50 protein-coding genes, 1 pseudogene and 2 riboswitches (1 of these 53 running past the window's edge) are annotated in these 56,396 nt (G+C 72.0%); of the genes and pseudogenes, 21 read left to right on the plus strand and 30 right to left on the minus strand.

The window, feature by feature from the left end:
* The coding region (locus ACZ4Z5_RS11985) for an SAV_6107 family HEPN domain-containing protein (RefSeq protein ID WP_468260339.1) at positions 1–516 on the minus strand (516 nt) is incomplete at its 3' end.
* A gap of 155 nt (positions 517–671) precedes the next feature.
* Between ACZ4Z5_RS11985 and ACZ4Z5_RS11990 the strand changes: the two are divergent.
* The 5 genes and pseudogenes from ACZ4Z5_RS11990 to ACZ4Z5_RS12010 form a co-directional block, all read left to right on the plus strand.
* A pseudogene (locus ACZ4Z5_RS11990) lies at positions 672–1,353 on the plus strand (ATP-binding cassette domain-containing protein); the annotation flags it as partial.
* A 588-nt stretch (positions 1,354–1,941) separates the two neighbouring features.
* Positions 1,942–4,026, plus strand: coding sequence for a YhgE/Pip family protein (locus ACZ4Z5_RS11995; RefSeq protein WP_468260342.1), 2,085 nt, complete (start codon positions 1,942–1,944; stop codon positions 4,024–4,026).
* 37 nt (positions 4,027–4,063) lie between these two features.
* Positions 4,064–4,675: a TetR/AcrR family transcriptional regulator gene (locus ACZ4Z5_RS12000; RefSeq protein ID WP_468260345.1), complete on the plus strand. Its 612-nt coding sequence runs from the start codon at positions 4,064–4,066 to the stop codon at positions 4,673–4,675.
* Positions 4,676–5,184: 509 nt separating this feature from the next.
* On the plus strand, positions 5,185–5,814 hold the full coding sequence (locus tag ACZ4Z5_RS12005; protein ID WP_468260348.1) for a DUF4126 domain-containing protein: 630 nt from the start codon (positions 5,185–5,187) through the stop codon (positions 5,812–5,814).
* Positions 5,815–5,879: 65 nt separating this feature from the next.
* Positions 5,880–7,394, plus strand: a complete 1,515-nt coding sequence (locus tag ACZ4Z5_RS12010; RefSeq protein WP_468260351.1) for a phytoene desaturase family protein — start codon at positions 5,880–5,882, stop codon at positions 7,392–7,394.
* 169 nt (positions 7,395–7,563) lie between these two features.
* Here ACZ4Z5_RS12010 and ACZ4Z5_RS12015 read toward each other — a convergent pair whose 3' ends face one another.
* The 6 genes from ACZ4Z5_RS12015 to ACZ4Z5_RS12040 all read right to left on the minus strand — a co-directional run bounded on the left by ACZ4Z5_RS12015 (position 7,564) and on the right by ACZ4Z5_RS12040 (position 12,203).
* A complete protein-coding gene (locus ACZ4Z5_RS12015) occupies positions 7,564–8,331 on the minus strand; it encodes a hypothetical protein (protein ID WP_468260354.1) in 768 nt (255 codons plus the stop codon).
* 45 nt (positions 8,332–8,376) lie between these two features.
* Entirely contained in the window at positions 8,377–9,294 is a 918-nt protein-coding gene (metF, locus tag ACZ4Z5_RS12020) for a methylenetetrahydrofolate reductase [NAD(P)H] (protein WP_468260357.1), read from the minus strand.
* Between the two features lie 106 nt (positions 9,295–9,400).
* Positions 9,401–10,051 carry a thiamine phosphate synthase gene (gene thiE / locus ACZ4Z5_RS12025; protein ID WP_468260359.1) on the minus strand — a complete coding sequence of 217 codons (651 nt, stop codon included), beginning with the start codon at positions 10,049–10,051 and terminating at the stop codon, positions 9,401–9,403.
* Positions 10,052–10,139: 88 nt separating this feature from the next.
* On the minus strand, positions 10,140–10,505 hold the full coding sequence (locus tag ACZ4Z5_RS12030; protein ID WP_468260362.1) for an Rv2175c family DNA-binding protein: 366 nt from the start codon (positions 10,503–10,505) through the stop codon (positions 10,140–10,142).
* Between the two features lie 89 nt (positions 10,506–10,594).
* Positions 10,595–11,833 (minus strand): NAD(P)/FAD-dependent oxidoreductase, encoded by a 1,239-nt coding sequence (locus ACZ4Z5_RS12035; protein WP_468260365.1) that lies wholly within the window; start codon positions 11,831–11,833, stop codon positions 10,595–10,597.
* Positions 11,834–11,861: 28 nt separating this feature from the next.
* Entirely contained in the window at positions 11,862–12,203 is a 342-nt protein-coding gene (locus tag ACZ4Z5_RS12040; protein ID WP_468260367.1) for an avidin-fold protein, read from the minus strand.
* Positions 12,204–12,254: 51 nt separating this feature from the next.
* Positions 12,255–12,367, plus strand: a riboswitch (TPP riboswitch).
* On the opposite strand from ACZ4Z5_RS12040, the gene thiO reads away from it, so the two are divergent.
* The 5 genes from thiO to ACZ4Z5_RS12065 all read left to right on the plus strand — a co-directional run bounded on the left by thiO (position 12,365) and on the right by ACZ4Z5_RS12065 (position 17,941).
* On the plus strand, positions 12,365–13,552 hold the full coding sequence (thiO, locus tag ACZ4Z5_RS12045; protein ID WP_468260370.1) for a glycine oxidase ThiO: 1,188 nt from the start codon (positions 12,365–12,367) through the stop codon (positions 13,550–13,552). Its footprint overlaps the riboswitch before it by 3 nt.
* Positions 13,549–13,773 (plus strand): sulfur carrier protein ThiS, encoded by a 225-nt coding sequence (gene thiS, locus ACZ4Z5_RS12050; protein ID WP_468260373.1) that lies wholly within the window; start codon positions 13,549–13,551, stop codon positions 13,771–13,773. Before thiO ends, thiS begins: the two co-directional genes overlap by 4 nt.
* Before the next feature lie 5 nt (positions 13,774–13,778).
* A complete protein-coding gene (locus ACZ4Z5_RS12055; protein ID WP_468260376.1) occupies positions 13,779–14,573 on the plus strand; it encodes a thiazole synthase in 795 nt (264 codons plus the stop codon).
* A gap of 114 nt (positions 14,574–14,687) precedes the next feature.
* Entirely contained in the window at positions 14,688–16,610 is a 1,923-nt protein-coding gene (pknB, locus tag ACZ4Z5_RS12060) for a Stk1 family PASTA domain-containing Ser/Thr kinase (RefSeq protein WP_468260379.1), read from the plus strand.
* A gap of 419 nt (positions 16,611–17,029) precedes the next feature.
* Entirely contained in the window at positions 17,030–17,941 is a 912-nt protein-coding gene (locus ACZ4Z5_RS12065) for a deoxyribonuclease IV (RefSeq protein ID WP_468260382.1), read from the plus strand.
* A 49-nt stretch (positions 17,942–17,990) separates the two neighbouring features.
* On the opposite strand, the gene ACZ4Z5_RS12070 is transcribed toward ACZ4Z5_RS12065, so the two are convergent.
* Positions 17,991–18,623, minus strand: a complete 633-nt coding sequence (locus ACZ4Z5_RS12070; RefSeq protein ID WP_468260385.1) for a sulfite oxidase-like oxidoreductase — start codon at positions 18,621–18,623, stop codon at positions 17,991–17,993.
* A 153-nt stretch (positions 18,624–18,776) separates the two neighbouring features.
* Between ACZ4Z5_RS12070 and bfr the strand changes: the two genes are divergently transcribed.
* The gene (gene bfr / locus ACZ4Z5_RS12075) at positions 18,777–19,256 is read left to right on the plus strand and encodes a bacterioferritin (protein WP_468260388.1); all 480 of its coding nucleotides are present in this window, start codon (positions 18,777–18,779) and stop codon (positions 19,254–19,256) included.
* A gap of 16 nt (positions 19,257–19,272) precedes the next feature.
* Here the strand turns inward: bfr and ACZ4Z5_RS12080 are convergent, their stop codons facing one another.
* Both ACZ4Z5_RS12080 and ACZ4Z5_RS12085 read right to left on the minus strand, forming a co-directional pair.
* Positions 19,273–19,506, minus strand: a complete 234-nt coding sequence (locus ACZ4Z5_RS12080) for a (2Fe-2S)-binding protein (RefSeq protein WP_468260391.1) — start codon at positions 19,504–19,506, stop codon at positions 19,273–19,275.
* A 194-nt stretch (positions 19,507–19,700) separates the two neighbouring features.
* A complete protein-coding gene (locus tag ACZ4Z5_RS12085; protein WP_468260393.1) occupies positions 19,701–21,053 on the minus strand; it encodes a class II 3-deoxy-7-phosphoheptulonate synthase in 1,353 nt (450 codons plus the stop codon).
* 109 nt (positions 21,054–21,162) lie between these two features.
* Here ACZ4Z5_RS12085 and ACZ4Z5_RS12090 point away from each other — a divergent pair, with 109 nt between their 5' ends.
* Positions 21,163–21,219: a trp operon leader peptide gene (locus ACZ4Z5_RS12090; protein ID WP_468260527.1), complete on the plus strand. Its 57-nt coding sequence runs from the start codon at positions 21,163–21,165 to the stop codon at positions 21,217–21,219.
* Between the two features lie 98 nt (positions 21,220–21,317).
* Positions 21,318–23,243 (plus strand): anthranilate synthase family protein, encoded by a 1,926-nt coding sequence (locus ACZ4Z5_RS12095; protein ID WP_468260396.1) that lies wholly within the window; start codon positions 21,318–21,320, stop codon positions 23,241–23,243.
* Between the two features lie 156 nt (positions 23,244–23,399).
* On the opposite strand, the gene ACZ4Z5_RS12100 is transcribed toward ACZ4Z5_RS12095, so the two are convergent.
* The 4 genes from ACZ4Z5_RS12100 to ACZ4Z5_RS12115 all read right to left on the minus strand — a co-directional run bounded on the left by ACZ4Z5_RS12100 (position 23,400) and on the right by ACZ4Z5_RS12115 (position 27,263).
* Positions 23,400–24,428, minus strand: a complete 1,029-nt coding sequence (locus ACZ4Z5_RS12100; protein WP_468260399.1) for a 6-phosphofructokinase — start codon at positions 24,426–24,428, stop codon at positions 23,400–23,402.
* Between the two features lie 136 nt (positions 24,429–24,564).
* Positions 24,565–25,233, minus strand: coding sequence for a response regulator (locus ACZ4Z5_RS12105; RefSeq protein WP_468260401.1), 669 nt, complete (start codon positions 25,231–25,233; stop codon positions 24,565–24,567).
* Positions 25,230–26,447, minus strand: a complete 1,218-nt coding sequence (gene macS, locus ACZ4Z5_RS12110) for a MacS family sensor histidine kinase (protein ID WP_468260403.1) — start codon at positions 26,445–26,447, stop codon at positions 25,230–25,232. Before macS ends, ACZ4Z5_RS12105 begins: the two co-directional genes overlap by 4 nt.
* A gap of 51 nt (positions 26,448–26,498) precedes the next feature.
* The gene (locus ACZ4Z5_RS12115) at positions 26,499–27,263 is read right to left on the minus strand and encodes a lysophospholipid acyltransferase family protein (RefSeq protein WP_468260406.1); all 765 of its coding nucleotides are present in this window, start codon (positions 27,261–27,263) and stop codon (positions 26,499–26,501) included.
* A 147-nt stretch (positions 27,264–27,410) separates the two neighbouring features.
* Between ACZ4Z5_RS12115 and ACZ4Z5_RS12120 the strand changes: the two genes are divergently transcribed.
* Together ACZ4Z5_RS12120 and ACZ4Z5_RS12125 are read left to right on the plus strand one after the other, a co-directional pair.
* A complete protein-coding gene (locus ACZ4Z5_RS12120; protein WP_468260409.1) occupies positions 27,411–28,190 on the plus strand; it encodes an alpha/beta hydrolase in 780 nt (259 codons plus the stop codon).
* Positions 28,183–28,758, plus strand: coding sequence for a hypothetical protein (locus ACZ4Z5_RS12125; protein ID WP_468260412.1), 576 nt, complete (start codon positions 28,183–28,185; stop codon positions 28,756–28,758). The genes ACZ4Z5_RS12120 and ACZ4Z5_RS12125 overlap by 8 nt, the downstream gene beginning before the upstream one ends.
* Positions 28,759–28,941: 183 nt before the next feature.
* On the opposite strand, the gene ACZ4Z5_RS12130 is transcribed toward ACZ4Z5_RS12125, so the two are convergent.
* From ACZ4Z5_RS12130 to ACZ4Z5_RS12155, 6 genes are all read right to left on the minus strand, one after another.
* Positions 28,942–29,691, minus strand: a complete 750-nt coding sequence (locus ACZ4Z5_RS12130) for an endonuclease/exonuclease/phosphatase family protein (protein WP_468260414.1) — start codon at positions 29,689–29,691, stop codon at positions 28,942–28,944.
* A gap of 110 nt (positions 29,692–29,801) precedes the next feature.
* Positions 29,802–30,743, minus strand: a complete 942-nt coding sequence (locus tag ACZ4Z5_RS12135) for an ROK family glucokinase (protein ID WP_468260416.1) — start codon at positions 30,741–30,743, stop codon at positions 29,802–29,804.
* 66 nt (positions 30,744–30,809) lie between these two features.
* Entirely contained in the window at positions 30,810–31,259 is a 450-nt protein-coding gene (locus ACZ4Z5_RS12140) for a DUF5304 domain-containing protein (protein ID WP_468260419.1), read from the minus strand.
* A 32-nt stretch (positions 31,260–31,291) separates the two neighbouring features.
* Positions 31,292–32,488 carry an ArsA family ATPase gene (locus ACZ4Z5_RS12145; protein ID WP_468260421.1) on the minus strand — a complete coding sequence of 399 codons (1,197 nt, stop codon included), beginning with the start codon at positions 32,486–32,488 and terminating at the stop codon, positions 31,292–31,294.
* Positions 32,489–32,678: 190 nt separating this feature from the next.
* On the minus strand, positions 32,679–33,128 hold the full coding sequence (locus tag ACZ4Z5_RS12150; RefSeq protein ID WP_468260424.1) for an SRPBCC family protein: 450 nt from the start codon (positions 33,126–33,128) through the stop codon (positions 32,679–32,681).
* A gap of 72 nt (positions 33,129–33,200) precedes the next feature.
* Positions 33,201–33,962, minus strand: a complete 762-nt coding sequence (locus tag ACZ4Z5_RS12155; protein ID WP_468260427.1) for a metallophosphoesterase family protein — start codon at positions 33,960–33,962, stop codon at positions 33,201–33,203.
* A gap of 213 nt (positions 33,963–34,175) precedes the next feature.
* Between ACZ4Z5_RS12155 and ACZ4Z5_RS12160 the strand changes: the two genes are divergently transcribed.
* Positions 34,176–35,972, plus strand: a complete 1,797-nt coding sequence (locus ACZ4Z5_RS12160; RefSeq protein WP_468260429.1) for an AMP-dependent synthetase/ligase — start codon at positions 34,176–34,178, stop codon at positions 35,970–35,972.
* On the opposite strand, the gene ACZ4Z5_RS12165 is transcribed toward ACZ4Z5_RS12160, so the two are convergent.
* Together ACZ4Z5_RS12165 and ACZ4Z5_RS12170 are read right to left on the minus strand one after the other, a co-directional pair.
* Entirely contained in the window at positions 35,960–37,594 is a 1,635-nt protein-coding gene (locus ACZ4Z5_RS12165; RefSeq protein WP_468260432.1) for a GMC oxidoreductase, read from the minus strand. The genes ACZ4Z5_RS12160 and ACZ4Z5_RS12165 overlap by 13 nt on opposite strands.
* Positions 37,595–37,769: 175 nt before the next feature.
* Positions 37,770–38,912 (minus strand): glycosyltransferase family 4 protein, encoded by a 1,143-nt coding sequence (locus tag ACZ4Z5_RS12170; protein WP_468260435.1) that lies wholly within the window; start codon positions 38,910–38,912, stop codon positions 37,770–37,772.
* A 77-nt stretch (positions 38,913–38,989) separates the two neighbouring features.
* On the opposite strand from ACZ4Z5_RS12170, the gene ACZ4Z5_RS12175 reads away from it, so the two are divergent.
* The 3 genes from ACZ4Z5_RS12175 (at position 38,990) to ACZ4Z5_RS12185 (ending at position 45,264) form a co-directional block, all read left to right on the plus strand.
* Positions 38,990–40,246, plus strand: a complete 1,257-nt coding sequence (locus tag ACZ4Z5_RS12175; RefSeq protein ID WP_468260529.1) for a glycosyltransferase family 87 protein — start codon at positions 38,990–38,992, stop codon at positions 40,244–40,246.
* Between the two features lie 484 nt (positions 40,247–40,730).
* The gene (locus tag ACZ4Z5_RS12180; RefSeq protein WP_468260532.1) at positions 40,731–41,069 is read left to right on the plus strand and encodes a CU044_2847 family protein; all 339 of its coding nucleotides are present in this window, start codon (positions 40,731–40,733) and stop codon (positions 41,067–41,069) included.
* Positions 41,070–41,073: 4 nt separating this feature from the next.
* Complete coding sequence (locus tag ACZ4Z5_RS12185) at positions 41,074–45,264, plus strand: nSTAND1 domain-containing NTPase (protein WP_468260437.1); 4,191 nt, start codon at positions 41,074–41,076, stop codon at positions 45,262–45,264.
* 5 nt (positions 45,265–45,269) lie between these two features.
* Here the strand turns inward: ACZ4Z5_RS12185 and ACZ4Z5_RS12190 are convergent, their stop codons facing one another.
* From ACZ4Z5_RS12190 to ACZ4Z5_RS12210, 5 genes are all read right to left on the minus strand, one after another.
* Positions 45,270–46,505 (minus strand): hypothetical protein, encoded by a 1,236-nt coding sequence (locus ACZ4Z5_RS12190; RefSeq protein WP_468260440.1) that lies wholly within the window; start codon positions 46,503–46,505, stop codon positions 45,270–45,272.
* Between the two features lie 164 nt (positions 46,506–46,669).
* Entirely contained in the window at positions 46,670–47,710 is a 1,041-nt protein-coding gene (locus tag ACZ4Z5_RS12195; RefSeq protein ID WP_468260442.1) for a C40 family peptidase, read from the minus strand.
* Positions 47,711–47,970: 260 nt separating this feature from the next.
* On the minus strand, positions 47,971–48,993 hold the full coding sequence (locus ACZ4Z5_RS12200; RefSeq protein ID WP_468260444.1) for a C40 family peptidase: 1,023 nt from the start codon (positions 48,991–48,993) through the stop codon (positions 47,971–47,973).
* A gap of 270 nt (positions 48,994–49,263) precedes the next feature.
* Entirely contained in the window at positions 49,264–50,622 is a 1,359-nt protein-coding gene (locus ACZ4Z5_RS12205; RefSeq protein WP_468260447.1) for an NYN domain-containing protein, read from the minus strand.
* Positions 50,623–50,659: 37 nt separating this feature from the next.
* A complete protein-coding gene (locus ACZ4Z5_RS12210; RefSeq protein WP_468260450.1) occupies positions 50,660–50,902 on the minus strand; it encodes a hypothetical protein in 243 nt (80 codons plus the stop codon).
* Positions 50,903–51,024: 122 nt separating this feature from the next.
* Here ACZ4Z5_RS12210 and ACZ4Z5_RS12215 point away from each other — a divergent pair, with 122 nt between their 5' ends.
* Together ACZ4Z5_RS12215 and ACZ4Z5_RS12220 are read left to right on the plus strand one after the other, a co-directional pair.
* Complete coding sequence (locus ACZ4Z5_RS12215; RefSeq protein WP_468260453.1) at positions 51,025–51,747, plus strand: rhomboid family intramembrane serine protease; 723 nt, start codon at positions 51,025–51,027, stop codon at positions 51,745–51,747.
* Positions 51,744–52,025, plus strand: a complete 282-nt coding sequence (locus tag ACZ4Z5_RS12220) for an Lrp/AsnC family transcriptional regulator (protein WP_468260456.1) — start codon at positions 51,744–51,746, stop codon at positions 52,023–52,025. Before ACZ4Z5_RS12215 ends, ACZ4Z5_RS12220 begins: the two co-directional genes overlap by 4 nt.
* 64 nt (positions 52,026–52,089) lie before the next feature.
* Here the strand turns inward: ACZ4Z5_RS12220 and ACZ4Z5_RS12225 are convergent, their stop codons facing one another.
* The 3 genes from ACZ4Z5_RS12225 to qcrB form a co-directional block, all read right to left on the minus strand.
* Positions 52,090–53,451, minus strand: coding sequence for an aminotransferase class V-fold PLP-dependent enzyme (locus ACZ4Z5_RS12225; protein ID WP_468260459.1), 1,362 nt, complete (start codon positions 53,449–53,451; stop codon positions 52,090–52,092).
* 189 nt (positions 53,452–53,640) lie between these two features.
* Positions 53,641–53,758: riboswitch (SAM riboswitch) on the minus strand.
* A gap of 398 nt (positions 53,759–54,156) precedes the next feature.
* Entirely contained in the window at positions 54,157–55,224 is a 1,068-nt protein-coding gene (gene trpD, locus ACZ4Z5_RS12230; RefSeq protein ID WP_468260461.1) for an anthranilate phosphoribosyltransferase, read from the minus strand.
* A 230-nt stretch (positions 55,225–55,454) separates the two neighbouring features.
* Positions 55,455–56,396, minus strand: partial view of a cytochrome bc1 complex cytochrome b subunit gene (gene qcrB / locus ACZ4Z5_RS12235; RefSeq protein WP_468260464.1) — the 3' portion only. It continues 684 nt past the right edge of the window; 942 of the gene's 1,626 nt are visible here — the last part of the coding sequence; the start codon falls outside the window, past its right edge; the stop codon is at positions 55,455–55,457.

Below are 56,396 nucleotides of genomic sequence, written 5' to 3' on the forward strand. Positions count from 1 at the left end.
GTCCGGACGGCGTTCCCTGGGCTGGGGCAGGACAGGCTGGAGGACCAGCATCCGCTCCACGATGCGCAGGAACATCGCGACGTCCCTCAACAGGTCCTCCGCGTCCCTGGCGCTCGCCGCACCCTGTATGCCGGCCTCCGCGCGCGCCCTGCGCGGCGCCCCGGCGGCGAAGTGGGCACTCCAGTCGGCCAGTTCGGGGGCTATCTCGGACAGCACCTCCCAGGCACTGCGAATCCGCTGCCTGCGCCGGGGGTTGGTCTCCGGGCGGCCCAGCGCGGCGAGGACGGCCGCGGCGGTGCGCAGCGCGGCGAGGTGGGCCGTGGCGTAGCGCTCGTTGGGGGTGTCGAGGGTCGCGGCCTCGTCCAGCCCCGTTCGGGCCTGGGCGAGCAGGTCCAGGGCGGCAGGCGGCGCGGTGGCCCGGCGCAGGACGGGGTGGACGTCGCTCGCGGGACCGTTCGATGAGGGGGCAGGGGCGGTGGCGCGGCGCCGCTGTGCCGCGGCGTTGGTGCTGGCCATGACGAGCCTCCTGTCGTCGTGTGACGGCGCTGTGGCCGTGTGTGCCCATCGTGCAGCCCCCCACTGACAATCGGCTCCGACCTGCCGTTTTGCTTCGGCCGCGAGTTCGGGTTACTTTTGAACTGACCGGTCAGTTCAAAATTGGGGGAGGGTTCGTGGACAGCCCGCACGGGGCAACCGTCAGCGCCGAGAATTTCGGACTCAAGGGTCCGCGCGGATGGGCGTTCCGCGGTGTGACGGTGAAGGCGGAGCCCGGCGCACTCCTCGCGATCGAGGGCCCCTCCGGCACCGGCCGCACATGTCTGCTGCTGGCACTCACCGGCCGGATGCGCCCCAGCGAGGGACACGCCGAGGTGGCGGGGCTGCGGCTGCCGCGCAAGATGTCGGCGGTCCGCCGGGTCAGCGGACTCGGCCACGTTCCCGGCATCAGCGATCTCGACCCGGCCCTCACCGTCGGGGAGCACCTCCGCGAACGCGCCCTGCTGCAGCGCAGCCTGGACGCCTCGCTGCGCTCGCTGATCCGTCCGCGTTCCGAGCGGACCGCGGAAACGCGCCGCCGTATCGACGAGTCGCTCGCCACGGCCGGGCTGGACCTCGGAACGCTGCCCAAGGGGCCGCGCACCTCGGTCCGTGACCTGGAGCGCCCGGAGGCGCTGCGGCTCTCGGTCGCCCTCGCGCTGATCGGCCACCCGCGGCTGCTCGCCGTGGACGACACCGACCTGAAGCTCTCCGACCGCGAACGGACCGAGGCCTGGGACATGCTGCGCTCCATCGCGGCGGGCGGGACGACGGTGCTGGCCGTCTGCAGCGAGGCACCCGAGGACGCGGTACGCATCAGCACGGCCCCGACGGGGACCGCGGCCTCGCCGGCATCCGGGCTCACGCCCAAGGCCGGCGCCGGAGCCGCGACCGGAAAGCACGCCGAGCCCGCCAAGGGCCACGGCGCCGGGCAGCGGGCCGCGGCCGAGAGGACCGTCACGCCGGAGCCCACGCCCGCAGCCGTGTTCCGGGCCGTCCCCGCAGCGGCCGCCGGCAAGGGCACCGCCCAGCGGGCCGGCAAGGACACCGGGGCTCCGAAGGACGTCACGCCGACGCCCGGGCCCAAGACCGCGAAGCCGGTGAAGGCGGCCAAGGCCCCGAAGGCTCCGGAAGCCGGGTCTGCGAAGGACGCAACGCCGCTCACCGCACCCGGGCCCGAGGCCACGCCCGGCACCGAGCCGGAAGCCGGGCCAGAGGCGAAGCCCGAGCCCGGGACGAAGACACAGGCAAAGCCGCAGGCGCAGGCGTCCACAAAGGCGACGAAGACCGGCGACACGCCCGTACCCGACGTGCCCGAGCGCGGAGCCGGGGCCCGGAAGGATCCCGCGCCCCGGACCGGGGCCGGCATCGACGAGGACAGCAAGGACAACGAGGAGGGGGCGGCGGATGCGCTCGCCGAAACTGGCCGCGCTTGAGCTGAAGCGCTTCGGCAGGGGGAAGCTTCCGCGCGCGGCACTGGTCGCGCTGCTGCTCCTCCCGCTGCTCTACGGGGCGCTCTACCTGTGGTCGTTCTGGGACCCGTACGGCCGCCTTGACCGCATCCCGGTCGCGCTGGTGAACGCCGACAAGGGCGCCACCGCCGACGGCAAGAAGATAAACGCGGGCGACGACATCACCGAGGGGCTCCTCGACAGCAAGGTCTTCGAGTGGCACGAGGTCACCGACTCCGAGGCCCGCAAGGGCGTGGAGGACGGGACGTACTACCTGTCGCTGACGATGCCGTCGGACTTCAGCGAGCGGGTCGCGTCCAGCTCCGGTGACTCCCCGGAGACCGGCGCCCTCCAGGTGCGGACGAACGACGCCAACAACTACATCGTCGGGCAGATCTCCCGCTCGGTGTTCTCCGAGGTGCGGCACTCGGCCTCCAAGAAGACCTCCCGCAACTTCCTGGACAAGATCTTCATCTCGTTCTCCGACATCCACGAGGCCACCGAGAAGGCCGCCAAGGGCGCCGACGACCTCAAGGGCGGCATCGGGAAGGCCAAGAAGGGCTCCAAGGACCTCGCCAACGGCCTGTCCACCGCCAAGAACGGCAGTGGCAGCCTCGCCGACGGCCTGCGGAAGCTCGACAAGGGCGCCGCAGACCTGGAGACCGCCACCCGGAGGATGGCCGACACCACCAAGGGCATCGCCGACAAGGTGGGCGGCACTGCGAACCGGGTGCGGCCGTACCTGAAGAACAACGCGGAGACCATCCGCACCTCCGCGCAGCTGGTCGCGGACTCCTCCCGGACCGCGCAGCAGACCATCGGCAAGCTGATCGAGAAGGCGCCGGCCGTGGAGTCCAAGGCGAAGGAGGCCTCCGACACGATCAACGAGGTCAACACGGCCCTCTGCGTGACCGCCACGCCGCCCAGCCCCGCCTGCCCCAAGATCGCCGGCGCCAAGAAGGCCGCCGACGAGGCCCTGGCCGGAGCCAAGACGCTCAACACCGCGGTCCGCGACCACAGCAGCGACCTCAAGACCCTGGACACCCGGCTGAAGAGGCTGGAGCAGCAGGCCCAGGCCCTCGCGAACCACGCGCCGAACCTCAGCAAGGACCTGGACGCCGCCGTCGGCAAGATCAACGCCTTCAACTCCGGCGCCCAGAAGATCGCCAACGGCGCGGACGCCCTGCACACCGGTCTGACCAAGGCGAAGCAGGGTGCCATCAACCTCGACGGCGGCGTCGGCCGCCTCAAGAACGGTGCGAACAACCTCGACGGCGGCCTGTTCAAGCTCGTCGACGGTTCCGGCAAGCTCGCCGGCGGTCTGCACGACGGCGCGGAGAAGATCCCGGACTACGACAAGGAGGACCGGGACCGGCGCACCGACGTGATGGCCGACCCCGTCCAGCTCGCCAACCAGTCGCTGTACAAGGCGCCCAACTACGGCACCGGCTTCGCCCCGTACTTCATCCCGCTCTCGCTGTGGGTGGGCGCGATGGTCGCGTACATGCTGATCCAGCCGCTCAACAAGCGGGCCCTCGCCGCGGGTGCCTCCGCGTGGCGGACCGCGCTCGCGGGCTGGCTGCCGGTCGCCGCGCTCGGTGTGCTCCAGATCGCCGCGCTGATGTCCGTACTGCACTGGGGACTCGGCCTGGAGATGGCGAACACCGCGGGGACCATCGGCTTCCTGGCCCTGGTGACCTTCTGCTTCGCCGCCATCGTGCAGTGGCTCAACGCCCGCTTCGGCGCGGCCGGCCGGATCCTGGTGCTGGCGGTGCTGATGCTCCAGCTCACCTCGGCGGGCGGCACCTACCCGGTCCAGACGAGCCCTGCGTTCTTCAACGCGATCCACCCGTACCTGCCGATGACGTACGTCGTGGAGGGGCTGCGCCGGCTGATCTCCGGCGGCGGGCTCACCCCGGTGTGGACCGGCAGCGTGGTGCTGGCCGCGTTCACGGTGGGAGCTCTGGCGCTCACCGCCGTCTCCGCCCGCCGCAAGCAGGTGTGGACCTTCGACCGTCTGCACCCCGAGCTCAGCCTCTGAGCCGGTACGACCGTACGGACCTGTGAGAATCGACGCCATGGACAGCAGCAGCACGCGACGCCGCCAGGCCACCCGGCAGAAGCTCTACGAAGCTGCCGTCACCCTGATCGCGGAAAAGGGGTTCTCCGCCACCACCGTGGACGAGATCGCCGAACGAGCCGGGGTGGCAAAGGGGACGGTCTACTACAACTTCGCCAGTAAGACCGTGCTCTTCGAAGAGCTGCTGCGCCATGGCGTCGGGCTCCTGACCGCCTCGCTGCGCAGCGCCGCCGAGGAGACGGCGGAGCGCGGCGGCACCAAGGTCGAGGCGCTCGACGCGATGATCCGGTCCGGTCTGGTGTTCATCGACCAGTACCCGGCCTTCACCCAGCTGTACGTCGCCGAGCTGTGGCGCACCAACCGGGCGTGGCAGTCCACGCTGATGGTGGTGCGTCAGGAGGCGGTCGCCGTCGTGGAGGCGGTGCTGCGGGAGGGAGTCGAGGCCGGCGAGCTGAGCGAGGAGATCGATGTTCCGCTGACGGCTGCGGCGCTGGTGGGCATGGTGCTGGTGGCCGCCCTGGACTGGCAGGCGTTCCAGCGGGAGCGCAGCCTCGACGACGTGCACGCGGCTCTGTCGCGGCTGCTGCACGGCCGGGTGAGCGGCCGCTAGGGGGTGTCCGGCGAATTGCTCTGCCGGGACGGACAATTGGCCGCCCAGACCACCACGAGCAACGCCACGTCGCTCTCCCTGGACGACGCGGAGGCCCTCCGCGCGGAGCTGCTCGTGCCGGCGGCGCCGTAGCGGCGTCCGCTCCCCCACACCCGGACACGGAAAAGGCGCCGGTCCGGTGTCGCTCGACGTTCCGAGCGCGCCGGGCCGGCGCCTCCCCCCGTATGTCCCCACCCATGGGGTCCCTCAGGAGCCCGGGTCCGCGTTCCCCTTGGTCGCCGGGCCCCTGCGGGGGCGTGGTCCCCGTCGCGGTGGGGAGAACGACGCCGTCCCGCCGCCCCGTGTCGGCGGTGCCGGTGCCGCTTCCCCCCTCCGCGACCCCACTCTTCCGTCCGAGCAGCGCGCGCCCCATCCGCGCGCGTACTCATCTCGTGGACTAGGTACGGATACTCAGGCCCGTGTGCTCAACCCGGTCCGCACATACGTACGTACTGGCTAGGATTCCGATCATGTCCGTACTTCCGCTCGTCTTCACCAGCGGCTGGGCGAGCGGTGTCAACGCCTATGCCGTGATCCTGCTGCTCGGCGTATTCGGCACCACGGGCCTCTCCGACGAGGTGCCGGGAGCGCTGCAGCGCACCGATGTGATGATCGTCGCCGGTGTGCTCTTCCTCTGCGAGGCCGTGGCCGACAAGATCCCTTACGTGGACTCGGTGTGGGACTCGGTGCACACCGTCGTCCGGCCGCTGTCCGGGGCGGTGGTGGCCGCACTGCTGGCCGGCCAGAACGGCTCGCTGCCCGAGCTGGCCGCCGGCGCGATCGGCGGTTCCACCGCGCTGGCCAGTCACCTCGTCAAGGCCGGGACCCGGATGGCGGTCAACACCTCGCCCGAGCCGGTCAGCAACATCGTGATCAGCATCGCCGAGGATCTCGGCGTCGCCGGAATCATCACGTTCGCCATCTTCTATCCCATGGCCGCCGCCGTCATCGCGGGTGCGCTGTTGCTGCTGGGCATCGTGGTGGTGGCGTTCCTCGCCTCGCGCATCCGACGGTTCCTGCGGCGCAGGGCGCAACGCCGCGAGGAGAAAAGGGAGAAGAAAAGAGCGGTGGGCGTCGGAGGGCCGAGCTCTTCCTGGTAGCCCCGCACCCGGGGCCGCGCCACCGGGCGGCGAACCCCCCGGTGGGGGGCGGATACAGTCGCGGCATGGCACGAATTGCAGTGATCGGCGCCGGTACGGGCGCCATGGCGGCGGCCGCCCGGCTCGCCGTGGCGGGCCACCGGCTGGCGGTGTACGAGCGCTCGGCGACGTACGGCGGCTCGGTGGGGCGGTACGAGCGTGACGGATTCGCGTTCGACACGGGGCCCGGTCTGCTGCATCTGCCCGCGGTGTACCGCGACCTGTTCGTGAAGACCGGCAAGGAGCCGCTCGAGAGCCGTGTCGGCCTGACGCCGGTCGATCCGGCGAGCCGGCACCTGTTCGCCGACGGTACGTCGGTGTCGCTGCCCAATGCCTCGCGTTCCGGGGTGCTCTCCGCACTGGACGAGGCGCTGGGGGCCGGCGCGGGCGAAAGCTGGGGGGCGTTCCTGGTCCGGGCTCGCGAGGCGTGGGAGCGGTCGCGCCGACCGCTGCTGGAGGAACCGCTGCCCGCCGACCCGACGCCGTTCGGCCGGGAGCCGTATCCGGCGCCGCCCCGGGGGCTGCTGCGGCGCCGGGCCCGCACCCTGGCCGAGGTCGGCTCCCGCGAGCTGGGCGATCCACGGCTCGCCGCGCTGCTCGACGGGTACGCGCTGGCCTACGGCCTGGACCCGCGGACCGCGCCCGCCTCGGCGACCGTCCTGCCGTACATGGAGCAGACGTTCGGCAGCTGGTACGTCCGGGGCGGCATCCGCGCCCTCGCCGACGCCCTGTACGAGCGCTGCCTGGAACGGAAGGTGGAGTTCACCTTCGGTGCCGAGGTGACGGAGGTCCTGGAGAAGGCCGGCCGCGCCTGCGGTGTCGGGCTGGCGGACGGCACGACGGTGGACGCCGACATGGTGGTCTCCGGGGCGCCTTTGCCCGCGCTGTACGGGGAGCAGGTCGTCGGCCGGCCCCGTCAGGAGGAGTGGCCGCACTGGCAGCGGGAGGCCCGCACCGGCCGGGTGACGGTCCTGCTGGCCCTGCGCGGCGGCCGCCCGGCGGACACGGCGCACCGCACGGTGGTGCACGCCCGGGACCGGGCCGGTGAGCTGGCCGCGCTCGCCGCGGGCGGGCTGTGCGACCGGCCGACCGTCACCGTGCTCCGCCCGGACGACCCGGCGCTGCGGCCCGACGACGCCCACGAGACCGTGACGCTCACCGCGACCGTCGCGGCGGGCGGAGTGCTGCCGTCGGACAACGTCTGGACCTCGGCCCCGTCCGACGTCGTGGCCGGATTCGCGGACCGGATGGTGGACGCGGCGACGGCTGCGGTGCCGGACCTGGCCGGCCGCATCCTGTGGCGCGAGGTGCGCACCCCGGCAGACACCCACCGGGACACCGGGGCGTTCCAGGTCCCCTCCCCCGCCCTTGCGGGCGCGGGCGGTGCCTGGCTCCCGGCGGCGAACCGCTCACCCCTGCCGGGCCTGTACTTCGCGGGCGGGTGGTCCCACCCCGGCGGCGGCCTCGCCCACGCGGGCATGTCGGGCGCCCTGGTCTCCGGTCTGATCGTCGAGGGCGACGACTTCCGCGGCTCCCAGTAGTCCGGCCCTCGCCGGGGCCGCACGGATCCGGGGCGGCCGCTGTGCAGGGCGAGGCGGGCCGGCCTACGCAGGCCCGCGGCAGCGAAGGCCGGGTGGCCGAAATCCGCCCCCGGCACGAGTCGCGAGTCGCCCCGGCAGGAGCCGCCGGCAGGAATCGCCGGCAGGAGTCTCAGTAGCGGTACTGGTCGCCCGGCCCCGGGTAGCCGTACCCGCCGCCGTTCTGGTACCCCGCGGCCGGGTCCTGGCCGGGGTCGTACGACTGGCCGGAGTCGCGCTGCTGGGGCACCCAGACGCCGCCGGGCGGGGTGTCCATGCCGTACTGGGCGGCGTAGGGGTCGGCGTACTGCTGCGCGCCCCCGGCCTGGTACGGATCCGCGTAGGCGGCGTACTGCTGCTGACCGCCGTAGTCGTACGAGGGGTAGCCGGCGTAGCCGTCGTACTGGCCGTACTGCTGCGCGGCGGGCTGCTGCTGTGTGTGCTGGTGGGCCGCCGCGTAGGCCTCGTCGGAGTAGACGCCGTACTGGCCGGTGTCCTCCGGGAGGGGTTCCGGCGCGTACACGGCCGGGCCGGCCGGCAGCTCGTCGGCTTCCATGGCCTCGTACTCGAGCTCGGACACCTCCAGGGCCGGTCCGGCCCCGTCCGGTGCCGCCTGCGCGACCTTGCGGCGGCGGCTGGCGCCGGGCTTGCCGCCGAGCGCCCAGCCGGTGGAGAAACCACGCCGGAAGGACAGCGTCACGTACGTCTGGCCGATCGCGAACGTGACGGCGCCCACGCCGATCACGATCACCGACGGCAGCAGCACTCCCAGGACGACGCCCATGAAGCCGAAGAAGGCCAGCAGGCGCCAGCGCAGCCGCGCCTTGTACTGCAGCAGCACTTCGCCGAGCAGCCACAGCGCAACGATTCCGAACGCGATGTAGAGGACCGTCCAGCCCACGTACGCCCCTCTCCCGTGGCCGCCACCCGGGAGCGCGGCCATCACTCAGGGCTGCTCGTGCAGCCCCAGGTTCTCGTAGATCTCGAGTGTCGCGGTGGAGTTGTTGAGCGTGATGAAGTGCAGCCCCGGTACACCCTCGGACAGCAGCCTCGCGCAGAACTCCGTCGCGAACTCGATGCCAATGGAGCGTACAGCGGCGGGATCGTCCTTGACCGAGAGGATGCGCTCTTTCACATCCGGCGGGAAGTGAGCGTTGCTGAGCTGTGGCAGCCGGTCCAGCTGCTTGACGCTGGTCACGGGCATGACTTCCGGAATGATCGGCGTGTGGCAGCCCGCCGTGGTGACCGCGTCGCGGAACCGCAGGTAGTTCTCGGGGTCGAAGAACATCTGGGTGATCGCGTAGTCGGCGCCCGCCCGGCACTTGTCCACGAAGTGACTCACATCGGAGTCCCAGTCCGTGGACCGCGGGTGCATCTCGGGGAACGCGGCGACGCCGACGCAGAAGTCGCCCGCCTCCTTGATGAGCCGGACCAGCTCGGCCGCGTAGGTGACGCCCTCCGGGTGCTTGATCCACTCGCCCATCGGGTCGCCCGGCGGGTCGCCACGCACGGCGAGGATGTTCCGGATCCCGGCGTCTGCGTACTGGCCGACCATGTTGCGCAGCTGGGCGACCGAGTGGTCGACGGCGGTGAGGTGCGCGACGGGGGTGAGGGTGGTGTCGGCGGCGATCTGCTCGGTGGCCTTGACCGTGCCGGCGCGGGTGGAACCCCCGGCCCCGTAGGTGACGGAGACGAAGTTGGGCGCCACCGCCTCGACCCGGCGCAGCGCGTTCCAGAGGTTCCGCTCGCCCTTCTCGGTCTTGGGCGCCCAGAACTCGAAGGAGTAGGACGTCCTGCCGCTCGCGAGCAGGTCGCGCACGGTCCGTGCGCGATCCGATCTGGTGGAAGCTGTGCCAAGGGCCATACGGGCAGGTTAGCCAGGGGTTCCCCGTCACCCAACAGATCAAGGGATATAAGTCAGGATTGTCCGGTTCTTGTCCACCCCTTGGACACCGGCGACCGGAATGTCCCTAATCGCCGTAGGTCCGTATCCGCTTGCTGAGACCGGCGGCCGCGGCAGCGGGATCGTCCGCCTCGGTGATCGCCCGGACGACGACGACACGGCGGGCACCCGCTTCCAGCACCTGGTCGAGATTGCCCGCGTCGATGCCGCCGATCGCGAACCACGGGCGCTCGGTGCCGAGTCCGGCGGCGTACCGCACCAGGTCGAGTCCGGGTGCGTGACGGCCGGGCTTGGTGGGGGTCGGCCAGCAGGGGCCGGTGCAGAAGTAGTCCACGCCGTGCTCGGCGGCGGCCGCGGCAGCCTCGGACTCGGAGTGGGTGGACCGGCCGATCAGCACCCGGTCGCCGAGGATCGCCCGGGCGGCGGGCACCGGCAGGTCGCCCTGCCCCAGGTGCAGCACGTCCGAGCCGATCGCGTGGGCGACGTCCGCCCGGTCGTTGACGGCCAGCAGCTTGCCGTGCCGTCGGCAGGCGTCGGCGAACACCGCCAGGTGCTCCAGCTCCTCGCCCGCCTCCATGCCCTTGTCGCGCAGCTGCACGATGTCCACGCCGGAGGACAGCACCGCGTCGAGGAACGCGGGCAGGTCCCCTTGGCGCTTCCGGGCGTCCGCGCACAGGTAGAGACGGGCGTCGGCGAGCTGCTCACGGACACGTGACATGGGGACCCCCCGTTGATCGGCAGTGCTCGACGGCGGTGTACGGACGGGGGTGCGGCCCCGCCCGTACACCGTCGTGTGATGGGTTGTGTCAGACGGCGAGCGCCTGGGCGCGGCGCTTCACCTCCGTGCCGCGATTCTCGCTGAGGGCCTGCACGGGGGTGCCGGGCAGGCTCGGGTCGGGGGTGAAGAGCCACTCAAGCATCTCTTCGTCGGTGAAGCCGTCGTCCTTCAGGAGCGTCAGGGTCCCGGAGAGCCCCTTCACGACCTTGTCGCCCTTGATGAAGGCGGCCGGCACCTGAAGCGCCCGGTTCTCACCACGGCGGACAGCGATGAGCTGGCCCTCCTTGACCAGCTGCCGCACGCGCGTCACCTCGACGTCGAGCATTTCCGCGATGTCGGGGAGGTAGAGCCAGGCGGGGACGAGAGCATCGATTTTTGCGTCAATCTCGGTCACGGCACAAGCCTGCCATCCCGGACCGACAGCTGGTAGCCGGAGCGGGCGTACGGGGGGCGGCGGCCCCTCCGACGGCGGTGCACCGCAGGTCAGAGCGCTGCCGACTTGAGCGGCACGGACGGGTCGGCGGCGCGTTCCCGGTCGATCCCCGCGGCGGCCTCGATGAGTCTCCTGCCCTGGGCCAGGTCCCGCGGGCGGCCCACGGCGAGCACTCCCGCCAGTACCCCGTCGCGCAGCCACAGCACCGACCAGGACGGCCCGGCCGGGTCGCCCCGCCACAGGACCTCGTCGGTGTCCGTATGGTGGCCGGCGTACTGGACGAAGCGCCCGAACTGCTCGGACCAGAAGTACGGCACGGGGTCGTAGACCTGGTGGGCGCCGGCCGCGATGTTGGCCGCGACGGTCCTGGGGCCCTGGAGCGCGTTGTCCCAGTGGTGGACGAGCAGCCGTTCGCCGTAGCGCCGGGACGGGAAGGAGGCGCAGTCGCCGACCGCGTACACATCCGGCAGCGAGGTGCGCAGCTCCTCGTCGGCGGTGATCGACCCGTCCGGACCGAGGACCATGCCGGAACCGGCGAGCCATTCCGTCGCGGGCCGGGCACCGATGCCGACCACGACGGCGTCCGCGGGGAGCCGCCGCCCCTTCCCGGAGGCGTCGTCCGCGAGGGCGACCTCGCCGCCCTCGATGCCCGCGACCGGGGTACCGGTGATCAGCTCGGCGCCGCTCTCCGCGTACCAGTCGGCCATGGGGGCGGCGACCTCGGCGGGCAGTGCGCCGGCCAGCGGCCGGGCGGCCGCCTCGACGACGGTGACCTCGCAGCCCGCCTCCCGGGCGGCGGTGGCGAACTCGGCGCCGATCCAGCCGGCCCCCACGACGACGACCCGGTGCCGGCGGGCGAGCACGGGCCGCAGCCGCTCGGCGTCGTCGAGGGTGCGCAGCAGATGCACGCCGGGCACGCCCTCGGTGCCGGGAAGAGTGACGGGCCGGGCGCCGGTGGCGACGACCAGGACGTCGTAGGGGACGGGTCCGGCCTCGGTGTCCACGGTCCGTTCGGCCGGCCGCAGCCCGGTGACCTCGACGCCCAGCCGCAGGCCGACGTCCAGCGCCTCGAAGTCGATGTCGAAGGCCGATCCCTCGGCCGTGCCGAGCAGGATCGCCTTGGACAACGGCGGCCGGTCGTACGGCTGGTGGGGCTCGGCCCCGATGACGGTGACCGGTCCCTTGAAGCCCTGTTCGCGCAGGGCCACCGCCGTCTGCACGCCGGCCATCCCGGCACCCACCACGACGATCCGGCGCTGCTGCCCTGTCCGCTGCTCCCGCTCGCTCACGCCGTCACCCTACGCGCCTGACGATCCATCAGGAAGGCAGCTCCTCGACGACGCTCGTGCCGCTGCCCTCCCGCGACTCCCACTGCCAGGCCTCCTCCAGCCGCACCCGTCCGTCGGGCAGCTCCACCACGGTGGAGACGCAGTGCCCCGACGACGTCCCGCCGTCCGTCCCGAGCTGGACGTACCGGAAGTCGAGCCGGTCGCCGCGCCGGGTGCCCACCAGATGCCCGCGCACCACGTCGCCGCCCGCGTAGTCGGCCCAGACGCGCCCGTCCTGCTCGTGGTACGTGAACCGGGTCCGGGTGCCGACCTGGCCGGGGGCCTGGTCCGCGACCGGGGAGAAAACGAGTCCGTCGAGCGATCCGGCCACGTCTGCGGCTCCCTTACTGCGTATCGGGGCGTGGGGTTAGGGTGGCCAAGGTAAAGCACTCGCGGGAGCCCGGACGCACCGGGCTGAGAGGGAGGCTGGGCGGCCTCCGACCGTACGAACCTGATCCGGGTCATGCCGGCGAAGGGAGGGGCTGGACGCCCATGCATCCGCACAACCACGGGTCCGACGTCCTCGTCGTGGGGGGCGGCATCATCGGTCTGGTCACGGCCTGGCGGGCGGCGCAGCGCGGACTGCGCACCGTGGTCGTCGACCCCGAGCCGGGCGGCGGCGCGGCCCGGGTGGCGGCCGGCATGATGGCCGCCGTCACGGAGCTGCACTACGGCGAGCAGACGCTGCTCGGGCTCAACCTCGAATCGGCCGCGCGGTACCCCGCGTTCGCCGCGGAGCTCGCGGAGGCGGCCGGCCAGGACATCGGCCACCGCGTCTGCGGCACCCTCGCGGTGGCGCTCGACGCCGACGACCGTGCCCATCTGCGGGAACTGCACGCCCTGCACCTCCGGTCCGGACTGGAGTCGGAATGGCTGTCCGGGCGCGAGTGCCGTCGGCTGGAACCGATGCTGGCGCCGGGGGTGCGCGGCGGACTCAGGGCCGACGGCGACCACCAGGTCGACCCGCGCCGGCTCGCCGCCGCCCTCGTCACCGCCTGCGAGCGGGCCGGTGTGGTCTTCCACCGCGCCTGGGCGCAACGGCTGAGCGTGGTGCGCGACCGGGCCGTCGGCATCGTGCTCGACGACGGCACGTCCCTCGCCGCGGACCAGGTCGTGCTGGCCGCGGGCAGTTTGAGCGGCAGGCTGGACGGCGTGCCGGCCGAGGTACTGCCTCCCGTACGGCCGGTGAAGGGCCAGGTGGTGCGGCTGACCGTGCCGCCCGCGTACGCGCCCTTCCTGAGCCGGATCGTGCGGGCGATGGTGCGGGGCAGCCATGTCTACCTCGTGCCGCGCGCGAACGGCGAAGTGGTCGTCGGGGCCACCAGCGAGGAGCTGGGCTGGGACACCACGGTCACCGCGGGCGGCGTCTACCAGCTGCTCCGCGACGCCCACGAACTGGTGCCGGGCATCACCGAACTCCCGCTCACCGAGACGGGCGCCGGGCTGCGCCCCGGCTCCCCCGACAACGCGCCGCTGCTCGGCCCCACTTCCCTGCCGGGGCTGCTGCTGGCCACCGGCCACTACCGCAACGGCGTGCTGCTGACGCCGGTCACCGGGGACGCGATGGCCGCCGTGCTCACCACCGGCGAACTGCCCGCCGAGGCCCGTCCCTTCAGTCCCCTCCGCTTCTCCCCCGCTTCCGGCGCCGCCCGGCCCGCCCTCCAGGAGCAGTCCGCATGACCGTGCCGATGTCCACGCCGGTGACCGTGTCCGTCAACGGGAAACGCCGTGCCGTCTCCGCCGGGACCACCCTCGACGCCCTCGTCGGGACGCTGACCTCCGCCCCCTCGGGAGTCGCCGCGGCAGTCAACGAGACCGTCGTCCCGCGCAGCCAGTGGCCCGCCACCGCGCTCGGCGACGGCGACCGTGTCGAGGTCCTCACCGCAGTCCAGGGAGGCTGAGCAGCATGGCGGACGACCACCTCACCATCGGCGGCACGACGTTCACCTCCCGCCTGATCATGGGCACGGGCGGGGCGTCCAGCCTCGATGTGCTGGAGCGCTCGCTGATCGCCTCCGGCACAGAGCTGACGACCGTGGCGATGCGCCGGCTGGACCCGAGCGTCCAGGGCTCGGTGCTGTCCGTGCTCGACCGGCTCGGCATCCGCGTCCTGCCCAACACGGCGGGCTGCTTCACCGCGGGCGAGGCCGTGCTCACCGCCCGCCTCGCCCGCGAGGCGCTGGGCACCGACTGGATCAAGCTGGAGGTGGTCGCGGACGAACGGACCCTCCTGCCCGATCCGGTCGAGCTGCTGGACGCTGCGGAGACCCTGGTCGACGACGGGTTCACGGTCCTTCCGTACACCAATGACGACCCGGTGCTGGCCCGGCGGCTGGAAGAGGCGGGCTGTGCGGCGATCATGCCGCTCGGCTCCCCTATCGGTTCCGGTCTCGGCATCCGCAATCCGCACAACTTCCAGCTGATCACGGAGGCGGCGGGGGTTCCGGTGATCATGGACGCGGGCGCGGGCACGGCGTCGGACGCGGCGCTCGCCATGGAACTGGGCTGTGCGGCGGTGCTGCTCGCCTCGGCCGTTACCCGGGCCCAGGAGCCGGTGCTGATGGCGGAGGCGATGCGGCACGGCGTCGAGGCCGGCCGGCTCGCGTACCGGGCGGGCCGGATCCCCCGCCGCCACTTCGCGGAGGCCTCGTCCCCGGCGCAGGGCATGGCCCGGCTCGATCCGGAGCGGCCCGCGTTCTGAGGCGCCCGGGGCAGATCGGGGCCTGATCCGTACCTGTCACAGATCGGCTGCAGTGCGGTGGCCGGCGGACCACGACGGTCCGGCCGGCCGGCCGCGGCTCGTAGACTCACCTGCGTGGACACGACCCTTCAGGACCCTCTCGTCGGGCAGGTGCTCGACGGCCGCTACCGCATCGACGCCCGGATCGCGGTCGGCGGGATGGCCACGGTCTACCGGGCCCTGGACACCCGTCTCGACCGGGTGCTCGCCCTCAAGGTGATGCACCCGACCCTCGCGGCCGACTCCGCTTTCGTGGAGCGGTTCATCCGCGAGGCCAAGTCGGTGGCCCGGCTGGCGCACCCCAATGTGGTGGGCGTGTACGACCAGGGCGCCGACGGGTCGTACGTCTACCTGGCCATGGAGTACATCGCCGGCTGCACCCTGCGCGATGTGCTGCGTGAGCGCGGGGCGCTCCAGCCGCGCGCGGCCCTCGACATCCTGGAACCGGTGCTGGCCGCGCTCGGCGCCGCCCACCGGGCCGGCTTCGTGCACCGCGACATGAAGCCGGAGAACGTCCTGATCGGGGACGACGGCCGGGTCAAGGTCGCCGACTTCGGTCTGGTGCGGGCCGTCGACGCGGTCACCAGCACCACCGGCTCGGTGCTGGGCACGGTCTCGTACCTCGCGCCGGAGCAGATCGAGCACGGCACCTCGGACACCCGTACCGACGTCTACGCGTGCGGTGTGGTGCTCTACGAAATGCTGACCGGGAGCAAGCCCCACGTGGGCGAGACCCCCGCCCAGATCCTCTACCAGCACCTGAACGCCCCGGTGCCGACGCCCTCGGCGGCCGTGCCCGGTCTGGCCCGGGAACTGGACGGGCTGGTGGCGGCTGCCACGGACCGCACCCCGGACTCCCGCCCGGACGACGCGGTTGCCCTGCTCGCCCGGGCCCGGGAGGCCCGCGGAGCCCTGACCGACGAGCAGCTCGACGCCGTACCGCCGCAGGCCCGGGTGAGCGACCACGGGGGGTCGGAGGACCGGACGAGCGTGATCCCGCGCGCGGTCCCCACCCCGCTCCCCGACGCGGGCCCGGACGGCGTTCTGCGCACCAGCCGGCTGGAACGTCCCGTCGAGCCCGCCTCCCCGCCGCCCGCGGGCCGTGCGGGGCTCCGCCGCGGGCCGCTGCTGGTGATCACGGCGGTGCTGCTGGCCCTCGGCCTGGGGGTCGGCGTCTGGTACATCAACTCCGGCCAGTTCACCCGTGTCCCGGCGGTGATCGGGCAGAGCGAGCAGGACGCGCGCAAGCGCCTGGACACCGCCGGACTCGAGGTGAAGTCCGTGCGCCGGCAGTTCAGCGACACAGTGGACCGGGGCAAGGTGCTCGGCAGCGACCCGGCCACCGGGGCACGGATCCGCGGCAACGGCGAGATCACCCTCGTCGTGTCCCGCGGACCGGAGATCGTCCCCGTGCCCGACGTCGAGGGCCTGCCGCTCGCCGAGGCCAAGCGGGAGCTGACCCGGGCCGGGCTCGCGCCGGGCGCGGTGAGCAAGGCGTTCAGCCAGGCGATCTCCCAGGGCTCGGTGATCCGTACGGACCCGTCGGCCGGATCGCGCCGCCGTGCGGACTCCGCCGTCGCCCTGGTCGTCAGCCGGGGCAGACCGGTCCAGGTCCCGGACGTCACCGGTATGTCGGTCGAGGACGCCACGGCCCGGCTGGAGGAGCGCGGGCTCGCCGTGAAGGTGGCCCCCGAGCAGGTCCACTCCCCCGAGGAGGCGGGCAAGGTGGCCGAGCAGTCGGCCGGCGAGGGCACCGAGCTCGGCAACGGCGAGACGGTGACGCTGACGGTCTCCAAGGGCCCGCGGATGATCGACGTCCCCGATGTGACGGGCCAGAACGTCGACGACGCCAAGAGCGAGCTGGAGCAGGCCGGCTTCAAGGTCGAGGTGGACCGGCCGTTCCTGTCGTTCAGCAACACCGTCGAGAGCCAGTCGGTCAAGGGCGGCGAGCAAGCCCCGGAGGGCGGCACGATCACCATCAAGACCAAGAGGCTCTGACGCGGGCCACGGGCCTCCCTGGTGGGCAGGGCCGAGGGGCTCCGACGGGGCCAATGCCTCTGACGAAGGCGGGAGCCGGGCGGATGCCGGGCGGAAGCCGGGTGCATGCCGGGCCGGAGCCGGTCGGATGCCGGTCGGATGCCGGGCGAACCCCAGGCGGAAGCCGGGCAGACCCCGGGCGGATGCCAGGCGGATGCCAGGCGGACCCCGGGCGCACGCCGGGCGGACGCCAGGCGGACCCCGGGCGGATGCCGGCCAGACCCCGGCGGAAGCCAGGCAGACCCCAGGCGGATGCCGGGCGGAAACCAGGCCGGAGCCGGGCGGACCCCGGGCGACCCCGGGCAGACCCCGGGCCGATGCCGGGCAGACCCCAGGCCGATGCCGGGCGGACGCGGAGCGCCTGGCATCCTGGAACCGTCATGAGCAGCCTCGCCCTCCCCTCCCACGCTCCCGCGGGTCGTTCCCGCAATCCCGTCGGCGGTCATGTCCCGGTGGCGGGAGGACTCGCCAGGACCGGTCTGGCGTACGCCCGTGAGATGGGTGCCGAGACCGTCCAGGTCTTCGTCGCCAATCCGCGCGGCTGGGCCACGCCCGCGGGGAACCCCGTCCAGGACGAACGGTTCCGCGCGGAGTGCGAGGCGGAGTCGATCCCCGTGTACGTGCACGCGCCCTACCTGATCAACTTCGGTTCGCACACGGAGGTGACCGTCGAGAGGTCCGTGGAGTCGATGCGGCACTCGCTGCGCCGTGGACGGGAGATCGGCGCGCTCGGCGTGGTCGTGCACACCGGCTCGGCGACCGGCGGCCGCCCGCGCGAGGAGGCCCTGGCGCAGGTGCGGGAGCGGATGCTGCCCCTGTTGGACGAGCTGACGCACGACGACGACCCGTTCCTGCTGCTGGAGTCGACGGCCGGCCAGGGGGCGTCACTGTGTTCCAGGACCTGGGACTTCGGACCGTACTTCGAGGCCCTGGACGCACACCCCAAGCTGGGCGTCTGCCTGGACACCTGCCACATCTTCGCCGCGGGGCACGACCTGGCGGAGCCGGGCGGGACCAAGGAGACCCTGGACCTGCTGGTCGGGACGGTGGGCGAGGGCCGTCTGAAGCTGATCCACGCCAATGACTCCGAGGAGGCGGCCGGAGCCCACCGGGACCGGCACGCCAACATCGGCGCCGGTCACATCGGAGAGGCGGCCTTCGCCGAACTGTTCTCGCACCCGGCGACCGAGGGCGTGCCGCTGATCATCGAGACGCCGGGCGGCAAGGACGGGCACACGGCGGACGTGGCCCGGCTGAAGCGGCTCCGCGACGCCCCCGACTCGCACGGCTGACCGCCCGCGGCGCCGGTCCCCCGGTCTCGACGACCGACCGGCTCCGGACTCAGAGTTCGGGGCCGTCCCCCGGCTCCTCCTGGTAGGAGTAGCGCTGCTCGCGCCAGGGGTCACCGATGTTGTGGTAGCCCCGCTCCTCCCAGAAGCCGCGCCGGTCGGCGGTCATGTACTCGATGCCGCGGACCCACTTGGGCCCCTTCCAGGCGTAGAGGTGCGGGACGACCAGCCGCACCGGGAAACCGTGCTCGGCGGTGAGCAGCTCCCCGTCCTTGTGCGTGGCGAAGATCGTGCGGTCGGAGGTGAAGTCGGAGAGCCGCAGATTGGCGCTGAAGCCGTACTCGGCCCAGACCATCACATGCGTGCAATTGGGGGCGGGCGGGGCGAGCTCCAGTACCGTACGGGCGAGAACCCCTCCCCATTCGGCCCCGAGCATGCTGAATTTCGTGACGCAGTGCAGATCGGCCACGACCGTCGAGAACGGGAGCGCCGAGAACTCCTCGTGGTTCCAGCAGTGCTTGTCGCCGTCCGCGGTCGCCCCGAAGACCCGGAATTCCCAGCGGTCCGGCTTGAACTTGGGGACAGGACCGTAGTGCGTGACGGGCCAGCCGCGCTGCATGCGCTGCCCCGGGGGTAGACCGGTCCGCGCTGCCTCTTCGTGCTCGCGGCTCTCCGGCTGACCCATGACTCCATGGTGACAGACCGCGAGGGGTGGTCATGACCAGGCCCGATTCGAATTCGGGCAACTCGCACTAAGCTTGCACTTACTGGACGGCCCTGATCGTCGGTGCGAGGATGCGCGCATCTTGCCAGTCACCGCTTGGAAGGAGCCTCTGCGATGCAGGGCGACCCCGAGGTCATCGAATTCCTCAACGAGCAGCTGACCGCCGAGCTGACCGCCATCAACCAGTACTTCCTGCACTCGAAGATGCAGGAGAACATGGGGTGGACGAAGCTCGCCACGTACACCCGAGCCGAGTCCTTCGACGAGATGAAGCACGCCGAGGTGCTCACCGACCGGATCCTGTTCCTCGAAGGTCTGCCGAACTACCAGCGGCTGTTCCACGTGCGGGTCGGTCAGACCGTGACCGAGATGTTCCAGGCCGACCGGCAGGTCGAGGTGGAGGCCATCGACCGGCTGCGGCGCGGTATCGAGGTGATGCGCGCCAAGGGCGACATCACGTCGGCCAACATCTTCGAGAGCATCCTCGCCGACGAGGAACACCACATCGACTACCTCGACACCCAGCTGGAGCTCGTCGAGAAGCTCGGTGAGGCCCTCTACATCGCGCAGCTGATCGAGCAGCCGTCGAGCTAGGCAGCCTCGGTCCGTGCTAGGCGGCCTCGGTCAGTTCGTCCAGTTCGGGAAAGGCAGGCTCTTCCTGCTCCACCAGCTCACGGCGGGGGCACGCGCCGCGGCCGAGGATGGCCTGGATCCGGCGTACACACGATCCGCAGTCGGTGCCGGCCCTGCAGGCCGAGGCGATCTGGCGAGGGGTGCAGGCGCCCGCGTCGGCGTGCTCCTTGACCTGCTTCTCCGTGATGCCGAAGCAAGAGCAGACGTACACGCGGGGTCACCTCCCGATGGGATCCATGGCCGGCGCCCGACCGATGACTGTGTCCCGATGATGGGTCCCGATGATCGGTGAGGCTAACCTAACCTTACCTCGGGTCGCGGCTCATCAAAAGCCCCGGTGACGACCGTGGGGCGCGGATCACAGATCCACGCCCCACGGTCCGGAGGAACCTACGACGGTCGTCCCTACTGGTCGCGGTACATCTCGGCGACGAGGAAGGCCAGGTCCAGCGACTGGCTGCGGTTGAGCCGCGGGTCGCAGGCCGTCTCGTACCGCTGGTGCAGGTCGTCGACGAAGATCTCGTCGCCGCCGCCGACGCATTCGGTGACGTCGTCACCGGTCAGTTCGACGTGGATGCCGCCCGGGTGGGTGCCCAGTGCCTTGTGGACCTCGAAGAAGCCCTTGACCTCGTCGAGTACGTCGTCGAAGCGGCGCGTCTTGTGGCCGGAGGCCGCCTCGAAGGTGTTGCCGTGCATCGGGTCGGTCACCCACGCCACCGTGGCTCCGGAGGCCGTGACCTTCTCGACCAGCTCCGGGAGCCTGTCCCGGACCTTGTCGGCGCCCATGCGGACGATGAAGGTCAGCCGGCCGGGCTCGCGCTCGGGGTCCAGCCGGTCGATGTACGTCAGTGCCTCGTCGACGGTGGTCGTCGGGCCGAGCTTGATCCCGATCGGGTTCGCGATCCGGGAGGCGAACTCGATGTGCGCGTGGTCCAGCTGCCGGGTCCGCTCACCGATCCACACCATGTGGCCGGAGGTGTCGTACAGCTTGCCGGTGCGCGAGTCGACCCGGGTCAGGGCGCCCTCGTAGGCCAGCAGCAGCGCCTCGTGCGACGCGTAGAACTCGACCGCCTTGAACTCGGCGGGGTCGGTGCCGCACGCCTTCATGAAGTTCAGCGCGTTGTCGATCTCGCGGGCGAGCTGCTCGTAGCGCTGACCCGACGGGGACGACTTCACGAAGTCCTGGTTCCAGGCGTGGACCTGGCGCAGATCGGCGTAGCCACCGGTGGTGAAGGCGCGCACGAGGTTGAGCGTCGAGGCGGACGCGTTGTACATCCGCTTCAGGCGCTCGGGGTCGGGGACACGGGCATCCGCGGTGAAGGCGAAACCGTTGACGGAGTCGCCGCGGTAGGTCGGCAGGGTCACCCCGTCGCGGGTCTCCGTGTCCTTGGAACGGGGCTTGGAGTACTGGCCGGCGATACGGCCCACCTTGACGACGGGCACGGACGCCGCGTACGTCAGCACGGCCGACATCTGCAGCAGCGTCTTCAGCTTCGCGCGGATGTGGTCGGCGGACACCCCGTCGAATGCCTCGGCGCAGTCGCCGCCCTGCAGCAGGAACGCCTCGCCCCTGGCGACGGCTCCCATGCGGGCGCGCAGCTGGTCGCACTCGCCGGCGAAGACGAGCGGAGGATACGACTCGAGGTCGGCGATCACATCGCGCAGAGCCTCGGCATCGGGGTACTCGGGCTGCTGCGCCGCGGGAAGGTGCCGCCAGGTCGCCTTGGCGACGGCTTGGGTTTCAGCGTTCACGGTCACGGCTCAACAGTACGTGGTCGGGGACCGGGTCCACCCGGGTGACCGGTGGATGAGACAGATCCGGACGATCCGTCTCACCGCGTAACCGCGATCCGCTAGGCTGCCGGGCGTGTACACGCTCACGAACCAGAACTGGTGGTGGACCGCTCGTCCGGCGGCCCACTGATCGCGCGTACACCGAGATCCACCGCGAAGGCCGCCCGAGGGGCGGCCTTCGGTGCGTCCGGCGGCCGTTCCCTCCCACCCGGAAGGAACACCGCACCGATGCCCATCACCAGACTGCTGGACGAGGCCTGCCCTCCCTTCGCCCTGCTGCGCCGCCGCTCCCCCGGGCACGACCACGACACCGTCGAGGTGCTCATCGGGCCCGTCCACCACATGGAACGGCTGTCCGACATCCCGGTGGAACCGGACCGCCCCACCCTTGCCCTGGTGCCGTTCCGGCAGATCAGGGAGCGGGGGTTCGACGTCCGCGACGACGGCACACCGCTCGCCGTCCTGGTCGCCGAGGAGTCCTTCGCGCTGCCGCTCGACGAGGTGCTGGACGCCCTGCCGACGCACCCCGTCCGGGTCGAGGGCGGAGCGTTCGACGTCGGCGACGAGGAGTACGCCGGCATCGTCCGGCGGGTGATCGAGGACGAGATCGGCCGGGGCGAGGGCGCGAACTTCGTGGTCCGGCGCACCTACACCGGGCAGATCCCAGGGTTCGGTCGGGCCGACGCGCTGGCCCTGTTCCGGCGGCTGCTCGCCGGGGAGCGGGGCGCCTACTGGACGTTCGTGGTGCACACCGGAGAGCGCACGCTGGTCGGCGCGAGTCCGGAGGTGCACGTGCGCATGTCGGGCGGGACGGTCGTGATGAACCCGATCAGCGGCACGTACCGCTACCCGGCGGACGGTCCCACACCGGAGTCCCTGCTCGCGTTCCTCGCCGACCGCAAGGAGACCGAGGAGCTCTCCATGGTGGTCGACGAGGAACTCAAGATGATGTGCACGGTCGGCGACATGGGCGGGGTGGTGGTCGGGCCGCGCCTGAGGGAGATGGCGCACCTGGCGCACACCGAGTACGAACTGCGCGGGCGGTCCTCGCTGGACGTGCGGGACGTGCTGAAGGAGACGATGTTCGCGGCGACGGTGACCGGGTCGCCGGTGCAGAACGCCTGCCGGGTCATCGAGCGCCACGAGTCCGGGGGCCGCGGCTACTACGCCGGTGCGCTGGCCCTGCTCGGCCCGGACGCCGGAGGCGGGCAGACCCTGGATTCGCCCATTCTGATCCGGACCGCCGGCATCTCCGCGGACGGACTGCTGGAGGTGCCGGTCGGCGCCACCCTGGTGCGGCACTCCGACCCGGCCGGCGAGGTCGCCGAGACGCATGCCAAGGCCGCGGCGGTGCTCGCCGCGCTGGGGGTCCGGCCGGCGCCGCCGCGGCAGGAGCGGACGCGGCCGGCCCTCGCGGACGATCCGCGGGTGCACGCCGCGCTGGACGCCCGCCGGGCGGACCTGGCGCCGTTCTGGCTGCGGATGCAGGACCGTCCCGCCGGCACGGCCGGGCACGCGCTGGTGGTGGACGGCGAGGACACGTTCACGGCGATGCTGGCGCATCTGCTGCGCGCCTCCGGCCTGGAGGTGACGGTCCGCCGGTACGACGAGCCGGGGCTGCAAGAGACGGCACTCGGCCACCCGGGGCCGGTGGTGCTGGGGCCCGGCCCGGGGAACCCGGCGGACACCGCCGATCCGAAGATGCGGCTGCTGCGCGGGCTCACGGCCGAGCTGCTGCGCGGACACCCGCACGCCCCCGGGGGGCCCGAGGCCGCTCCCCGGGGTGGCGCGACGGGGCCGGCGGTTCTCGGGGTGTGCCTGGGACATGAGCTGATCGCGGCGGAGCTGGGCCTGGAGATCGTGCGGAAGGCCCGGCCGTACCAGGGGGCGCAGGTGCGGATCGATCTGTTCGGCCGGCCCGAGACGGTCGGCTTCTACAACAGCTTCACGGCCCGCTGCGGCGACGCGGAGGCGGCCGCGCTGGCGGCACGGGGCATCGAGGTGAGCCGCGACACGGAGTCCGGGGAGGTGCACGCCCTCCGGGGCGACGGCTTCGCGTCGCTCCAGTTCCACCCGGAGTCGGTCCTGACGCTGGACGGTCCCGGCGTCCTGCGGGAGCTGCTGCGGCCGGTGACGCGGGTGCCGTCGGCGTAGGGCGCCGGACGCCCGGTGGGCCGTGCCTCACGGCGCACGGCCCACCGGGCGGGGTCGGTCGAAAGGGACGGCCGGCCCGAGAAAGGCGCCGGCCGGGGGATCGCGTCGGCCGAAGAGTCACATCGGCCGGAGAAGGAGCCGGCCGAAGGGGACGGCTCAACCGAAGAACACGCCCACTTCGGCGTAGAGCACCGGGTCGACCGTCTTCAGCCGGGTGGTCGCGTCGGCGATCGGCACGCGCACGATGTCGGTGCCGCGCAGGGCGACCATCTTGCCGAAGTCCCCGTCCCGGACGGCCTCGATGGCATGCAGCCCGAAGCGGGTGGCCAGCCAGCGGTCGAAGGCGCTCGGGGTGCCGCCGCGCTGGACGTGGCCGAGGACCGTGGTGCGGGCCTCCTTCCCGGTGCGCTTCTCGATCTCCTTGGCGAGCCATTCGCCGACGCCGGAGAGCCGGACGTGCCCGAACGCGTCGAGGGTGCCGTCCTTGAGGATCATCTCGCCGTCCTTGGGCATGGCTCCCTCGGCGACCACCACGATCGGGGCGTAGCTGGCCTTGAAGCGGGAGGTGACCCACGCGCAGACCTGGTCGACGTCGAAGCGCTGCTCCGGGATCAGGATGACGTTCGCACCGCCGGCCAGGCCCGAGTGCAGGGCGATCCAGCCGGCGTGCCGGCCCATCACCTCCACGACGAGCACGCGCATGTGCGATTCGGCGGTGGTGTGCAGGCGGTCGATGGCCTCGGTGGCGATGCCGACCGCGGTGTCGAAGCCGAAGGTGTAGTCGGTGGCGGAGAGGTCGTTGTCGATGGTCTTGGGGACGCCGACGCACTTCACGCCGTACTCGTCGCTGAGTTTCGCGGCGACGCCGAGGGTGTCCTCGCCGCCGATCGCGACGAGTGCGTCGATCTCGTACTTGGTGAGGTTCTCCTTGATGCGGCGGACGCCGTTCTCGACCTTGAGGGGGTTGGTCCGGGAGGAGCCGAGGATGGTGCCGCCGCGGGGCAGGATGCCGCGGACCGCGGGGATGCCGAGCGGGACGGTCCTGCCCTCCAGGGGGCCGCGCCAGCCGTCCTTGAACCCGGTGAAGTCGTAGCCGTACTCCTGCACGCCCTTGCGGACGACGGCGCGGATGACCGCGTTGAGCCCGGGGCAGTCGCCGCCCCCGGTCAGCACTCCGACCCGCATGGAAACACTTCCCTTCGCCTCGGTTTGACGTACCGACGGTCACGCTAATGGTGACCCATGTCACTCCGAGGTGGGGCGCACTATCAATTCCGGTCCGGTGCGGCCGTGTTGAGTTCCGGCATTCACTCGTACGAGATCAGGCGTCGTCGAGCCCGCGCTCGATCGCGTACCGCACCAGCTCGACGCGGTTGTGCAACTGGAGCTTGCCCAGGGTGTTCTGGACGTGGTTCTGGACCGTGCGGTGCGAGATGACGAGCCGTTCGGCGATCTGCTTGTACGACAGGCCCTTGGCGACGAGCCGCAGCACCTCGGTCTCGCGCTCGGTCAGCTGCGGTGCCTTCGGCACGTCCGGGGCCGCCGGGGCCGGCTCGGAGGCGAGCCGGCGGTACTCGCCGAGGACCAGCCCGGCCAGGCCCGGGGTGAACACCGGGTCGCCGGCGGCGGTCCTGCGGACCGCGTCGATGAGTTCGGCCGTGCTCGCCGACTTCAGCAGATAGCCGGTGGCCCCGGACTTCACGGCCTCCAGGACGTCGGCGTGCTCGCCGCTGGCCGACAGCACCAGCACCCGCGGCGAGGCGTCCGCGCCGACGAGTTCCTTGCAGACCTGGACGCCGGGCATGCCCGGCAGATTGAGGTCGAGGACCAGCACGTCGGGCGAGACGGCCTGGGCCCGGCGCACGGCCTGCGGGCCGTCGCCTGCGGTAGCGACCACGTCGAACCCGGCCTCGCCCAGATCGCGGGCGACGGCGTCGCGCCACATCGGGTGGTCGTCGACGACCATCACTCTGATCCGCTGCTCGCTCATCCTCGTCCTGCCTTCCCCCGTGGAACCTTCAGTTCGACCTCTGTGCCCTGGCCCGGCACCGAGATCAGCTCGGCGGTGCCGCCCAGGTCCCGCAGCCTGCCGCGGATCGACAGGGCGACACCGAGCCGCCCCTCCCCCTCGGCCTGCGCGAGCCTGCCCTGCGGGATGCCGGGACCGTCGTCCCGTACGGTGACGATCACCTCGTCCGGCTCGTCCTCGATGACGATCCAGGCCCGGGCGTCCTCACCGGCGTGCCTGTCGACATTGTCGAGGGCGGCACCGACGGCCGCCGCCAGCTCCTTCGCCGCGGCCGCGGGCAGCTGCACCGGGGCGCCGGGCTCGACGAACGTGATCCGCGATCCGGCGTGCGGGGCGAGCAGGGTCCGCAGGTCGCACCCGGCAGGTCCGTCCTCGTCGTCCTCCTCGTCGACCTCGACCGTCCGGACGACCGCGCCCAGGGCGGCGTCCTGCGACGTCCGGGCCGGCGTGACCAGGCCGCTGGAGACCAGGGCGCGCAGGGCGATCTCCTGCTCCCCGGCCATCCTGCCCAGTTCGGCGGCCTCGCCGCCGAGGGCGGTGCCACGGCGCTGCACCATGGCGAGGACCTGGAGGACGCTGTCGTGGATGTCCCGGGCGAGCCGCTCCCGTTCCCGGGTGGCCGCCTCGATCTCCAGGGCGCGGGCGAGCGTGGCCTCACTGGCACGGGCGATCTCCACGACGTACCCGATGGCGATCGAGGCGATCCACACCAGCAGCACGTTGTGCAGAGTGTCCTGGCTGGGCCGGCCGCGTTCGACGAGATTGGCGACGGCGACCAGGGAGGACGCGAATCCCGCCCAGCGCCAGCCGCCCTTCACGGCATAGGCGAGGACCGCGCCCGCCGTCCAGATGGACGGCAGGGTCGGGCCGTCGACGACGCGTGCCTGTTCCTCTGCGAGCGGGGTGAGCAGGATGCCGGTGAGGGCGATGGCGAGGTCGGCGATCAGGAACCGCTTGGTGCAGGCCGTCGCGTTCGCCACCCTGGGGAGCGTGGCGAGGGTCCAGACCGCCATCACCGACAGGAAGCCCGCGGCGACCCAGGCGCGCTCGTACTCCTCGTAGGAGAAGACGAAGATCAGCACCGCGTAGAGCATCGTCAGCAGGCGGTACGCCGACAGGGCGCGCCAGAGCGGCAGCTCCACCGACATACGGACGACCCGCTCGCGCTTGGCCATGACACCACCCCCGGGCGGCGGCACGTCCGGCGTGCCCGTCGCCCTGTTCTCCTAGGCCCGGTTCTCCTCGGCCTTCTTCTGCTCGGCGGCCTTCTTCTGCTCGGCCTTCTGCTCCTCGGCCCGCTTCTTCGCCTCCTCGGCGATCTGCCGCTTGGCCGCGGTCGCGTAGATGTCGACGTACTCCTGGCCGGAGAGCTTCATGATCTCGTACATGACCTCGTCGGTCACCGAGCGCAGGATGAACCGGTCGTTGTCCATGCCGTGGTAGCGGCTGAAGTCCAGCGGCTTGCCGATCCTGATCCCCGGCCGCATCAGCTTGGGGACGACCTTGCCGGGCGGCTGGATCTTCTCGGTGTCGATCATGGCGACCGGGATGACCGGGGCGCCGGTGGCCAGCGCGACGCGCGCGAGACCGCCGGGCTTGCCGCGGTAGAGGCGGCCGTCGGGCGAGCGGGTGCCCTCGGGGTAGATACCGAACAGCTCACCGCGCTCGATGACCTCTATACCGCTCTTGATGGCGGCCTCACCGGCGCCACGCGCTCCGGAGCGGTCGACCGGCAGCTGTCCGACACCCTTGAAGAACGCGGCCGTCAGCTTCCCCTTCAGACCGGGCGTGGTGAAGTACTCGGCCTTCGCGATGAAGGTGACCTTGCGGTCCAGAACCGCCGGCAGGAAGAACGAGTCGGAGAACGAGAGGTGGTTGCTCGCGAGGATCGCGGGCCCCTCGGCGGGAATGTTCTCCAGGCCCTCCACCCACGGCCTGAAGGCGAGCTTCAGCGACCCTCCGATGGAGAACTTCATAGCGCCGTAGATCAACTCGTATGCCTTCCTGTGTCTGTCGATCAGACCATAACCCCTGCGGCAGCTGCGCTCTCCCTCACAGTGGGGCGACGGATCTGGTCGGTATCAGCGCGGTCGCGTACGGTGAGCTACACACTCAGACCTCATGAACAGGAGACCCCGGTGCCGGTCCTTCCTGGAGCCGAGCCGTTCCGCCACGAGGGCGGAGAGGTCGGCGTCCTCCTCTGTCACGGTTTCACCGGCTCCCCGCAGTCTCTGCGCCCCTGGGCCGAGTATCTGGCCGGGCGCGGACTGACCGTGTCGCTGCCGCTGCTGCCCGGACACGGCACGCGCTGGCAGGACATGGCACTGACCGGCTGGCAGGACTGGTACGCGGAGGTGGACCGCGAGCTGCGGTCGCTGCTGGAGCGCTGCAGCCAGGTCTTCGTGTTCGGACTGTCGATGGGCGGGGCGCTGACCCTGCGGCTCGCGGCGAAGCACGGGGACGCGGTGACCGGCCTCGTCGTGGTGAACCCGGCGAACAAGGTGCACGGCCTGTCGGCGTACGCGCTGCCGGTCGCCCGGCACCTGGTGCGGACCACCAAGGGCGTGGCGAACGACATCGCCAAGGAAGGGGTCAACGAGGTCGGGTACGACCGGGTGCCGCTGCACGCCGCCCACTCGGTGCGGCAGTTCTTCCAGCTCGTCGACGGCGAGCTGCCCCAGGTCACGCAGCCGATGCTGCTGCTGCACAGCCCCCAGGACCACGTGGTGCCGCCGGCCGACTCGGCGCGCATCCTCAGTCGTGTGTCGTCCACGGACGTCACGGAGATCCTGCTGGAACAGAGCTACCACGTGGCGACGTTGGACCACGATGCGGGGCGGATCTTCGAGGAGAGTTACGCATTCATCGGCCGGCTCGCTCCCAGTGTCGGAAAGGAAGGGAGCATCAGCGGTGGCTGAGCACGACGCGGACCGCGACGACAACCGCGACCCGCAGCCGATCGACGAGGAGGCCGCGTGGGCGGCCATCGTCGCGGGGTACGGACAGGAACCCCCGGACCCGCCGGGTGCCAGGCCGTTCCGGTCCGTGGAGGACCTCGCGCTGCCCGGGGACGAGCCGGGCGGCGACGCCGACTCCGACGGCGGATCCCGGGACAAGCCGGCGAAGCCTGCGTCCCCGCCGCTGGGCGGTTCGATCGTCTTCGCTCCGGGCGTCGGACCCCGTGACTACTCACCCGCCGAACCGTCCGGCGACGATGCCGACGACGACGGGCATGACGAGGGGCATTTCGTGCCTCCCGAGCCCCCGCCGCTGCCGGAGGCCGACACCACCGCGAAGTTCGCATGGCTCGCCGTCGTCGGCGGCCCGGTGCTGCTGCTGCTCGCGGTACTGCTCGACTGGGACATGACGTGGTGGCTGACCACGCTGGGCATCGGCGGTTTCGTGGGCGGTTTCGTCACCCTGGTGGCGCGGATGAAACACGACGACGACGAGGACGACGACCCGGGGCGGGGCGCGGTCGTCTAGGACGTCCGGCGGCGGGCCGACGTTCGGCCTGCTGAGGCCGGTGTTCGCCCTGGCCGAAACGGCCGTCCGGCGGCGTGCGTGCGGCCCCGGTCCGGGCAGAGCCGGACGGGCGGGAAAGCTGCCGGGCCACAGAGATGCCGGTTCGTAGGGATGCCGGTCCGGAGGGGCCGCCCGGCACGGACGTCAGGCAGCGGGTACGCGTAGGGCCGCCAGGACCGGGAGGTGGTCGGTGGCCGCCCTGATGTCCGTGTCACTGACACCCGGGAGGTCGGTGGGCACCCCGCAGCCCAGCACTTCGATGCCCGGCGTGGCGAAGATCGCGTCGATCCGCTGGTGCGGGTCGACGGGCGTGGAGGTGTATTCGGCGCCCCACGGCCGGACCGTCCAGCAGTCCTGGAGTTCGGCGGCCAGCCTGCGGAAGCTCCGGCCGGTGGGCTGTTCGTTGATGTCGCCGCCGACGATCGCGTGGTCCACGCCCAGCCGCTCCAGCCGGTCGAGCAGCATGCCCGTCTGCTCGTGCCGTTCCCGGCCCTGGAGGCTGAGGTGGCAGCTGACCAGTCCGAGCCTGGCCCCGCCGATCCGTACCACCGCGGTGGCGAAGCCCCTGCGGTGCAGGCCGGGGGTGAGGGGCAGCAGCACGTCCTCGGTGTGCTCGACGGTGACCCGCAGACTGCACAGCAGCATCGGCCCGGACGCGGTGGCGCCGCCGCCGAGTACCACCAGGTCGCTGTTCTTGGCGAGCCAGGCGGCGTGCTTGCGCCAGCGGAAGAAGCGCGGCGCCTCCTGGACCATGACGACATCGGGGGCGCAGGCCCGGATCACCCGGGCCAGCGCCTCACGGTCGTCGCGCATCGAGCGGATGTTGTAGCTCAGCACCCGGACCACGGCGGCGCCGTGCTCCGTCCGGGACGCGGGCAGCGTACTGATCGCCATGGTCCTCAACCTAGGGCAATCCCCGCCGCGCTCCCAGGGGGCACACGGCGACACGGACCCGGTACGGCCCGGGGCCCGCCCCTCCGACGGGCCCCAGGGGAGGACGTCGCTCAGCCCTGACGGGCGAGGTCGGCGGCGCCGACGAGTCCGGCCTTGCCGCCGAGCCGTGCGGCGAGCACCTGTGCGTGCGGACGCCACTGTCCGCCGATCAGCCAGCGCCGGAACGACTTGCGGATCGGGTCCAGGACGAGGTCGCCCTCGTCCGAGACGCCGCCTCCGACGATGAAGGCGGACGGGTCGAAGAGCGAGGCGAGGTCGGCGAGGCCGGCTCCGGCCCAGCGGGCCAGCTCCCGGAACGAGTCGATCGCGACCGGGTCGCCCTGCCGGGCGGCGGCACTAATGTGCTTGCCCTCGATGCCCTCGACGGTGCCGTCGCCCAGGCCGAGGAGGATCTTCGCGTTCTCGGGCGTGGCGTTGGCGCGCTGCTTGGCGTACCGGACGAGGGCACGGCCGGACGCGTACTGCTCCCAGCAGCCCTGGCTGCCGCAGCCGCACAGCAGGCCGTCGGGGACCACCCGGATGTGGCCGAACTCCGCGGCGACGCCGAAGCGGCCGCGGCGCAGCTTGTTGCCGATGATGATGCCGCCGCCGAGGCCGGTGCCGAGGGTGATGCAGATGACGTCCTCGTGGCCCTGGCCCGCACCGAAGCGGTATTCGCCCCAGGCCGCTGCGTTGGCGTCGTTCTCCACGACGACCGGGAGGCCGACGCGCTGTTCGACCTTGTCCTTCAGCGGCTCGTGGCGCCAGTTGATGTTCGGCGCGAAGAGGACGGTGGCGCGCTTGTCGTCGACGTAGCCGGCGGCTCCTATGCCGACCGCTTCGACCTCGAAGCCCTCGCCTACCTCGGAGACGGCGGTGGCGATCGCGTCGACCACGCCCTCAGGAGTGGGCGGAGTGGGCACCGTACGCGTTGCGAGGATCTGGCCTTCCTCGTCGACCACGCCCGCCGCGATCTTCGTGCCGCCGATGTCGACGCCGATGGTGAGTCCCATTAGTCCCTCAGTTTTCGGTCGTGCCCCGCTAAGGCCAACCGTACCCGAGGGCGGGCAGGGGTCCGGTCAGTCCAGGTCGATGCGCTGGTTGGCGCCCGGGCCGTCGGGGCCGTCGTCCTCGGGGCCGCGGGTCCAGCGGCGCTCCTGGGCCTGGACGGCGGAGCGGTACGCGGCGAGGAGCTCGCCGCCGGCCGCCGCGAGGTGGTCGAAGACCTCGGGGTTGCGTTCGATCACCGGTTCCACGGCGGCCCTGGCCTGGCCGATCAGCTGCTTCACGGTGTTCTGTGCGGCCGTGCCGATCAGCGGGGTGGGGAAGGCGGACAGCTTGTCGGTCACCGCGTCGACGAGCTTGCGGAGCTCCTCGGCGGCGGATCCGGGCTGCGGGCCGTCCGTCGTGCGGCGACGGGCCCGTTCCGCGGCGAGGTCCTCCGCGCAGGCGTCGGCCCAGGCGTCCGGGTCCGTCTGTGCGTCCTTGGGCGTACCCGTGGCGGGCGGGGGCTCGGTCGCTTCGCTCATACCTCGACGTTACCCGAACGGGGGCGGCGGGTTCACCGGCTCTGCGGCCACAGACCGGGGTCGGGGGTGAACCGGATGCGCAGCTCGCCGTCGTCGAGCGAGGCACCGGAGACGGTGCAGCGGCGCAGCGCGGACGGAAGCGTGACGATGCGGCGGAACGGGCCTGCGGTGAGCAGGAGTTCGTCACCGCGCCGGACCAGGCCGAGGGTGTCCTTGGTGGCGCCGGGGAGCGGGACGCGCCAGAGCAGCACGCCGTCGTCCCGGAGCCTGTCCTCGACGGCCCATGCGTCGGGCGCCCCGCCGCCGGCTCCGGGCCCGTCCTCCGCGCCGCCGGGGGTACCGGCCGGTTCCGTGTGCCGGAAGGTTTCGGCGTCGAGCAGGAGGAGGTCCTCTGGGCCTCGCGGTTCACGGCCCAGGTGGGCCAGCTCCCGTACGGTGCCGAACTCGGCGGCCAGTTCGCCGAGGTATTTCTGCTGCTGGGCGACGAGGCCGGCGAGCCACGGGTCCGGGGTCTCGGACGGCAGCAGCCGGTTCGCGACGACCGCGCCGGGGCGCAGGCCGTGCAGGGCGAGACCGAGGCGGGCGGTCCGCAGCGTGTCCACCGCGGCAGGTCCCGGTTCGGCGACCAGCAGGACGGTGGTCGCCGGATCGCGGACCACCGCGTCGACTGCGGCGAGTTCCCCGTCCCACCGGGCGGCCGTCTCGTACAGCCAGGGCGCGGGCATGGTGACGCCCGCGAGCTGGGCGAGCATCGGGCGCAGGGCACGGGCGGCCTGGCGTTCGGGGGGCAGCAGGCGGCGCAGGTGTCTGCGCAGCTGCTCGGGCAGGGCGAGGACGGCGAGGGCACGGTCCACCGGAGGCAGGTCGACCACGGTGAGGTCGTGGTCGCCCGTGGCGCAGTCGCGCAGGGCACGCAGCAGGGCCAGCGGCTCGGCGCCGGGAGGCTCGGTCAGTTCCTCCGCGTCCAGGGGTGCCGCGCCGAGGAGGTCGAGGAGTGCGGCGCCGCGTTCCTGGAGGGCGAGCAGTTCGCCGCGGAAGGCGTCGGCCGGGTCCACGCGCACGATGTCGAGTCCGCGAACGGCGCCCTCCAGCAGGGAGCCGGCCGTGTCGTACCGGTCTGCGGCCACGAGCCTGACCCGGGCTCCTCGGCGGGCGGCGCCGACCGCGGCAGCGGTGGCCACGGTGGTGCGGCCGGCCCCGCCGGGGCCGGTGACGAGCAGGGTGTGCATGAGGTCTGTCTCCGGTCTGGGTAGCTGGTGCGTGCACGGTCGCCGTGCCGAACACGGTGGCGGACGAGGTCCGCCACCGGAGCCACGCCTCTCGACGCCCGCGCCGCCGCCCGCCGGGCGGGCAGACCCGCGGACCCGCCGGATCCACGCCCCTCGCCACGGGCCGACCGGCTGCCGCGACCGCCGGGGTTCACGCCCCCGAGGTCGACTCCACCCGCTTCTTGAGGCCGGCCAGCGCGCGGTCGATGATGACCTTCTCCGCCTTGCGCTTGATCATGCCGAGCATGGGGATCTTGACGTCGACGGTCAGCTGGTAGGTGACCTCGGTGCGGCCGCCGCCCTCGATCGGCTCCAGCGTGTACGAGCCGTCGAGCGCGCGCAGCATCTGGGACTTGACAAGGGTCCAGCTGACCTTGTCGTCGCCGGTCCAGGTGTACGCCAGCGTGTGGTCGTCCTTGATCGCGCCCGCGTCCAGCAGCAGCCGGACCTGCTCCGCGCGGCCGTCGGCGTCGGTGGCCAGGACCTCGGCCTCCTTCACCTCACCGGTCCACTCGGGGTAGCGGGCGAAGTCGGAGATCACTCCCATGACGTCGGCCGGCGCCGCGTCGATCGTGATGCTGGAGCTGGTGTGTTCCGCCATCGCCGTGGGCTCCTCAGGTGCGGTCCGTGCAGGGGTGTTGTGTGCGCCTGAAGGCTACCGCGACCGGCCGGGTCACCATTCGAGGGCCCAGGGGCGGCTGCTGGAGGCGAAGTGCCCGACGTTCACGCACTCGGTGGCGCCGATCCGGGCCCGCCGGACGAGCGGCTGGTGGACGTGGCCGAAGAGGGCGTACCGGGGCCGGGTGCGGCGTATCGCGGCGAGCAGGGCGCCGCTGCCGCGTTCGAAGCGGCGGGCGACGGTGTCGTAGACCAGCTCGGGGACGTCCGGCGGGATGTGGGAGCAGAGCACGTCGACTTCGCCGAGGGCCTCGACCTTTGCCGCGTACTCCTCGTCGGAGATCTCGTACGGGGTCCGCATGGGGGTGCGGAGGCCGCCGCCGACGAAGCCGAAGACGCGTCCGCCGATCTCGATGCGCTCCCCGTCGAGGACGGTGGTGCCGGGGCGGGTGTACTCGGGCCAGAGTGCGGGGATGTCGACGTTGCCGTACGTGGCGTACGTCGGGGTCGGGAACGCGGCGAACATCTCGGCGTACTGCCGGCGTACCGCGGCTTCGATGGCGGCGTCGCGGTCCAGGCCCGCCCAGAGTCTTCGGCCCAGTTCCCGGGCCTCGTCGAAGCGGCGCGCGGTGCGCAGTTCGACGAGCAGATCGGCGTTCTCGACGCCGAAGAGGTCGGGGAAGATGCCGCGGGAGTGATCGGCGTAGTCGAGGAAGAGGACCAGGTCACCCAGGCAGACGAGCGCGTCGGCCCCCTCTCCGGCCCGCGCCAGCCCCTCGGCGTTCCCGTGTACGTCACTGACCACATGGACTCGCATGATCCCCACCCTAGGGTGTCCCACTTGCCGTTTATTTCAGGTCCCGAAAGAAGTGGAATAGGGTGCGCGATGCGACGTCCGTCGGTGTGTGACGGATAAAACATCTGCCCGGGACCCCCTATCCGGAACCATGTACTGATGGGTAACGTCCGGGCCATTCCCGGTGCGTTCACACAGAGCCGTGGCGCCGGCGCCCGATGAGGAGCAGCAGTCTTGCGCGAGTTCAGCCTTCCGGCCCTTTACGAGGTCCCGACGGACGGCAACCTGACGGATCTCATCCGCCGCAACGCCACGCAGCATCCCGACGTGGCCGTCATGGGCAGAAAGATCGCCGGCATCTGGACCGACGTCACCGCGGCCCGTTTCCTGGAGGAGGTGCGCGCCGCGGCGAAGGGGCTGATCGCCGCCGGCGTGCGGCCCGGCGACCGGGTGGCTCTGATGTCCCGCACCCGCTACGAGTGGATCCAGCTCGACTACGCGATCTGGAGCGTCGGCGGTGTGACCGTGCCGGTCTACGAGACGAGCTCGCCCGAGCAGGTGCAGTGGATCCTGGGCGACTCCGGTGCGGTGGCCGCGATCGTGGAGAGCGACGCGCACGCCGCCGCGGTCGAGTCGGTGCGGGCCGCCCTGCCGTCCCTGCAGCAGGTGTGGCAGATCGACAAGGGTGCGGTCGAGGAGCTGACCGCCGCCGGCGTGGACGTCACGGACGAGACCGTCGACGAGCGCAGCTCCATCGCCAAGGCCGACGACATCGCGACCATCGTCTACACCTCGGGCACCACCGGCCGCCCGAAGGGCTGCGTGCTCACGCACCGCGCCTTCTTCGCCGAGTGCGGCAACCTCGTGGAGCGCCTCAAGCCGCTCTTCCGTACGGGCGAGAGCTCCGTCCTGCTCTTCCTCCCGGCCGCGCACGTCTTCGGCCGGATGGTCGCGCTGGCGCCGGCGATGGCGCCGATCAAGCTGGGCTGCGTGCCGGACATCAAGAACCTCACCGAAGAGCTCGCCACCTTCCAGCCGACCATGGTCCTCGGTGTGCCGCGCGTCTTCGAGAAGGTCTACAACTCCGCCCGCGCCAAGGCGCAGGCGGACGGCAAGGGCAAGATCTTCGACAAGGCCGCCGCGACCGCGATCGCGTACAGCCGGGCGCTCGACACCCCTCGGGGCGCGTCGCTGGGGCTGAAGCTCAAGCACAAGGTCTTCGACAAGCTCGTCTACGGCAAACTGCGCGCGGTGCTCGGCGGGCGCGGCGAGGCCGCGATCTCCGGCGGTGCTCCGCTGGGCGAGCGGCTCGGCCACTTCTACCGCGGCATCGGCTTCACCGTACTGGAGGGCTACGGCCTGACGGAGACCTGCGCGGCCACGGCGTTCAACCCGTGGGACCGGCAGAAGATCGGTACGGTCGGCCAGCCGCTGCCGGGTTCGGTGCTGCGGATCGCGGACGACGGCGAGATCCTCGCCCACGGCGAGCACGTGTTCTCGGGCTACTGGAACAACGAGGCGGCGACCGCCGAGGCGCTGGCCGACGGCTGGTTCCACACCGGTGACATCGGCACCCTCGACGAGGACGGCTATCTCTCCATCACGGGCCGCAAGAAGGAGATCCTGGTCACCGCGGGCGGCAAGAACGTCGCTCCCGCGGTGATCGAGGACCGGATCAGGGCGCACGCCCTGGTCGCCGAGTGCATGGTGGTGGGCGACGGCCGTCCCTTCGTCGGCGCGCTGATCACGCTGGACGAGGAGTTCCTCGGCCGCTGGGCCGCGGAGAACGGCAAGCCCGCCGGGTCCACGGCGGCCGACCTGCGCGAGGACCCGGATCTGCAGGCCGCGGTCCAGCGGGCGATCGACGACGGCAACGCCGCTGTCTCCAAGGCGGAATCGGTGCGGAAATTCCGCATTCTGTCCTCCCAGTTCACGCAGGAGGCCGGACACATCACGCCGTCGCTGAAGCTGAAGCGCAATGTGGTGGCGAAGGACTACGCGGACGAGATCGAGGCCATCTACCGCTCGTAGTCCTCGGCGAGGACCCTCTCCATCGCGCGCTCGGCGAGCGCGGTGATGGTGACGAACGGATTGACGCCGACGGAGCCCGGTATCAGGGCTCCGTCGGTGACGTACAGGCCCGGGTAGCCGCGGACCCGGCCGTGGTCGTCGGTGGCCTCGCCGAGGACGCAGCCGCCCAGCGGGTGGTACGTGAAGTCGTCGGCGAAGATCCTGTTCCCGCCGAACAGGTCGTAGCGGTAGATCGTCACGTTGGCCCGGTTGATGCGGTCGAAGAGGCACTTGGCCGAGGTGACCGACGGCGTGTTCTGGTCGCGCGTCCAGTCGAGGCGTGCGCTGTCGGTCGCCGCGTCGTAGCGGAAGGTGCCCCGTTCCCGGTTCCTGGTGATCGCCAGGTAGAGGCTCACCCAGTGTTCCAGCCCGGTGGGCAGCGGGGCGATCTCGGCGAACACCGGGTTGGCCGCGTTGGACCAGTCGTCGATGCCCATGACGGGCATGGTCGCCTGGTCGGCCCCCACGGTGTCCCAGAGGTGGTTGGCTCGGGCGGTCATCACATTGCCGTTGGTGCCCCAGTTCCGGCCGACGGCCGGGGACAGGTCGGGCAGGGTGCCGGTCTCCCGTGCGCGCAGCAGGAGTTCGGTGGTGCCGAGGCTTCCCGCGCCGAGGAACAGCTGCCGGCAGCCGAACTCCCTGGTCTCGACGGTCTTTCCGGTGACGTCGGTCCGGTCGGCGGTGACGACGTAGGTGCCGTCCGGTTCGCGGCGGATGGCGCGGGCGCGGTGCAGGGTCTCGATGGTGACGTTGCCGGTGCCGAGGGCCGCGGCGAGGTAGGTCTTGTCGAGGCTGCGCTTGCCGTGGTTGTTGCCGTAGATGACCTCTCCGGCGAGGGCCGACCGGATGGCCTGTCCGGCCGCCTCGCGCTGCATGTACCCGAAGTCGTAGACGCTGGGCACGAAGACGGTCCGCAGTCCCGCGTTGTGGGCGTGCTTGCGGGAGATCCGGGAGAAGCGGTACCACTCGGTGGCCTCGAACCAGGCCGGGTCGACGACGTTGACGCCGAGCATCTGCCGGGCGAGCGGGAAGTACGTGCCGTACATGGCGTCGGCGTCGACGCGGGGCAGGATCTCGGTGAAGTACGGGCGGGGCGGGGTGACGGCCATGCCGCCGTTGACGAGTGAGCCGCCGCCGACCCCGCGTCCCACGTACACGGACATGTCGGGGAAGCGGACGCGGTCGAGGACTCCGGGGTAGGAGCTGATGTTCTTGTTCACGACGTCCAGCCAGAGGAAGGTCGCGAGCGGGGCTTCGGTGCGGGTGCGGAACCACATGGACCGGTGGTCGGGCGTGGTGGTGGAGCAGAACACCTTGCCGTCCGGGCCGGGGCCGTCCCACAGCCGGCCCATTTCGAGGACGAGGGTGCGGATGCCGGCCTCGCCGAGCCGGAGTGCGGCGACGGCTGCGCCGTAGCCGGAGCCGATGACGAGGGCGGGTACGAAGTCGCGGGCGGACGCGGCCCGTGCGGTCGCAGGGGCGGCGTGGGCCTCGGAGAGCTGGATGCGCGTCAGTCCGAGCGCCGCGGCGGCCTGCATCGCCGCGAGCCCCAGGATATGACGACGCGTCAGGTTTCTGGTCATGTGCGCAGCATGGGCGGAATCCCCGGCTCCGCCAATGCTTCACGCGTGAACGACTTCGCCCGTCGGCCACTTCACGCGTGGAAGGTTCCGTACGGGGAGGATTTCGCAGGAGGTTCTCGCGAAGACACGTCCGGGGACGGGAGAACGTCCCGCCCCGGTCCGGCGGGCGGTCCCCTCAGAGCAGTGTGCGCAGCTTCTCCGCCAGGAGGTCCCAGCGCCATTTCTCCTCGACCCACACACGGCCGCGCTCCCCCATCCGGGCCCGCAGCCCCGGGTCCTCCAGGAGCGCGACGATCCGCTCCGCCGACTCCTGCGGTTCACCGCCGCGGACCACCCAGCCGGTCTCACCGTCCAGGACCGCGTCCGGCGCGCCGCCCGAGTCGCCCGCCACCACGGGGAGTCCGGTCGCCGAGGCCTCCAGGTAGACGATGCCCAGCCCCTCGACGTCGAGTCCGCCCCTGCGCGTACGGCACGGCATGGCGAAGACGTCTCCCGCGCCGTAGTGCGCGGGCAGTTCCTCCCACGGCACCGGCCCGGTGAACCGTACCGAGGCCGCGACGCCCGTCGCCTCGGCCAGCTTGCGCAGGTCCCTGGCATAGGGTCCGCCGCCGACGATCAGCAGCACCGCGTCCGGTACCTTCCGCAGGATCTCCGGCATGGCGAGGATCAGCGTGTCCTGTCCCTTGCGCGGTACCAGCCGGGAGACGCAGACGACGACGGGCCGGCCGGCGAGGCCGAGACGTTCGCGGACCTCGTCGCCGCCGGAGTCGGGATGGAAGGTCTTCTCGTCCACGCCCGGCGGGAGTTGCACCATCCGCCCGGCCGCCTCCGGCGTCAGCGCCGCGGCGATACGGGAGCGGGTGTACTCGCCGAGATACGTGATCGTGTCGGTGCCCTCACCGATCCGGCGCAGCAGCTGCCGGGACGCGGGCAGTTGCGCCCAGCCCGCCTCGTGCCCGTGCGTCGTGGCGACCAGCCGCTCGGCGCCGGCGCGGCGCAGTGCGGGCGCCATCAGGCCGAGGGGCGCCGCCGCGCCGAACCACACCGAGGTGCATGCGTGCTCGCGCAGCAGCTCCACGGCACGCCGGGTGACCCGCGGGGTCGGCAGCAGCATCGTCGTCCGGTCCCGGACCACGGTGAACGGCTGGTCCTCGTCGAACGCCGCCGTCGCCTCCACGCCCTCACGGCTGCGCTTCCAGGTGGAGGCGTAGACGACGAGCCGTTCGGGTTCCAGCCGCAGCGCCATGTTGTGCAGGAACGCCTGGATGCCGCCCGGCCTGGGCGGGAAGTCATTCGTCACGATCAGCGTCTTGTGCATCGTCGCCGACAGTACCAACCGCCGGTTTCCGGCATCATGACTCCCCGGTGTCAGACGAATCGGGCGAGGCGGTCAGCGTGGGCGCAAACAGCACAAGGCACCTCGACATCGCGTGGTCGGCTTCCCGCGTGGTGCTGCTGCTGTGCGTGTTCCGCGTCCTGCCGGTGCCGGGGCCCGATGTGACGGCGGACGTCTCGGTGATCTACCAGGGGTGGTCGGAGGTGCTGCGCGGCGGCACGTACCCCCTGGGCGACGTCACCTGGCAGTACCCGCCCGCCGCCGCGCTCGCGATCCTCTCCCCCGCGCTCGTCCCGTTCCTCGACTACCCGTCGGCGTTCTTCCTCCTGGCACTCCTGTGCGACGCCCTGGTCGTCGGGCTGCTGCGGTACGCGGGGCGGCGGCCGGGGAGACGGCTCACCGGCGCATGGGTGTGGGTGGCGGGACTGCCGCTGCTCGGCCCGACCGCGTACGCACGGTACGACGTGATGGTCACCGCGGTGGCGGTCGCCGCGCTCCTCGCCGCGCCCCGCCGGCCGGGGCTGCTGGGGGCGCTCGTCGCGTTCGGTGCGCTGCTGAAGGTGTGGCCGGCCCTGCTCCTGGCCGGAACCCGCCGCGGGGCGTCCACCCGGCGGGCCTGGACGTCGGCCGCGGCGACCGGGGCGGCGCTGTCGCTCGGCTGCGCGGCGGCGATGCCCGGCGCGTTCGCGTTCCTCGCCTTCCAGCGGGACCGCGGCGTCGAGGTCGAATCCCTGGGCGGGTTGCTCTTCCACCTCGCCCGGTACGTCGGCTGGGACGGGCAGGTACTGCTGCACTACGGCTCGATCGAGTTCCTGGGTCCCTACGTGTCGCTGGTGGCCGCCCTCTCGCTGCTCCTCGCCGTTGCGGCGGCTGGCTGGCTGGTGTGGTGGCGGCTCCGGGCCCGCGTGATCACGGCGAGCACGACCTGCGACGCGGCGTTCGTCGCGGTGCTGCTCTTCACCGTCACCAGCCGTGTGCTCAGCCCGCAGTACATGGTGTGGCTGGTCGGGCTGTCCGCGACGTGCCTGGCCTTCCGCGGCAGCCGGATGGACCTCCCGGTGCGCCTGGTGCTCGCCGCGACCGCGGTCACGGTGCTGGAGTTCCCGGTCTGGTTCGGGCACGTCGTGGACAGCACCCCGCTCGGCGTCTCGCTGATCTCCGTCCGCAACACCCTGCTGATCGCCGCGACCGTCTCCGCCTGCCGCCGACTCTGGCACCACACGGTCCCGCCCCGCCCGGGCGGCACGGACACACAGCCGCCCGGCCGGAGCACGGCGCCCGGCGTCCAGGCCGGCGCGCTGTCCGCCACGCGCTAGGAGGGTCCGGTGGGTCAGGGCGGGACTGCCCGGGTCGTCCGGTGCCGTGGACGGCACGGCGGAGGATGGGGTTCCGACGAAGGCAAGTGGAGGCAGGGCAAGGCAGACGGAGCGTCCATGCGGGGCATCGGGGACCGACGACAACGCCGCAAGCCGCGGTGCCGGGCGGACCGGGCGGGCCGGGCCCGGCCGTGATCCACCGGATACCCCTGGCACCGGGTCGGGCACGACCGCGGTCCGCGCGGCGGCGGTCGTGCGACCACGGGCCCGCACGGCGCCGGTCCATCCTCGGGTCACCCACGCGGACCGCTGCGGATGCGGCGGGCGGGCGGCCGGACGACGATCGGGACGGACGGCGCCGGACGGGATAGCGCCGCCATGGATCCCGTGTCCGCCGCGGTGTACGTCCTCGGCCGGACCGGCATGACGTCCCGTGCCCCGCGGGCCTGTCGGCGCATCGGGCAGAGGAGGGCTCGTGTCCCGTATGGCTCGGATTCCGCTGGACGACGGGACCTACGTCCTGGTCGAGGCTCCGGCGGCCGGAGAGGGACCGGTGAAGGCCGGACGGCTCGGCGACGCCATCAACGAGCTGCCGCTGAGCCTGCGAGGGGCGCTGCAGCCGGTGGCCGAAGCGGCCCGCGCCGCACTGGACCAGTTGCGCAGGGCGAACCCCGACGCGATCACGGTCGAGTTCGGCGTCGACCTCGCCGTCGAGGCCGGAGCGGTCATCACCAGGACAGCGGCCGACTGCCATCTGAAGGTCACGGTGACGTGGAAGCAGGACGGTTCCGCACCGGCCGGATCGGGCCCGGACTCGGGCTGATCCGATGGACGCCGACGGAACTCCCCCGGACAGTGACCGCGCAGGAGGACTGCTCTCGGCCGTGGCCCAGGTCCTCGGGCCGGCCGGCGAGGCGGCCGGCGCGGGATTCCTGGTCGCCGACGGCGTCCTGGTCACATGCGCGCACGTCGTGCAGGCTGCCGGGGGTGGTCCGGGCGTAACGGTGCGGCTGGTCTTCCCCCATGCGGCAGGTGCTCCCCGGACCGAGGGAACGGTCCTGGAGGAGTCGTGGCGCGCCCCCGAGGACGAGGACGTGGCCGTCGTCCGGCTGAGCAGCACTCCGGAGGGCACGACGGTGCTGCCGCTGGGCTCCGCGGAAGGCTGCCGGGGCCACCAGGTGCGCTCGTTCGGGTTCCCGGCCCAGGCCCCACCGGGCGGGCACTTCGGCTTCGGCGTGGCCGGCGACCTGCTGCCGGCCACCGAGGAGCGGGGCACCCACCTGCAGCTGACCGCCGCCAACGACCTGACCACCGGGTTCAGCGGCGGGCCGGTCCTCGACGAGGCGACCGGGCTGGTCATCGGCATGCTCACCGAGATCACCGCTCCCGACGCACACGAGAGGGGACAGGGCATCGCCTATGTCACCCCGACGCAGGTGCTGCGGAGCATCCTGCCCGAACTGGCCGAGCGGGACGTGTGCCCGTACAGGGGACTGGAGCCGTTCACCGCGGAACACACCCGGTGGTTCGAAGGCCGGAAGGACGCGGTACGGCAAGTGGTGGCCAACCTGGCGCAGCAACGGCGGCTGACGCTGCTGCTCGGGCCCTCCGGCTCGGGGAAGTCCTCCGTCATCCAGGCCGGAGTCCTGCCGGCGCTGGCCGCGGGCGAGCTCCCCGGAAGCGACACCTGGCTGACCGTACTCGCCCGGCCGCGGCAGGACCTGCTGGCCGAACTCGAACGCGCGGGGCTGCCCGGAGCCGCCGGCGACGGGATCGCGGCGGCCGTCACCCGCAGACTCGCGGCAGGACCCGCCCGCCGGCGCCTCCTGCTGATCATCGACCAGTTCGAGGAACTCCTCGCCCAGACCGACGCCGTCCGGCCGCCGGACCGTCGACCGACCCTCACGGACCAGCTCACCACGGCGCTCGACACGTGCTCCCGGCTCGGCGTGGTCCTGATCATGCGCGACGACTTCTACCCCCAGCTGGCCGCCCTGGCGCCGAAACTGCTGGAGGCGGCGATGCCGGGACTCCTCAATGTGCCGGCGAGCCTGAGCGAGGACGACCTGCACGACATCATCATGCTGCCCGCCCAGGACGTGGGGGCCCGCTTCCAGCCCGGGCTGCCGGAGCAGATCGTCGCCGACCTCCTGGCCACCACCCCCGAAGGAGGCAGGACCCGCCAGGCACCCGTCACCGTGCTGCCCCTTCTGGAGCTGACGCTCAGCCAGCTGTGGCAGAGACGCTCCGGCGGCTACCTCACCCACGAGGCGTACCGGCGCATCGGCGGAGTCACCGGCAGTCTCACCAACTGGTGCGACACCGCCCTCGACGAGCTGTCCCCCGAGCAGCGGCCGATCGCGCAGCGGATCCTGACCTCCCTGGTCCGGCCCACCGACCCGGGCCACCGCATCCCGGCCATCCGCGAACAGGTTCCGCTACAGGAACTGCGCGACCTGGCGGCCGGCCCCGCGGAGGGCGGCGACCGGGCCGTCGGCGACGTCCTCGCCACCCTCACCCGCCACCGCATCATCACCACCCACACCCCCCGCGACCCGGAACACCCGGGCGGCCCACCCCGGCAGCCGGTGGCCGAACTGATCCACGAGGCGCTCATCCGCGACTGGGGAACGCTGTACGAGTGGGTCGGCCAGGACCACCGCTTCCAGGAATGGCTCGACCACGCACGCGAACGACGCGCCCGCTGGGCCGAGGGCGGCGACCCCGGCGACCTGCTCGGGGGAACCGCCCTCGCGGAAGGCCTCGAGTGGTCACGGCAGCGTTCCCTGCCGGGTGACATCGCCGCCTTCCTCAAGGCCAGCAAGGACCACCAGCAGAGGACCGTCCGGCACAGCAGACGCCTGAACGCGGTCCTGGCAGCCGTTCTCGTCCTCGTCCTCGTGGCCGCGGCAGGGGCGGTGTGGCAGTGGAAGGGGGCCGAGGCCCAGCGGGACGCGACCCTGTCCCAGCAGCTCGCCTCCCGCTCCGGCTCGCTCCTCGGCACGGACCCCGACCTGGCCTCGTTGCTGGCCGTCCAGTCCTACCGTGTGAGCCCCACGTCGGACGCCGTCGCGAGCCTGCAGAACGCCGCGGCCCTGCCGCTGCGCCGACGGCTGCCCGGCCACACCGGGTGGGTGAACGCGGTGGCGTTCAGCCCCGACGGACGGACCATCGCCACCGGCAGCGCCGACAAGACCGTACGGCTGTCGGATGCGGCCACCGGCACGGTCCGCGGCACACTGACCGGCCACACCGGCTACGTGTACTCGGTGGCCATCAGCCCCGACGGGCGGACCCTCGCCAGCAGCGGTGAGGACAGGACCGTACGCCTGTGGGACATGGCCGGCCGGAAGCCCCTGGCCACCCTCACCGGCCACACCGGTGAGGTGGGCGCGGTGGCGTTCAGCCCCGACGGACGCACCCTCGCCTCCGGCTCCGGCAGGACCGTACGGCTGTGGGACGTGACCACCCGCAAGGCCCTGGCGGCACTCACCGGCCACACTGCGCCGGTGTGGTCGGTGTCGTTCAGCCCCGACGGGCGCACCCTCGCCAGCAGCGGTGAGGACAGGACCGTACGGCTGTGGGACGTGACCGACCGCAAGGGCCTGGCCACGCTCACCGGCCACACCGGTGAGGTGGACGCGGTGGCGTTCAGCCCCGACGGACGGACGCTCGCCACCGGCAGTGACGACAAGACCGTCCGACTGTGGAGCGTGACCACCCGCAAGGCCCTGGCCACGCTCACCGGCCACGGCGAGCGTGTCGCCTCGGTGGCGTTCAGTCCCGACGGACGGACGCTCGCCAGCGGCAGCGATGACGAAACCGTGGACCTGTGGGACGTGACCACCCGCAGGTCCCGGGCCGTACTGCCCGGCCACACCGCATTCGTGCTGTCCGTGGCGTTCAGCCCCGACGGACGCACCCTCGCCTCCGGCAGCGCCGACCGGACCGTACGGCTGTGGGACATGGCCTCCGCCACGGCCCGTGCCACCCTGGCCGGACACTCCGGATACGTGTGGTCGGTGGCGTTCAGCCCCGACGGGCGCACCCTCGCCACCGGCGGCGGCGACAGAACCGTACGGATCTGGGACGCGGCCACCCACAAGGCCCTGTTCGAACGGTCCCGCCAGGACAAGTGGGTGAGCCAGGTGGTCTTCAGCCCGGACGGACGCACGCTCGCCAGTGCAAGCGCCGACACCACGGTGAAGCTGTGGGACGTGGCCGCCGTGGAAGCCCCGGGCACACCGACCGGCCACACCGACGAGGTGGTCGAAGCCCGGGCCACACTGGTCGGCCACACGGACGAGGTGTACGCGGTGGCGTTCAGCCCCGACGGACGGACCATCGCCACCGGCGGCGCCGACAGGACCGTCCGACTGTGGGATGCGGCCACCGGCAAGGCCCGGGACACGCTCACCGGCCACACCGGTGGGGTGTACATGGTGGCCTTCAGCCCCGACGGACGGACCATCGCCACCGGCAGCGCCGACAGGACCGTCCGGCTGTGGGACGTGTCCACTGGCGAGGCCCGGGACACGCTCACCGGCCACACCGACGAGGTGTACGCGGTGGCCTTCAGCCCCGACGGACGCATCCTCGCCACCGGCGGCGCGGACTACACGGTGCGCCTCTGGGACGTGGCCACCGCCGACAGCCGGGCCACGCTGTCCCAGCACACGGGTGAAGTGAACGCGGTCGCGTTCAGCCCTGACGGACACACCCTCGCCAGCGCCGGCAGGGACACCACCGTGCGGCTGTGGGACGTGGCCGCGCGCAAGCCGATCTCGACGTTGAGCGGTCACGACGACACCGTGCTCGCCGTGGCGTTCAGCCCTGACGGGCGCACCCTCGCCAGCTCAGGCACCGACACCACCGTGCGGTTGTGGGACGCCGTCCTCCCCCGGCCCGCCGCGGCCATCGAGAAGATCTGCCGGGCCGTCGCCCGCGATCTGACCCGGGACGAATGGACGGTGTACCTCCCGGGGCGTTCAGCCGACCGGGTGTGCCCGTCGCACTGATGCCCTCACCCGCCGCCGCGGCCCAGGCGCTCGCGGACGAAGTCCCGCCAGGCCGCGGTGAAGACGTCCGGGTCGGTGCCCAGGACCTTGCGCTGGGCCTTCTCGACGGCGCCGGGGCGGCGCCGCGCCGCGCCCACGGCGCGGTAGAAGGCGACGAGCCGGTCCTCGCCCCACCGCTCGGCGATGAGGACGCAGGCCAGCCAGCCGCCCTCGTAGGCGCGGGCCAGGGCGTCGGCGTCGCCCGAGAAGCGGAACTCCGCGTCGGTGGGGAGGGCCGCGGGGAGTTCACCGCGCCGGACGGCCTGCCGCAGTTCGGGGGCGATGCGGCCGGCGGTCCGGCCGCTGCCCCGGTACGCGGCCCAGTCGGCGAAGCCCTCCGACAGCCACATCGGGGTGGCCGCCGAGGTGTGGGCGCGGGTGGCGACATGGGTGGCCTCGTGGGTGAGGACGGTGCTCCGGCCGAAGTCGGAGAGCACACCGTAGGCCTCGGGGTTGACGATGATCCGGTCCGCGGGCGCGGTGTCGCGGCCCCCGGTCTCGCCGGTGGTCACGGCCGCGATCCCGCGGTAGCCCGCCGACGGTGATCCGAGCAGCGCGCCCATCGCGTCGAGCGAGCCGGGCACCAGCACGACGACGTTCCCCGCCCACCTGTCCGGCCAGGCTGCCGTCACGGCCGGGACCGCGCGGTCGGCGTCCGCCGCGATCGCCCGCAGCCGCGCCCGGTCCTGCCCGACGCCCAGGACCAGGCTGCGGCGGCCTCGCACGGAGGTGACGGGTCCCTGCTCCCACAGCGGCTGCGGGGTGCCGGGCGCGGTCCGGTCGGCGGTGACGTACCAGCGTCCTCCGCGCTCCGCCAGCTCCAGCATCCGGGGGACGGCGACGGGCGCGCGGTCGTGTCCGGCGAGCCGGTAGCGGAGCTCGGCCCGCACGGCGGCCCGGTCACGAGCCTGCCGCTCCACCCCGGTGACGTGGTACTCCCAGGAGCGCAGCGGCACCTGCGCTAGGTCCGCGAACCGGGTGCGCTCGGCGTCCCGAAGCGGGCCCGCACCCGGTTCGATCGTCGCCAGACAGCCCCTGAGGTCCCGCGAGAGCACGGCGTCGGCCCGCCGGTCCAGGGTCCGCCGGATGCCGCGCTCCATGTCTCCGTCGCCTGCGCCGCCGCCCCCGCAGCCGGCGAGCACGACCCCGGCGAGCCCGAGCACCACGGCCCGTCGCCCCGGTTCCCGTGCCTGCTCAGCCATCCTGCGAGTGTAAGGCGGCACCCGTTCCGGGCCACCGGCCCCGACCGCCGTCTCCGGGGCAGGCCGGTCCGCCACGGTCGGCGCCGCGCAACGCCCGGCCCGCCCGCAACCTCACGCCGCACCGGCCCCCGGCTCCGCGCGGGGCGCAACGGACAGGACAGAGGTCAGACGCGGGTGACCGCCGAGACCGGCATCATGCGGACCGGGTCGTAGCGGACAGGGGCGCCGGGATAGGGGGCGTGGATGACCTGGCCGTTGCCGACGTACATGGCGACGTGGCTCGCGTCGTCGCGGTAGGTGACCAGGTCGCCGGGGCGGGCGTCGGAGAGTGGGACGTGGCGGCCGGCGCCGCGCTGGGCCTGGGAGGTGCGGGGCAGGCCGACGCCGGCCTGGCGGTACGCCCACTGGGTGAGGCCGGAGCAGTCGAAGGAGTCGGGGCCGCTGGCGCCCCAGACGTACGGCCTGCCGAGGGCCCGCTGGGCGGCGGCCACCGCCGCGGCGGCCCGGGACGAGGAGGCTCCGTACCCGCCCGTCGGGAGCAGCGGCTCGTCGCTGCCCGCGCGGGCAGCCCGGTCGTAGGCCGCTCGCTCGGCGTCGGGGAGGGCGTTGAGCAGCCGGCGGGCCTCGGCGAGTCTGGCCTCGACGCTCCGCTTGTGCCGGGCGACGTCCGCGCGGCTGCGTTCCAGTTCGGCGAGCATCCGCACGGCTTCGGCGCGCTGCTGGTCCAGTCTGCGCCGGGCGTGCCGGAGTTCGTCGAGTTCGCCGGTGTGCCGGTCGGTGATCCGGTCGAGGGCGGAGGCTTTGTCGAGATAGCTGTCCGGGTTCTCGGAGAGCAGCAGCGCGAGGGCCGGGGTGACACCGCCGGCGCGGTACTGGGCGCCGGCGTAGAGGCCGAGACCGGCCCGCATCGTGTTGATGCGGTCCTGTCCGCGGGCCACGGCGTCCTGCGCGTCACGGACCCGGGCGCGCAGCCGGTCGGCGCGCTCGTCGGCCTTGTTGAACCGTTCTGTGGCCTTCTCGGCCTGCTCGAAGAGGCCGTCGAGCCTGGTCCGCGCGGCGGTTCCGGCGTGGACCGGATCGTGCGGTTCGGCGGCCGCCGGGGTGGTCCCGAGGGCCGTAGCGGCGGCGGCCGCCGCCGTGGTCAGAACCGTGGCGCGGGTGCCTTGGGCGAGGCCGCGATGTACGTGTCGGCGATGGGACGCCACAGGAAGCCGCACTCCTTCCGCTGCTGCCGAAGGTCTCCGGCAGCCCTGCCGGGAAACTGCACGCCGGACAGTAGCCGTGCGGCGGGCGGCGTCCAACGACCGTTGGCTCCGAACAGACTGACGCCCCGCAGGAGACCACAGGTCACCGGCGGGGCGTACGGTCGGCGCGGTGTTCCGCAATTCGCCCGATCGGGCGGCACCGACTGGGTGTCGGATGCGGATGGGGGCGCGGGCGTCGGTCGGCGGGGCGGCCGCAGTCGTCAGATGCGGACGCCGAACATGAACGGCATGTTGTCCAGCGACTCGTAGCGGACGTTGGCGCCCGGCTTGGGGGCGTGCAGCGTCTGGTTGTTGCCGGCGTAGAGGCCGACGTGGTGCAGGTCGCCGTAGAAGAAGACCAGGTCGCCGGGCTTGAGCTGGTCGCGGCTGATGCGGGTGCCGTTGTTGGCCTGCGCCTGCGAGGTGCGGCTGATGCTCACACCGGCCTGTGCGTACGCCCAGGAGGTGAGACCGGAGCAGTCGAAGGAGTTGGGGCCGGTGGCGCCCCAGACGTACGGCGAGCCGATCTTGGTCTTGGCGGCGGAGAGCGCGGCCGAGGCGCGCTGGGAGGCCGGGACGCCGTTGCCGAGGTCGGGCCGGGACTCGGTGCGGTCGGCACGTGTCTCGGCGGCGGCGAGGGAGGCGCGCTCCTTGGCGGTCAGGGAGTTGAGGAGGCGCTGTGCCTCGTCGAGCTTGCCCTGGACCTCCTTCTTCTTCGCCGCGAGCGACTTGCGGGTGTCGGCGAGGTTGGCCAGCTTGCCCTGGGCTTCCTTGCGCTGCTGCGCGAGGGTCCGCTGCTTGGACTGGATCTTCCGCAGCGACTCGGTCTGCTTGCCGGTGATCTGATCGAGCGCGGACGCCTTGTCGAGGTAGTCGTCCGGGTCGGCCGAGAGGAAGAGCTGCACGGAGGGGTCGATGCCTCCGGAGCGGTACTGCGCACTCGCCATAGAACCGAGGCTGTCGCGCAGGGTGTTGAGGTCGTCCTGGCCGCGGGCGACCTTGTCCTGGAGCGTACTGATCTCGGTCTCGAGCTTCTCCTGCTGCTCTTTGACCCCGTTGTACTGCTCGGTGGCCTTTTCCGCCTCTTCGTAGAGTTTGTCGACCTTCTCCTTGACCTCGGTCTTGGAAGGCTTCGGCTCCGCCTGGGCGGCCTGGGAGGTCAGCGCGACGGCCGCGGCGGCGGTCGCTGTGAGCACGGTCACACGGGCGCGGCTCGGCTGCTTGGGTCGACGGTGGGACGCCACGAAGGCGAGCTCCTTCTTCCTGAGCCGCCGAACTACGCAGACTCGGCGGTTTCTTCACGGTCACCCCGGCTGAGTGAACGACCGCGTGAAGGTACGAGGCCAGACCCTAGTGACCCTCTCGTGATCAGTTCAAATCCTGATGAGAAAAAACTCGTTCCGGATAGCCATTTTTTACGGTGATCCCACTGGCGGTAATGGCGACTTGACGCACCGCAGATCACACTTGAGGTCAAATACGGGCATTGCGCCCAGGAGTTACCGGACCGGTCGCTAGGCGCGTGAAAGCCGCTTCAGCAGCAGGACGGACGCCACCGGCCGGGCGCCGGCCCTCGCCACTCCGTCGGCGACCTCACGGTCGGCCGAGACCACGACCACCGGCCGGCCGGGCGGTTCGGCCCGCACCAGCTGGCGGATCAGTTCGTCCGCGGTGACCCCCGGCTTGCTGAACAGCACCCGGACGCCCCGCGGCGGGGCGAGCAGTACCGGGGCGGCCAGCTCCGCGCCGTCGAACACACAGGTGATCTCGGCACCCGACTGGGCCGCGAGCATCGCGAGCCCGCCCAGCAGCCGCAACCGCTGCTTCTCCAGCGGCATCGTCGGATAGCCCGTCTTGGTGACGTTGTAGCCGTCCACCACCAGATGCACCTGCGGCAGCGCGAGGAGCTGGTCGAGCAGCGCCGGATCGGTCTCGGAGAGCGCCCTGGCCGCGATGTCCTTCGGGGTCATGCTGCCCGGCGCCACCGCGTCGACGGTATCCGCCGGATGCACCGACGCGGGCGGCAGGGCGAGCTCCCTGCGCAGCCCCTGCGCCGCGTCCAGCACGGTGTCCAGCAGCAGCCGCAAGCGCATGTCCTCGACGGACCGGCCTTCGCGCACCGCCCGGCGGCCCGCCTCCAGCGCCGCCTCGGCCTCACCGAGCCGGGTCCGCAGCCGGCGCGCCTCGCTCTCGGCAGCGGCGACCTGCGCGGCGGCCTCAGCCCTGACCCCGTCGATGTCGGCCTGCGACTTGCGCAGGGCGGCGTCGCCGCGCTTGACGTCGCTGAGCGCGCTGCGCAGCTTCCGCTGGAGCACCTCGGCCTCCTTGCGGGCCGCCTCCAGATCGGTGCGCAACCGTTCCGTCTCGGCCTTGGCGCGCTCCCCGACCTCGGCCAGTTCCTCGCGGAGCCGCTCCAGTTCACGCCGACCGGCCTCGTCGGCACGTTCGGCGTCCGCGCGCTGGGCCTCCTCGCCGGCCGCCTCGACCAGCTTCACCCAGCCCTCCGGACGCAGCACGTACGCGACGGCGGCGACGTCCAGCGGGTCGGCGGCGGCGGGCGGCGTGCCCGCCTCCACGGCACCGGCCAGCTCGGACTGGCCCTCCCGCATCCGCTCACCGATGCGCTGCCGGAAGAGCGCATCGGTCTCCAGCGCCGCGGCCATGGCGTTGCCGGCGAACTTGGCACGCCGGGAAGGGGTGAACCGGACGTACTGCCGCAGCTGGGCGGGCAGCTCGGTGACGGTGAGTCCGCCGAACGCGTCCGCCACCAGCGCGACGACCCGGCGCCTCACTCCCTCCGGGAGAGGGCGGTCGAGAGCCTCGGCGGCGTCGTCGGCCGAACCGGCCGGTTCAGCGCCGCTTGACTGCTCCACAATCCGTCACCCCACTTGCTCCGGCCGCCGCTCCCCGTCAGGAGTCGGCATCTGGCCTCTTCACTAGTTCGATCCGGTCCACCGCGTCGCACCAACGGCAGCGCACCGACTCGATGGTCTCACTGAGCACCTCGCGTTCCTCGACGGCCGGCTCCCCGGCCAGGTCGAGATGGACGTACTCGACGACCTTCGACGTGCGGGTCACATCGAACCGGGTGAGGTTGCCGCAGAGCGTGCAGCGCCACCGGGTCTCGGCCGTGGGCCGGGGAACGGTCGTCATGGGTGCGTCCTCTTCCTCGTCGTGCTCCGTCGTTCTCCGCCGTCACCCTATGGCCTGGCGGGCAGACGATGTCACGGCGAGGCGGTCTGTCCGGTTCGGACCGTTTGGGTCATCCTCTGAGCATGATCGGTTGGCGGGGAGTGAGTGCGCTGCTGCGCGGCGGGCCGTTGATCACCTACGGCGTGATCGGAATCTGCTGTCTGGTCTTCGTCCTGGGTCCGGTATCAGGACTGAATCCGGTCTACGGACGGGGCGACGCGCTGCTGTCCGCGCAGAGCGAGCACTTCGCCCGGTGGGGCGTGATCCCGGCCGACCTGGTGCAGGGCTCCGCGCGGGCCGTGCTCACCCCGCTGACCGCCCTGTTCGTGCACGGGAGCTGGCTGCATCTGCTCGGCAACCTGTTGTTCCTCTATGTATTCGGGGCGATGGCCGAGGAACGGATGGGCCGGGCGCAGTTCTCGCTGTGCTATCTCTGCTCCGGCTATCTGGCGCTCGTCGGGTACGCCTTCGTGTACGCCGAGTCGGACCGGACCCTCGTGGGGGCCTCCGGGGCGATCTCCGGAGTGCTCGGCGCGTTCCTCTATCTCTTTCCCCGGGCCCGCGTCACCAGTCTCTATCCGTTCCTGTTCTTCCTGCCGCTGCGCTTCCCCGCGTGGATGGTTCTGGTGTTCTGGCTCGTCCTGCAGTGGCTGGCGGCCCGGCAGGCGAGCGGCGGACCCGGCGTGGCCTATCTGGCGCACCTGGTGGGATTCTGCGCGGGCTTTCTCTACGCCTGGGGCCGCTTCCGCGGTAGGGCTAGAGTGAAGCCCCAAGCCACGGGCACAGAGGGAGAAAGCCAGCCGTGATCACCGCGATCGTGCTCATCAAGACCAGCGTGGACCGGATTCCCGAGATCGCCGAGACGATCGCGGCCCTGGACAACGTCAGCGAGGTCTACTCCGTCACCGGCACCTACGACCTCATCGCCATGGTGCGGGTGGCCAAGCACGACGACCTGGCCGACATCATCCCCGGCAAGATCAGCAAGATCCCCGGCGTGGAGGTCACCGACACGCACGTGGCGTTCCGTACGTACTCCCAGCACGACCTGGAGGCGGCGTTCGCCATCGGCCTGGAGGGCTGAGCGAGGCCCGTAGCGCCGAGGGCCCGGGACCGCCGGGCATCGCAGCACCGGGCCTCGGACCTCGTCAGACCGCCGGGACGCAGCGGCCGTCCTCGGTGCGGTAGTTCCACTTGGCGCCGTCGCGGACCAGCTCCGCGACGGCGGCCACGAAGCGCTCCACGTGCTCGTCCGGCGTTCCGGCGCCGAAGCTGACCCGGACCGCACTCAGCGGCCTCTCGTCCGGCCCGGACTCCGGCGCACCGCACTCGCCCGGCTCCTGCGGGTCGCCGCCGAGTAGTGAACGGACCAGCGGATGCGCGCAGAACAATCCGTCGCGCACACCGATGCCGTACTCGGCGGACAGTGCGGCGGCGAAGTGCGAGCTGTTCCAGCCGTCCACCACGAACGAGATCACCCCGACCCGCGGGGCATCGTCACCGAACAGGGACAGCACCCTGACCTGCGGCACCTCGGCCAGGCCCGCGCGGACCCTCGCGAGCAGGTGCTGTTCCCGGGCTACGAGGGACTCCCAGCCGGCCTCGGTCAGGGCCCGGCAGGCGGAGGCGATGGCGTGCACCCCGATGACGTTCGGGGAGCCGGCCTCATGACGGGCCGCGGTGGTGTGCCAGGCGACCTCCATGTCACCACCGGCGCCGCGGGCCACCGTGCGCGAGGCGCCGCCGCCCGCGAGGTACGGCTCGGCCTCCTGGAGCCAGTCGGCACGGCCGGCGAGCACCCCGGAGCCGAACGGCGCGTACAGCTTGTGGCCGGAGAACGCGACCCAGTCCACGTCGAGCTCGCGCACCGAGACGGGGTGGTGGGGGGCGAGCTGGGCGGCGTCCAGCACGACGCGGACGCCGTGCGCGTGCGCGACCGCGGTCAGCTCCCGCACCGGCCACAGCTCCCCGGTGACGTTGGAGGCTCCGGTGACGCACACCAGCGCGGGGCCGCGCGACGCACGGTCGGCGAGGGCCTGCTCCAGCGTCTCCACGGCCTGCCGGGGACTGCGCGGCGCGTCGAGGACGGTGAGCCGGTCCCGGCGCCAGGGCAGCAGCGACGCGTGGTGCTCGGTCTCGAAGACGAAGACCCGGCAGTCCCGCGGCAGCGCGGCGGCGAGCAGGTTCAGCGAGTCGGTGGTGGAGCGGGTGAAGACGACCTGGTCCGCGGGGCGGCAGTCGAGGAACTCGGCGACGGCCGTGCGGCCGTTCTCGAAGAGGTCGGTGGACAGCTGCGAGAGGTATCCGGCGCCGCGGTGGACGCTGCCGTAGTACGGGGCGTAGGCGGCGACGTCGTCCCACACCCGCTGGAGGGCGGGGGCGCTGGCGGCGTAGTCGAGCGCGGCGTAGCCGACCTCGCCCCCGGTGACGAGCGGGACCCGGACGTCCCTCCCCAGGACCGGCAGGGGCGGACAGACGGTCGGAGCGGCGGCGGCACTGGTGACAGACATGGTGAACTCCCGTACGAGGCAGGCGAGTACACCGCGGCGACGGGCGTCCGGAGGCACGACGGCACGGAAGGGCCCGGAGAACGGCGCGGTGGAAAAGGAAAGGGGTACGCGGAGAGGGGCGTGACGCCCTATTGCATTCGCTTGCTCACGAGGCTGCTCCCTCGGGACCAGGACCCCAGGGGCACAAGGGGTCCGCGCTTGCCGCGGGCCTTGCTGCCGACGGCCTGGTCTTCACCCGGGGCACCCCGCCACGGACGGAGGGTTGCCGGACAGCGGGCCGGGGCCGAAGTCGCTGTCACTCATGACCTGGTGAGCATCTTGACACACATCGCACCCGGGTGAGCACGGGAGGTCCACATCCCGAGACGGCCGTGCCCGCAGGAGGACCTCCGGCGGGCACGGTGCGGCACGCGGGGCGGGATACGGGGCGGGATACGGCCGGCGCGGAATCCAGCCAGGACGGGAATCCGCCGGACGGGACGCGGTCGCCAGTGAATCCAACGGGGACCGGAGTCAGCGGAACGGGTTCTGTCTGACCGGATTCCAACGGAACGGGATCGACCCCGACCGGATCCCGGCAGAAACGGAATCCACCCCGACCGGATCCCAGCAGGAACGGAATCCGGCCGGAACGGAATCCAGGAACGTAGTTCGGAGAACGTGGTTCGGAAAGGGAATCCGGCCGGTACTGGGTCCCTACGGGATTCAGGCGTTGGTCGCCGCCACCCAGCGCTCCAGCGTCGCCTTGGCCGCGCCCGAGTCGATGGAGTGCGCCGCCCTGGCCATGCCCGCGGCGATCTGCTCGGTCATCGGGGCGTCGGCGGGTTCCAGCGCCATCAGTGCCGCGGCCGAGTTGAGCAGCACCGCGTCCCTGACCGGACCCTGCTCACCGTCCAGCAGCCGACGGGCCACGTCGGCGTTGTAGGAGGCGTCCGCACCCCTGAGCGCCTCGATCGGCACCAGGCCGAGGCCGACGTCGCGCGGGTCGAAGGAGGTCTTCCGTACCCCGCCGTCCCGGACGATCCACACCGTGGAGGTACCGGTCAGGGTGAGCTCGTCGAGTCCGTCGTCACCGCGGAAGACCAGTGCGGAGGAGCCCCGTTCGGCGAGCACCCCGGCGAGGATCGGAGCCATCCGGGCGTCCGCGACACCGGTGGCCTGGGCGCGCACCCTGGCCGGATTGGTCAGCGGGCCGAGGAAGTTGAAGGTGGTGGCGATCCCCAGCTCCCTGCGTGCCGCGGCCACGTGCCGCAGCGCGGGGTGGAAGTTGGCCGCGAAGCAGAAGGTGATCCCTGCCTCGGCGGCCACCTCCTCGACGCGCCGGGGGCTGATGCCCAGGTTGACGCCCAGCTTCTCCAGCACGTCCGAGGAACCGGAGGCGCTGGAGGAGGCACGGTTGCCGTGCTTGACGACCTTCGCGCCGGTGCCGGCGACCACTATCGCCGACATGGTGGAGACGTTGACCGTCTTGGCCCGGTCGCCGCCGGTGCCGACGATGTCGACGGTGGGGCCGGGGACCTCGATCAGTCTGGCGTGCGCGTACATGGTGCGGACGAGGCCGGAGATCTCCTCGACCGTCTCGCCCTTGGCACGCAGCGCCACCGCGAAGCCCGCGATCTGCGCGTCGCTGGCCTCTCCGCGCATGATGCGGTCCATCGCCCAGGCCGTGGTGTCCGCGTTCAGGTCCCTTCCGGCCAGCAGCGCGGTCAGCACGTCGGGCCAGTTCTGCGCTGCGCCTCCGGCGGGAGAACCGGCGTTGGGAACGGTGCTCATGTGCTCCACGCTCCTGGGTCTTCAGCGGATCGGTCGCGGGCAGCACAGCGGTGCCGACGCCCGGCGTCGGCCCACCTCATGCCCGGGTCCAGCCTATCGACGTCGTCCGGGCCCCGGGGGCTCGCCCGCATTGTGGGCCGAGGTGACCACGGACGGGGCGGACACGGGAGAGGGCCCCGCAGGAACGTGTCCTGCGGGGCCCTCTCCGTGGTACCGGGCGATGACGGCCGTCAGTGGTGGCCGTGACCGCTGGTGATCTCGCGGTGCTCCTCGGCGGTCGGCTTGGGGATCTGGCTGCCCTCACCGAAATAGCCCTTGCTCAGCTTGGCGCGCAGCTTCTCCTTGCGCGTCGGCTTCCGCTCCACACCGTTCTCGTCGACCGTCGGGCCGAGCTCCAGCGGCTGGTACTGCTCGTGCGCGGTGAGCGTGTGCAGCCGGCCCTGCGGAAGCGGCTCGTGGACCTCGATGAACTCACCGTGCGGCAGGCGCTTGATGATGCCGGTCTCGCGACCGTGCAGCACCGAGTCCTTGTCCCGGCGCTGGAGGCCGAGGCAGATCCGCTTGGTGACGATGAACGCGATGACCGGGCCGACGAAGAAGAAGATCCGGACGAACCAGGTGATGGCGTTGATCGACATGTGGAAGTGGGTGGCGAAGATGTCGTTGCCACCACCGATCAGCATGATCGTGTAGGCGGTGATCCACGCGACGCCGAACGCCGTGCGGGTCGGCGCGTTGCGCGGCCGGTCCGCGATGTGGTGCTCGCGCTTGTCTCCGGTGATCCAGGCCTCGATGAACGGGTAGGCCGCGATCACGCCGAGCATCAGCGGGAAGATCACCAGCGGGATGAACACGCCCAGGACGAGCGTGTGGCCCGCGACGTTGATCTCCCAGCCCGGCATCACTCGGATCAGACCCTCGGCGAAGCCCATGTACCAGTCGGGCTGGGCGCCGGTGGACACCTGGTCCGCGCGGTACGGGCCGAGCGCCCAGATCGGGTTGATCGTGGCGATCGCCGACAGGAAGGCGATGAAGCCGAAGACCAGGAAGAAGAAGCCTCCCGCCTTCGCCATGTACACGGGTAGCAGCGGCATGCCGACGACGTTCTTGTTGGTCCGGCCGGGACCCGCGAACTGCGTGTGCTTGTGGTAGAAGACCAGGATCAGGTGAGC

Source organism: Streptomyces sp. NPDC030222 (assembly GCF_055573115.1).

Excerpts from the sequence above, each read along its gene's own strand:
- ACZ4Z5_RS12070 (WP_468260385.1), bottom strand. The coding sequence starts at position 18,623 with ATGGGTCAGCCGGAGAGCCGCGAGCACGAAGAGGCAGCGCGGACCGGT.
- ACZ4Z5_RS12215 (WP_468260453.1), top strand. The coding sequence starts at position 51,025 with ATGATCGGTTGGCGGGGAGTGAGTGCGCTGCTGCGCGGCGGGCCGTTG.
- ACZ4Z5_RS12000 (WP_468260345.1), top strand. The coding sequence starts at position 4,064 with ATGGACAGCAGCAGCACGCGACGCCGCCAGGCCACCCGGCAGAAGCTC.
- ACZ4Z5_RS12065 (WP_468260382.1), top strand. The coding sequence starts at position 17,030 with ATGAGCAGCCTCGCCCTCCCCTCCCACGCTCCCGCGGGTCGTTCCCGC.
- ACZ4Z5_RS12225 (WP_468260459.1), bottom strand. The coding sequence starts at position 53,451 with ATGTCTGTCACCAGTGCCGCCGCCGCTCCGACCGTCTGTCCGCCCCTG.
- ACZ4Z5_RS11995 (WP_468260342.1), top strand. The coding sequence starts at position 1,942 with ATGCGCTCGCCGAAACTGGCCGCGCTTGAGCTGAAGCGCTTCGGCAGG.
- thiS (WP_468260373.1), top strand. The coding sequence starts at position 13,549 with ATGACCGTGCCGATGTCCACGCCGGTGACCGTGTCCGTCAACGGGAAA.
- ACZ4Z5_RS12185 (WP_468260437.1), top strand. The coding sequence starts at position 41,074 with ATGGACGCCGACGGAACTCCCCCGGACAGTGACCGCGCAGGAGGACTG.
- ACZ4Z5_RS12095 (WP_468260396.1), top strand. The coding sequence starts at position 21,318 with ATGCCCATCACCAGACTGCTGGACGAGGCCTGCCCTCCCTTCGCCCTG.
- ACZ4Z5_RS12150 (WP_468260424.1), bottom strand. The coding sequence starts at position 33,128 with ATGGCGGAACACACCAGCTCCAGCATCACGATCGACGCGGCGCCGGCC.
- ACZ4Z5_RS12135 (WP_468260416.1), bottom strand. The coding sequence starts at position 30,743 with ATGGGACTCACCATCGGCGTCGACATCGGCGGCACGAAGATCGCGGCG.
- ACZ4Z5_RS12190 (WP_468260440.1), bottom strand. The coding sequence starts at position 46,505 with ATGGCTGAGCAGGCACGGGAACCGGGGCGACGGGCCGTGGTGCTCGGG.
- thiE (WP_468260359.1), bottom strand. The coding sequence starts at position 10,051 with ATGTCACGTGTCCGTGAGCAGCTCGCCGACGCCCGTCTCTACCTGTGC.
- ACZ4Z5_RS12100 (WP_468260399.1), bottom strand. The coding sequence starts at position 24,428 with ATGCGGGTCGGAGTGCTGACCGGGGGCGGCGACTGCCCCGGGCTCAAC.
- bfr (WP_468260388.1), top strand. The coding sequence starts at position 18,777 with ATGCAGGGCGACCCCGAGGTCATCGAATTCCTCAACGAGCAGCTGACC.
- ACZ4Z5_RS12010 (WP_468260351.1), top strand. The coding sequence starts at position 5,880 with ATGGCACGAATTGCAGTGATCGGCGCCGGTACGGGCGCCATGGCGGCG.
- ACZ4Z5_RS12180 (WP_468260532.1), top strand. The coding sequence starts at position 40,731 with ATGGCTCGGATTCCGCTGGACGACGGGACCTACGTCCTGGTCGAGGCT.
- ACZ4Z5_RS12165 (WP_468260432.1), bottom strand. The coding sequence starts at position 37,594 with ATGACCAGAAACCTGACGCGTCGTCATATCCTGGGGCTCGCGGCGATG.
- ACZ4Z5_RS12155 (WP_468260427.1), bottom strand. The coding sequence starts at position 33,962 with ATGCGAGTCCATGTGGTCAGTGACGTACACGGGAACGCCGAGGGGCTG.
- ACZ4Z5_RS12005 (WP_468260348.1), top strand. The coding sequence starts at position 5,185 with ATGTCCGTACTTCCGCTCGTCTTCACCAGCGGCTGGGCGAGCGGTGTC.
- ACZ4Z5_RS12210 (WP_468260450.1), bottom strand. The coding sequence starts at position 50,902 with ATGACGACCGTTCCCCGGCCCACGGCCGAGACCCGGTGGCGCTGCACG.
- thiO (WP_468260370.1), top strand. The coding sequence starts at position 12,365 with ATGCATCCGCACAACCACGGGTCCGACGTCCTCGTCGTGGGGGGCGGC.
- ACZ4Z5_RS12105 (WP_468260401.1), bottom strand. The coding sequence starts at position 25,233 with ATGAGCGAGCAGCGGATCAGAGTGATGGTCGTCGACGACCACCCGATG.
- macS (WP_468260403.1), bottom strand. The coding sequence starts at position 26,447 with ATGGCCAAGCGCGAGCGGGTCGTCCGTATGTCGGTGGAGCTGCCGCTC.
- metF (WP_468260357.1), bottom strand. The coding sequence starts at position 9,294 with ATGGCCCTTGGCACAGCTTCCACCAGATCGGATCGCGCACGGACCGTG.
- ACZ4Z5_RS12170 (WP_468260435.1), bottom strand. The coding sequence starts at position 38,912 with ATGCACAAGACGCTGATCGTGACGAATGACTTCCCGCCCAGGCCGGGC.
- ACZ4Z5_RS12140 (WP_468260419.1), bottom strand. The coding sequence starts at position 31,259 with ATGAGCGAAGCGACCGAGCCCCCGCCCGCCACGGGTACGCCCAAGGAC.
- ACZ4Z5_RS12055 (WP_468260376.1), top strand. The coding sequence starts at position 13,779 with ATGGCGGACGACCACCTCACCATCGGCGGCACGACGTTCACCTCCCGC.
- trpD (WP_468260461.1), bottom strand. The coding sequence starts at position 55,224 with ATGAGCACCGTTCCCAACGCCGGTTCTCCCGCCGGAGGCGCAGCGCAG.
- ACZ4Z5_RS12145 (WP_468260421.1), bottom strand. The coding sequence starts at position 32,488 with ATGCACACCCTGCTCGTCACCGGCCCCGGCGGGGCCGGCCGCACCACC.
- ACZ4Z5_RS12130 (WP_468260414.1), bottom strand. The coding sequence starts at position 29,691 with ATGGCGATCAGTACGCTGCCCGCGTCCCGGACGGAGCACGGCGCCGCC.